Below are 57362 nucleotides of genomic sequence, written 5' to 3' on the forward strand. Positions count from 1 at the left end.
TGCAGCGCCACGTCTAGAGCTCCTCGTCGGGTTTCGACACACCCGCCCCGACTCGAAACGTCCATGTCAGCGCACTCGATGAGCGGTACGAATCACCTATTACGAATTACCCGGCGGTAACCGTCCCCCGGTTCAGCCCGATCCGAGCAGGAGTGAAATCGTGTCACCTGTGACTGACGCACCGAATGCCACCGCGAGTTTGTCCGAAATCACCAACGACGAAATCTTCGCTGGACACCTCGGCGGCAAGCTCTCGGTCGAGCTCTCTGCTCCGCTGGAGACGCAGCGCGACCTTTCCATCGCGTACACCCCCGGCGTCGCTCAGGTCAGCCGTGCGATCGCGCAGGACGAGACGCTGGCCAAGCGCTACACCTGGACCGACCGCCTGGTGGTCGTGGTCAGCGACGGCACCGCCGTCCTCGGCCTCGGCGACATCGGCCCGCGCGCCTCGCTGCCGGTGATGGAGGGCAAGGCCGCGCTGTTCAAGAAGTTCGCCGGACTGGATTCCATCCCGATCGTGCTGGACACCAAGGACGTCGACGAGATCGTCGAGACCCTGATCCGGCTGCGCCCGAGCTTCGGCGCGGTCAACTTGGAGGACATCTCCGCGCCGCGCTGCTTCGAGATCGAGAAGCGCGTCATCGAGGCGCTCGACTGCCCGGTCATGCACGACGACCAGCACGGCACCGCGATCGTGGTGCTCGCCGCGCTGAACGGCGCGGCGCGGGTGCAGGGCCGCGACATCGACGGACTGAAGGTCGTGGTGTCGGGTGCGGGCGCGGCCGGTGTCGCGTGCACCAACATCCTGCTCGCCGCGGGGGTCCGCGATGTCACCGTGCTCGACTCGAAGGGCATCGTGAGCCGCGATCGCGCCGACCTGAACGAGGTGAAGTCCGACCTGGCCGAGCGCACCAACCCGCGCGGCCTCACCGGCGGCGCCGCCGAGGCGCTCGCGGGCGCGGACGTGTTCCTCGGTCTGTCGGCGGGCCTGATCGCCGAGGAGCTCATCGCCTCGATGGCGCCGGAGGCGATCGTGTTCGCCATGTCCAACCCGGACCCGGAGATCCACCCGGACGTGGCGCGCAAGTACGCCTCGATCGTCGCGACCGGCCGCAGCGACTTCCCGAACCAGATCAACAACGTGCTCGCCTTCCCCGGCGTCTTCAAGGGCGCGCTGGACGCGGGCGCCCGTCGCATCACCGAGGGCATGAAGATCGCCGCCGCCAACGCCATCCTGAGCGTGGTCGCCGACGAGCTCGGTCCCGAGAAGATCGTCCCCAGCCCGCTCGACCCGCGGGTCGCCCCGGCGGTCGCCGAGGCTGTCGCCGCCGCCGCGCGTGCGGAGGGCGTTGCGTAACAATCGATTACGCAAAGACAGGGCGCCCCGTTCAACGACGAACGAGGCGCCCTGCGTCATTTCCGTAGCGGAAGCGGCGGTCAGTGCGGCACGGAGACGGCCGAGATGAACTCGGCCAGCTGGGCGTCGGTGACGTTCTTGGCCAGATCGGATTCGCAGATCATGCCGACGAGGCGCTTGCCCTCGATGACCGGCAGTCGCTTGATCTGGTTCTGCTCCATCATTTCCAGCACCTGCTGAAGGTCGGCGTCGGCGTCGACCCAGCGCGGGGTGCCCTTGGCGAGATCGCCCGCGCGGATGCGGCCCGGGTTGTGTCCCTCGGCGATGCAGCGCACGACGATGTCACGGTCGGTTAGCATGCCGATCAGGCGGTCGTTGTGGCAGATCGGCAGCGCACCCACGTCCAGGTTGCGCATCATCTCGGCGGCGCGGTCGATCGTCTCGTCCGCGGGAATGCATGTGGCATCGGCGTGCATGATGTCACGTGCCTTCATCGGTGCGTTCATGCTCGCATCCTCCTTGTCTTGGGGTTCGGTGCCCGCAGGACTCGGGGTTGCGCAGGTCTCGACACGGCGTGCCACAGTTGCGTCGAGCGCGCACGGCTGACGACTCCTACGGCCAATGCAATAGTGACCTGAATCACACCGGTGGTCAATGGGGGTGGACCGGCCGAGCGGAGTGGACGACGGTCAGCGCGCGGCTTGCGGCACGTCGACCGGCGCCGACGGCCTGCGCAGCCGACCGGTGCCCGGCGTCGTCGCCCAGACGACCAACGCGAGCAGTCCGTCCAACAGCATCGCCAGCGCCGCCACCAGCAGCGCGCCCACCAGCACCCGGTCGTAGCGGTGCAGCCCGAGGCCGTCGAAGATGTAGCGGCCGAGCCCGCCGAGGTTCACATACGCCGCGATGGTCGCGGTGGCCACCACCTGGAGGGTGGCGCCGCGCAGGCCGTTCACCAGGATCGGCATGGCGTTGGGCACTTCCACCCGGAACAGGATCTGCCGCTCGGTCATGCCCATGGCCCTCGAGGCGTCGACCACGTCGGCGGGCACGTTGGCCACTCCGGCGTACGCGCCCGCCAGCAGCGGCGGGACGCCGACGGTGAGCAGCGCGAGCAGCGGGGGAATCAGCCCGAGCCCGAGCAGCAGCACCAGGAACGTGAGCAGGCCGAGGGTGGGCAGCGCGCGCATCGCGTTGGCGAAACCGACCAGCACCGCGGCGCCGCGCCGTCGGTGGCCGATGATCGAGCCGAGCGGCACCGCCAGCACGGCCGACCCGGCCACCGCAAGCACGGTATACCAGAGATGTTGCGCCAGGCGGGTTTCGATGCCGGTGGGCCCGCCCCAGTTGGCGCCGTCGGTGAAATAGTGCCAGGCGTCGACGAAGAGGTTCACGCGCTCGCTCCTCGTCGCGTTCGCTCGTCGGCCCTGGTCCACGGCGTCGCCCACCGGCCGAGCAGGTACACCAGCCGGTCGAAGACCAGTGCGAGCGCCAGCGTCACGATGATGCCCGCGACGATCTCGTCCGGGTAGTCGCGCTGATAGCCCTGGGTGAACAGCTTGCCGAGTCCGCCGACGCCGATCAGCGCGCCGACCGAAACCATGGCGATATTCGTGACCACGACCACGCGCAGGTTGGACACGAAAACCGGTATCGCCAAAGGCATGTCGACGGTCAGCGTGCGCCGCAGCGGCCCGAATCCGACGGCGTCGGCGGCGTCGACCACCTCGGCGGGGACCGAGTCCAGCGCCACCGGCACCGCGATCACCAGCAGCGCGGTCGAGTAGATGGTCAGGGCGATGACGACGTTCCACGGATCGATCGCGGAAAGGCCGACCAGCGGAGGGATGATCACGAACAGCGCGAGCGAGGGCACCGTGTAGGCCAGGCTGGCGACGCTCACGGTGATGCGCCGCAGCCATGGGATTCGCCGGATCACCGCGCCCGCCGGAATCGCGATCGCCAGGCCGAGCAGCAAGGGCGTCATCGCCAGATAGAGGTGGGTCCTGGTGATGGTGAGGATCTCGGAGAAGTTGTCGATCAGGTATCTCACGCGTTCTCCCGCCCGGCGCGGCGCGGTGCCGTGGTGGAGCCGGGGCCGCTCACCGATCCGTCCCGTCGCTCTCGGAGCCGCCCTGTTCTCCGGCGAGCCGGTTGCGCTCGGCGTCTTCCGCGCCGCGCTGCTCGGCCAGTTGGGCGATCACCTCGGTGGCCAGCACGCCGCCGCGCACGCGGCCCGAATCATCCACGGCCACACCGATTCCGGATGGCGAGGAGATTGCCGCGTCCAACGCTTGGCGCAGATCGCCCGCGGGCGTGAACAGTGATCCGCCCGCCGCCATGCAGTCTTCCAGCGGCCTGCCCGCGCGACGCGATGCCACGCCGGTCACGTCGACCCACCCCATCGGTTTGGCCGCTTCGTCCACCACCAGGATCCACTCGCCCTGCTTCAGTCGCAGCGCGCCGACCGCGCCCGCGGTCGCGGTCGGAATCTCGTGCAGCGGAACGTCATCGGCGGAGCGAAAGGAGAGGCCTCGATAGCCGCGGTCGCGCCCGACGAACTCGGCGACGAAATCCGTTGCGGGCCCGGACAGGACGCGCTGCGGCGGATCGTACTGCTGGAGCACGCCCGCCCTGCCGAACACCGCGACCCGGTCGCCGAGGGTGACGGCCTCGTCGATGTCGTGGGTGACGAACACGATGGTCTTGTGCAATTCCGCTTGCAGCCGTTGCATTTCGGTCTGCAATTCGGCCCGCACCACCGGGTCGACGGCGCTGAACGGCTCGTCCATCAGCAGGATCGGCGGGTCGGCGGCCAGTGCTCGCGCCACACCCACCCGCTGCTGCTGACCGCCGGACAGCTGCGCGGGGTAGCGATCGGCCAGGCCGCGATCGAGCCCCACCCGGTCCAGGACCTCGAGCGCCGCCTTGCGCGCCGCCCGCCGCGAATTACCGCGCAGCACAGGAACAGTCGCGACATTGTCGAGCACGGTGCGGTGCGGCAGCAGGCCGCCGCTCTGGATCACGTAGCCGATGCCGAGCCGGAGCCGGACCGGATCCACCGTCGAGATGTCTTGTCCGGCAATGGTGATCGTGCCCGCGGTGGGCTGGATCATCCGGTTGATCATCCGCATCGAGGTGGTCTTCCCGCAGCCGGACGGACCGACGAACACGGTGAACGAACCCGATTCGATGCGCAGATCCAGATCGGTGACGGCGTGCGTGCCGTCCGGATAGGTCTTGCTGATTCGGTGGAACTCGATGTCCGACACCGCTGCCCTCCCGCCTTCGATCACCCGTGCCGGATCACCCGACCGGTGTGTTCAGCCCCTGCGCGGCGACCCACGCCTTGGCGGCCGCCGCCGGCTCGGTCTTGCTGCTGCCCGAGACCGCCTCGTTCAGTGCGATCAGCTGCTCGGTGGTGAGCTTCGCCGAGACCGCGTTCAGCGCGGCGGTCGCCTTGTCGGACTTCTTGGCGGCGTTGAACAGCGGAATCACGTTCTGCGCGGGGAAGTTGTGCTTCGGGTCAGCCAGCACGACGAGATCGTTCTCGGCGATGGCGGGGGAGGTGGTGAAGATGTTGGCCGCGGTGACCTGGCCCTCGACCAGCGCGCGCACGGTGGCCGGGCCGCCGCCGTCGGCGAGCGCGACGAAGTTGGCGGCGGCGATGTCCAGGCCGTAGTTCTCCTTCAGGCCGGGCAGCCCGCCCTGGCGTTCCTGGAATTCCGCGGGCGCGCCGAACTTCACCTCGGCCGAATGCGGCGCGAGATCGGCGATGGTGCGCAGGTTCCAGCGTTCGGCGGTGGCGCGGGTGACCACCACCGCGTCGGAGTCCTGGCCGGGCGCCGGCGCCGCGGTGGCCAGCTGGGCGCCGAGCGCGCCCGCCAGCGCGGCCTCGACGTCGGCGGCGCTGGTCGCGGTCGCGTCGTTGTCCAGGTATTGCAGCAGGTTGCCGGTGTACTCCGGGATCACCGAGATCGCGCACTGGCGCAGCGCCGGGATGTAGGCCTCGCGGCTGCCGATATCGAGCCGGGTGTCCACCTGGAAGCCGTTGACCCGCAACACCTCCGCGTATACGTTGGCGACCGTTTGGGACTCCGGGAAGTTCGCCGAGCCGACGATCAGGCCCTCGCCCGCACAGTCTCCGTCCGCGGCGAGCGGATCGGAATTGCCGCAGGCCGACAGGATCATGCCGACGGCGAGGAGTGTCGCGGCGGCGAAAAGCCGGGAGGCGCGCAGCGCGAGCCGCAGCGCCGATCGCCCGGCAGCGGGGGTGATCGTGGTCTTCACGTGGGTCCTTCCGGCGGATGCGGACGGTGCGTGCGGCCGAGGCCGAGGCGGCACCGGTACATTCTGGTTGTCCATATTGCCCGCAACTGGGTATTTCTGTCGGCTGTAGTCGTCTTCGGAGAGTTGGTGTCGCCGGATGGTGTTGGCCGCGTCGAGGCGGGTGCTGGCCCGGATATTGGTCGTCGCGGCCGCTGCGGCGGTCGTGTCCTGCGGTAACGACGATCCAGGCCCCGCCTTCGTGGTGGGCGCGGGCGACGCGATCGAATCGCGGGTGCTCGCCGAGGTCTACGCGGCCGCGCTGGCCAGGACCGGGTTGAAGGTAGCCGTGCAACCGGAGCTCGGGCAGCGGGCCGACTATCTGGCCGCGCTCGACGCGGGCCGGGTCGCGCTGGTCGGCGAGCACACCGGTGCGCTGCTGGCCTTCTACGACAGCGGGTCCGCGGCGCGCACGCCGTCCGCCGTGGTCGAGGATCTGAACCGCTCGCTGCCGGAAGGGCTGATCGTCTCCGACCCGGCCGACGGCACCGATCTGCGGCCGCGGGTGCTGGTCGCCACAGAGGCCGCGCGGCGGGACGATCTGGATTCCGTCGCCGAACTCGCTCCGCGCTGCGCCGAACTCCGCGCCGGGCTGGCTCCCGCGCCGGACGCGCTGCGCGCCCCCGGCGCCAAGCCGGTCACGGGCTGCGACTTCGCGGGAGAGACGCCGTTGCCCGATGCGGCCGCGCTGCGAAATGCCCTGCTGGACAACTCGGTTCAAGCTGGCGTGGTCGGCGGTCCTTCCGCGCTCACCGCAGCGGCCACCGAGGGGCTGACGGTATTGACGGACCGCGAGTACGCGCTGCGCGCCGAGAACGTGATCCCGGTGTTCCGCAAGGGGCTGCTCGACGATCAGCGCATCCGGAAGCTGAATTACGTTGCGGGCGAACTGACCACGGACGAGTTGGTCGACATGATCCGCCGGGTCCGTGACGGCGCCGCTGCGGGTGACGTCGCGCGCGCCTGGCTGGACATGCACGGGCTGTAGGTCCCGGCCGCGGTCGTTCGCCCTGCCGGCCTGGCGCGTCCAAGTACTGCCGCGCAGCCGTGTCGAAACTTCGCAGGCCGCTGCGAGTCCGTCTCGGCCAGGGGTACGCCGACCGGGACGGGTCGTGGTGATCAGGCGCCAATGCGGGTTGTGCCGCGGCGTCGAGTGATAGACGCGTGCGGTGAAGCGAGTGCGCACCGTGGAGCGCGCGGGGTGCCGTGACGGTGTCGCTCATCACAGGTCGGCTGGGTCCGCACCCCTTGTCGCGCAGTTATTTTGGGCCGTATATTCCACATGGAGTATTTGGTACGGAGTATGTCGGAGCCCGCGACTACCGTTTCGCGGTCGAAGGGTCCGGCTCCCGCGGTGCGGCGGGGGGTGATTTCAGCGGGAGGTGATTGCATGGGGCAGGCGCGTCCGGCGCTGACCGCGTTGGCGGTCGCCGTGCTCGCGTTGCTCGAGGAGCGGCCGATGCATCCGTACGAGATGTTTCAACTGCTGCTGCGGCGCGGCGAGGACCTGCTGGTCAAGCTACGGCCCGGCTCGCTCTACCACACCGTCACCCGGCTGGCCGATCAGGAACTGGTGCGCGCCGAGGGCGTCGACCGCGCGGGCAACCGCCCCGAACGCACCACCTACCGGATCACCGCGTCCGGCCGGGAAGCGCTGCGCGCCAGGCTCGCCGAGCTCCTGCGCTATCCGGCGCGGGAATATCCGCTGTTCCCCGTCGCCTTGGCCGAAGCGCACAACCTGCCGAAGGACGACGTGCTCGCGCTGGTGCGCGAACGCGTCGCCCACCTCCAGCGTGATCTCGACGACCTCGACACCATGACCGACTGGGCGCGCACCCACGAGGTGCGGCGTCGCTACTGGATCGTGCTGCCCTACCTGCGCACCACACTCGCGGCCGAGCTCACCTGGTTGACCGGCTTCCTCGACGAATTGGCCTGCGGCGCACTGGAATGGGAGCAGTTCGACCCGCACACCGGCACGCGGCTGGCCGGACCCGAACATCCCTGGGCCGACGACGACCACTCGGAGCCGCCGCCCGTGCCGCGGCGCTCGGCGGGAGCGGCGACGTGACCGCGTCCGATCACTCACACCGATCTTCCCGGATAGGAACGACATCGATGCCCACCCAACGCAATCCGTGGCTGGCGCTATCCGCGCTGGTAGTCGGCTTCTTCATGATCCTGTTGGACATGACCATCGTCGCGGTCGCCAACCCCGCGATCATGCGTGACCTCCAGGCCGACATCTCCCAGGTCATCTGGGTCACCAGTGCCTACCTGCTCACCTATGCCGTTCCGCTGCTCGTCACCGGCAGGCTCGGTGATCGCTACGGCCCCAAGAACATCTACCTCGTCGGCCTCGCGGTCTTCACCGCCGCGTCGCTGTGGTGCGGGCTGTCGCAGAGCATCGCCATGCTGATCGCGGCGCGCGCCGTGCAGGGCCTCGGCGCCGCGCTCATGACGCCGCAGACCATGGCGGTGATCACCCGGACCTTCCCGCCGGACCGGCGTGGCGCTGCCATGGGTCTGTGGGGCGGCGTCGCGGGTCTGGCCACCCTGGTCGGCCCGATCCTGGGCGGCGTGCTGGTCGACGGGCTGAGCTGGGAGTGGATCTTCATCGTCAACGTGCCGGTCGGCATCGCCGCCTTCGCGCTGGCGGTCTGGCTGGTGCCCGCGCTGCCCACCCACCCGCACAAGTTCGACATCCCCGGCGTCGTGCTCAGCGGCATCGGCATGTTCCTGCTGGTGTTCGGCATTCAGGAGGGCAACAGCTACGACTGGTCGGCGCGCATCTGGCTGACGATCGCCGCGGGTCTGGTCGTGCTCGGCGTGTTCGTGGTGAATCAGGCGCGCAACACCGGCGAGCCACTGGTGCCGCTCAGCCTGTTCCGTGACCGCAACTTCGCGCTGTCGAACGTGGCCATCGCCGCGATGGGCGCCACGGTCGTCTCGCTGATGGTGCCCGCATACTTCTACCTGCAAGCGGTGCGCGAGATGTCGCCGACCAGGTCGGCGCTGGTGTTCGCGCCGATGGCGATCGTCACCGGATTCGCCGCCCCGCTCGTCGGCAAGTTCGCCGACCGGCTGCATCCGCGCATCGTCCCGACCACCGGCTTCGCGCTGTTCGCGGTGTCGATCTTCTGGTGGTCGGCGATCATGACACCGGATTCCAACATCGCGTGGTTCCTGGTGTCCGCCGCGCTGGCCGGTTTCGCCAACGCCTGCATCTGGGCGCCGCTGGCCTCCACCGCCACCCACAACCTGGCCGTGCACCAGGCGGGTGCGGGCGCGGGCGTCTACAACACCACCCGCCAGGTCGGCTCGGTGCTCGGTAGCGCCGCCATCAGCGCGCTGATCTCGGCCCGGTTGTCCGCGAACGGGCTCGCCGGCGGCGCACCCACCGCGGAAGGCGTCGGCCATGGCCCGATCCCGCCGCAGATGCTCGGCGAATTCAGCACCGCCCTCAGCGAATCCATCCTGCTGCCCGCCGCCATCCTGCTGGTCGGCGTCGTGGCCTCGGCCCTCTTCATCCGTCACGGCACTCCCGCCCCCGCAGGCCCGGCCGACAAGCTCGCCAAAGCCGACAGCATCTCGGCCTGACAGCCGCCCGGCCGCATCCCCACCCGGGATGCGGCCGTCAGCGCACGAGTCCGGAAAGCCGATCCCAATCGACCTTCAACCGCACCGGCATATCGATGATCTCGGCTCCGCCCGGCTCCAGCACAACGTGTGGACGGTACTGGGTCAGTGCGTGATCCAGCACGAAGACTTCGATCGAGTCGACTCGGTTGTCGGCGATCCAGACGATCCAGTACCAGGGAATTCCGGCTAAGGCGTACTCGGCCTTCTTCTGTGCGATATCGATCTTCTCGCTGCCGGGGGATACGACCTCGATCGCGATGAGAACCATGGATGCCGGTAGTGGCCGCAACTCGGAGGGGGCGCACTCGTAGAGAGCGACGTCGGGGCGCCGGACAGTGGCCTTGGGAAGTTCCCACAGGACGACGTCGAAGTCGACGTCCACATCCAGGCATCCATCCTGGTAGCGATCCACGTGTTGGTCTGCGGCTGTTTCGATGAGTTCGGCCAGCCGCCGCGCCGCCTTCTGGTGCGATCGATTCGGTGACTCGGCTCGGACCGCCTCGCCGTTGACCAACTCGACCTGGCGGCAGAATTCTTCGGGTAGGTCGCGCCAGATGTCCAGCGTGATCGGTTCCGGCTGCAAGTTCTCGGACTTCGCCCAGTCGAAGATCGCGGACATGTGCGCTCCTTGGGATAGGGCCAGCTACCTGGACAGACCCTATCCGGAGGCATTCAGTGAACGCTATTGCATTCGACGAATGGGATGCGGGCTGCGGTTCGGGTCAGCCGATTTGGATGGTGAGGGTGGGGTGGCCGGTGGCGCCGTCGGGGATGACGTCGCGGCGTTCGGCGGTTTGGGTTTCGCCGGTGCCGTCGGTGGCGCGGGCGCGGAGGGTGTGGGTGCCGGGGGTGGCGTCCCAGTCGTAGACCCACTGGCGCCAGGTGTCGATGGACTGTTCGGTGGACAGGCGGGCGGGGCGCCAGTCGCCGTCGTCGACCTGCACCTCGACGGCGGTGATGCCGCGATGCTGGGCCCACGCCACGCCGGCGACGGGAATCCGGCCCGGTGGTCTGCGGACGCGGCCGCGCGGTGTGTCGATGCGGGTGCCGGTCTTGATCGGGCCGAGGGCCGACCAACCGCGGCGGGTCCAGTAGGCGGTGGCGCGGTCGAACCGGGTGACCTCCAGTTCGGTCACCCACTTGGTGGCCGAGACGTAGCCGTACAGGCCGGGCACCACCAGCCGGGCCGGATAACCGTGCGCCACCGGCAGCGGTTCGCCGTTCATGCCCACCGCGAGCAGGGCGTCGCGGCCGTCGGTGAGCACGGCCAGCGGGGTGCCCGACGTCCAGCCGTCCTTGCTGCGGGAGAGCACCATGTCGGCGTCGGGATGCGGTCCGGCCTCGGCGAGCAGTTCGTCGAGACGGTAGCCGCGCCACAGCGCGTTGCCGATGAGGTCGCCGTTCACCGGATTCGACACGCAGGCCAGCGTCACCAGCCGTTCCACCACCGGCCGCCGCGCGAGATCGCCCCAGCCGATCTGGATCTCACGATCGACCATGCCGTGGATGCGAAGCGACCAGTCCTCGATCGAGACCTGCGGCAGGAAGAGCGCGGTATCGATCCGATAGAAGTCGTCGTTGGGGGTGATGTACGGCGTCAGCCCGGGCACCCGCAGATCGGCGTCGGGCAGCAAGGAGATCGCGGGTTCGTTAGGTTGCGGCAACGTCACCGCCGCGCGCTCGCCCGAGACGTCTCCGCGCCGCGCACTCCACAGCTGCCCGCCCACCCCGGCCAGCAGAGCCAAGCCGCCGGTGATCGCCATGCCCCGCAACAGATCTCGCCGCTGCGACCCGGAGGCTATCGGCCCGGAGCCGGACGAACCTCTCCGCGCGTCGACTTTCGCTCGTGGCTCGGAGGAACTCGGCGCTGCTTCTGGCGAATGCCTGCCTTCGGTGACACCGGCGTGAGATTCCGTGGACCGGGACGCGTTGTCGGCAGGGATGGTCGATTCGCCCGGTGCTCCCGCGGTGGATGACGCGTCGCCAGCGGAATCGGTCACGGTCTTGCCGAGTTGTGATGCTGCGGCCGGGAACGTGTCCGCGATCCGCTCGGTCAGCACCCGAAGCGCGTAAACACCTGCGGCGACGCCGATTACGGCGGGTAAGGCAGCGACGAAACCGTAGCGGCTCGCGGCGAGGAAAGCGGCGAGCAAGCCGAAGAAGACGAACAGGGTGGAGCCGGTCGCGCGGTCGACGCGCTCGAGGGCGCCTGCGAGACCTGCGACGACGACGGTGACGACACCCATGCAGACGAACAGCACCGTCTTGTCGGCCGTGCCGAACGTGCTGATCGCCCACTCGCGCAGCCCGTCCGGAGTGTGGTCTACGACAGCCGAACCGAGTACGTACATCGGCGCGCTCTCGGACCGGATGAACGCGGCGAGCAGCTGCGCCACCCCGAGCGCCAGCCCGGCGGAGGCGATTCCGGCCCCCACCCGCCATCGCAGTACGGCCATGTCGCGAGCCTACTGCGCCCACCCCACCCGCGCCCGCCTTGGAGCGCGGCCCGCCAACCGCCATTCCGCTGCCGTCGTTTCCCGCTCGCCTCCGAATCCGCGGCCGTTCGCGACTTACCTCGAATTGCGCGGGCAGTGCGCACCGCACTTCGTAGGGCGCGCGCCATGGCCTACTCCTTGTGCTTGCGGTAGTAGCGAGCGACTCGGACGCGGTTCCCGCAGCGGTCGGGGGAACACCAGCGGCGTTTGGGGTGGGCGGGGAAGAAGAGGAGTACGCAGTCGTCGGCTTCGCAGCGTTTGAGTTTGGGGAGGGCGGAGTCGGTGAGGAGGTCGGCCGCGGCTTCGGCCATGACCGCTGACAGGCGCGCGGCGGATGGGGCGTCCCGGTGCGGGGTGGCGACGATCGCGGCACCGTCCCAGTGCAGACGGCGGACGGCGGGGGCGGCGGACTGGGCGGCGGTGAGCGCGCGCAGTGCGCCGGCGGGCGGTCGTTGGTCATGCAGGAGCGCGTCGAGAACGGCCGCCGTGTGGTCGCGCACCTCGTGCACGGCGGCCAAGTCGGCGGCGGTCGGGTGGTCGAGCGCCAGTTCGGGGTGACGCTCGGATTGCCGGGCGAGCCAGTCGGCCAGCTGTTCCGTGGTAGCGAGCAGATCCGTACCGAGTGGCCGGGTGTTGACCAGGTCCAGCGCCAAGGGCTCGCCGATCAGCGGGGTCGTGTCCACCAGGTAATGGTACATCTCCGTGTTGACACATTAGAAGTCGAACCGCTAGAACTAATGCATCATCACCTAGTAAAGGCATGTGAAATGTTCGAGCTGCCCCGCATCAAGCACCACACCGTCCAGGTCGACGGCGTCGAGGTCTTCTACCGCGAATCGATCCCGGCCCACCCGGACGCGCCGATCCTGTTGCTGCTGCACGGTTTTCCCTCGGGTTCGCACCAGTTCCGCGCGCTGCTGCAGGCGCTCGGCGGCCACTACCGCCTGATCGCCCCCGACTACCCGGGTTTCGGGCACACCAGCGCCCCCGCCGATTTCGAGTACAGCTTCGACCGCATCGCCGACGTGATCGAGGGCTTCGTCGAGGCCATCGACCTGCGCCGGTTCGCGATGTACGTCTTCGATTTCGGCGCACCGATCGGCTTCCGGCTCGCCCTGCGCCACCCCGAATGGATCGCCGGATTGGTGGTGCAGAACGGCAACGCCTACGAGGCCGGACTTTCCGATGGCGCCAAAGGATTCGTCGCGCTACGCCCCGAACAGGAGGGCGCCGAGGACACCATTCGCGGGCTGCTCACCCTCGAGGGCACCCGCGGCCAGTACGAGCACGGCGTGTCCGACCCCACGGTGCTCGCGCCCGAGAGCTGGCTGCTCGATCAACACTTCCTCGACCTGCCGGGCCGCAAGGAGGCGCAGGTCGCGCTGGCCTTCGACTACCGATCGAACGTCGACTCCTACCCGGAATGGCAGCGGTGGCTGCGCGAGCACACTCCGCCCACGCTCGTCGTGTGGGGCGCCGAGGATCCCTTCTTCCCCGAACCGGGCGCGCACGCCTACCTCGCCGACGTCCCCGACGCCGAACTGCACCTCTTCGACACCGGTCACTTCGCCCTGGAAACCCACCTGCCCGAGATCGCGCCGCTCATCGCGAAGTTCCTCGACCGGCTCTGATCCGGCCGCGAACCGAGCCGCGGACGAACCCGCCCGGAAACACGAAAGGCGCCGACCGTGGGACGAACCCGCGGCCAGCGCCTTTCGAGCTGCTACTAGCTGTAGATCTTCTCCACCTCGGAGGCGTACTGCTTCATCACGACGGCGCGCTTGAGCGACATCTTCGGGGTGAGCTCGCCGCCCTCCTGGGTCCAGTCGACCGCGAGGATGCGGATCTTCTTGATCTGCTCGGCGTGCGAGACCTTCTTGTTGGTGTCGGCGATGGCGGCGTCGATCTCGGCGATCAGATCGGCGTGCTCGATGAGCTTCTCGATCGCGGTGTCGGCGGGCAGCCCGTGGCGTTCCTTCCAGCCGGGCAGCGCCTCCGGGTCGAGGGTGATCAGCGCGCCGACGAACGGCTGACCGTCGCCGACCACCATCACCTGGCTGATCAGCGGGTGCGCCCGCAGCGAGTCCTCGAGCAGCGCGGGGGAGACGTTCTTGCCGCCCGCGGTGACGATGATTTCCTTCTTGCGGCCGGTGATGGTGACGAAGCCGTCGGCGTCGATGGCGCCGAGGTCGCCGGTCTTGAACCAGCCGTCCTCGAAGGCGTCCTCGGTGGCTTCCGCGTTGCCCCAGTAGCCGCCGAAAACGACCGAACCGCGCAGCAGCAGCTCGCCGTCCTCGGCGATCTTGGCGGCGTGGCCCTCGATCGGGCGGCCGACCGAACCGACGCGGATCTTCTCCGGGGTGTTCACCGTAATGGCGGCGGTGGTCTCGGTGAGGCCGTAGCCCTCGTAGATGGTCACGCCGACGCCGCGGAAGAAGTGGCCGAGGCGCGCGCCCAGCGGGCCGCCGCCGGAGACGGCCGCCTCGCACTGACCGCCGAGGGCGACCCGCAGCTTGCTGTAGACCAGCTTGTCGAACACCGTGTGCTTGAGCTTCAGCACCAGGCCGGGGCCGCCGTTGTCCAGCGCCTCGCTGTAGGCGATGGCGGTGTCCGCGGCGGCGTCGAAGATCTTGCCCTTGCCGCCGTCGTGCGCCTTCTGCTTGGAGGCGTTGAACACCTTCTCGAACACACGCGGCACCGAGAGGATGAAGTGCGGCCGGTAACTGCCGAACTGGTCGACCAGGGTGGACCAGTCGGAGGTGTGCGCGACGATCACCTTGGCGTCGAAGGCCGTCAGCGCCACCGCGCGCGCGAACACGTGCGCCAGCGGCAGGAACATCAGGGTCTTCTTGCCCTCGGTGATGTACTCCTTCAGCGCGATCCGGTCGGACTTGGACTCCGCGATGAGGTTCGCGTGGGTGAGCATGACGCCCTTGGGGCGGCCCGTGGTGCCCGAGGTGTAGATCAGGGTGGCGGGCGAGGAGGCGCCGACCTGCGCGCGGCGGTCGTGCACGACCTGGTCGTCCAGCTCGGCGCCGCGGGCGATCAGCTCGTCGATGGCGCCCTTCTCGATCTGCAGGGTTTCCTTCAGATCGGGCAGCGAGCCCGCCTCGATCTCATCGATGGTGGCGCGGTGCTTGTCGTTGTCGACGACGAGCAGCTTGGTCGCGGAGTCCTGCAGAATCCACTTGGCCTGTTCGGCGGCGGAGCTGTCGTAGATCGCGACGGTGCAGGCGCCCGCGGCCCAGATGGCGAAGTCGAGCACGGCCCACTCGTAGCGGGTGGGGGCCATGATGGCGACGCGGTCGCCGAGTTCGATGCCGGAGGCGACGATGCCCTTGGCCACCCCCGTGACAGTTTCGGCGAACTCCGCCGCCGTGACGTCCCGCCAGCCGCCGCTGCCGTTCGGCACGTTGAACAGCACCGCGTTCGGCGTCTGCTCGGCGTGGCGGAAGACGTTGTCGGAATTGTTCGCGTCATCCGGGATGGTGTAGGAAGCCGGGACTTCGAACTCTCGCATCACTGCCCTTCCACGTGGGTTTACTCGCCAGTAATCTACGACACCTTGTGCCGGTCCGTGCGATCGACTACCGAAAATCTCGCCGCTCGGTAATCGGCCGCCCGATCCGGACTCGTTCGCCATCTTTCTGCACGGCCGGACGAAGCCCATCCTGGGCCCGCGTGCGGCCGGAGCGACGACACAGGTACGCCTCGAAGGCGGTTGCCGGACGCCATCCGTCCTGAGCCTGCGCGGCCGGGGATAGCAATCATCCTAGGTCGCTCGCGCGCACCGGCTGGACGGCATCGCGCAGGAAATCGGACAGTTCGCGGAGCGCCACCGCGGCGGGCCGGAACAACCCGGCCTGTAGCTGGGCGACGTGCCACAACCCCTGGCTCTCGGTGAATCGCACCTGCACTCCCGCGCCGCGCAGCGCGGTGACCAGCGCGACGCACTGCGCGTGCAGCAGCTCGCTGACATCGACCTGCACATAGGTCGGCGGCAGTCCGCGCAGCACCCCGCGCAGCGGCGCGTAGCGGGGATCGTTCCCGTCGCCCTCGCCCAGGTAGGCGGCGGCGCAGGCGCGCGACCAACGCTTGTTGATTACCGTGTCGCTGTCGCGATCGGGGATCTCGTTGGGATCGCTCCACGGTGCGATCAGGCCGAGCGCCGCGGGGGTCATCCCGTGCTCGGCGATCAGCCGCTGCGCGGTGGCCAGGCTCAGGCCACCGCCGGCCGAATCGCCCGCGACGGCGATCTGATCGGGCCGGAAACCCTTCTCGGACACCAGTTCCAGGAACGCGGCGACGGCGTCGTCCAGACCCGAGGGGAACGGGTGCTCCGGCGCCATCCGGTAGTCGACGACGTACACCGCGCTGCCGGTGTCGCGGGCCAGCCGAGCCGCGAGCGCGCGGTGGGTGGCCGTCGACCCGACCGCGTAACCGCCGCCGTGCAGGTAGAGCACGGCGGTGGTGGGGCTGGTCGAATCGGCGACGTGCAGTTCCGCCGGACGGGCGCCGAGCCGCGTTTTGCGCACCGTGACGCCCGAAGGCATCGGCTGTAGCGGCGCGCCCAGATCCATCAGCTTGCGCTGCACCGTGAACGGCAGCCGAGCGTTGAGCATCGACCGGAAGACCGGCTTCAGCAGCACGCGGCCGACGGGCAGCGGAATATCGAACTCACGCATGGTCGTTCAGGGCAGGAAGGGCCGGTTGACGGCGGCGGCGATGCGCTGGTAGCCGGAGGCCGTGACCCGCACGAACACGTCGAGCAGCTTCGCCTCCCAGCCGATCAGTACCCGGCCGTGGCCCTTGCGTACGCCTTCGGTGATGGTCTGCGCGGCCATCTCCGGGGTGTGGATGGCCAGCTTCTTGTCGAACATGGACGCGGCCGACTTGCCGTCGATGCCCTCGGCGTAGGTGGCGTTGCGGGCCACCGCGGTCTTGATGCCGCCAGGGTGCACGCAGGTCACCTTGACCGGATGCTTGCCGACCAGCATCTCCTGGCGCAGCGACTCGGTGAAGCCGCGCACCGCGAACTTGGCCGAGTTGTACGCGCTCTGGCCCGGCACGGCGATCAGGCCGAACAGGCTGGACACGTTGACCACGTGGCCGTCGCCCGACTCGATGAGCATCGGCAGGAACGCCTTCGTTCCGTTGACGACACCCCAGAAGTCGACGTCCATGATCCGCTCGATGTCCTTGAACTCCGAACGGAGGACCTCGCCGTGGAAGGCGATGCCCGCGTTGTTGTAGACCTGGTGCACGACCCCGAAACGCGCCTTCACGGCGTCGGCGTAGAGCAGCACCGCCTCGCGCTCGGCCACGTTCAGCCGATCGGACTTCACCTCGGCTCCGAGCTTTTCGCAGCGGCCGACGGTCTCGGCGAGGCCGTCGGTGTCGATGTCGGAAAGCGCGAGCTTGGCGCCGCGCCTGGCCAGGTTCTCGGCCAGCGCGCGGCCGATGCCGGAGCCCGCTCCGGTGATGACACAGACCTTGTTCTTGAAGTAAGCGTCGTTGCTCACTGGTTCACGCTACTTTCGGTTCGGCGGGCACGGTCGTCGTCGCGTAGGCGGAGACGTCGAAATTCTTTGTCAGCCTACGGAATTGGAAGGTGAAGTCGGGCCACAGCGTCGTATTGTTGCCGTGCTTGTCCAGGTACCAGCTCGCGCAGCCGCCGGTGTTCCACACCGTCTTGCTCAGCTTGGCCTGCAGGTCCTCGTTGTAGGCGTCCTGCACTTCCCGGCGCACCTCGACGGTGCGCAGACCGAGGCGATCGACGGTGGCGAGCGCGTCGGAGATGTAGTTGATCTGGGATTCGATCATGTACACCATCGACGTGTGGCCGAGACCGACGTTCGGGCCGAGCAGGAAGAACATGTTGGGGAAGTTGGCGACCGCCGAACCCTTGTAGCCCTGCTGGCCGATCTCGTCGAAGACCTCGCTCAGCGTGCGACCGTCACGGCCGGTGATGGTCTCGTAGGTGGGCGAGTCGGTGACGTGGAAGCCGGTGGCCACGATCAGCGCGTCGATCTCGCGCTCTGTGCCGTCCTCGGTGACGATCGAGCCCGCGCGGATCTCGCGGATACCGTCGGTGACCACGTCAACGTTGTCGCGGCTCAGCGCGGGGTAGTACTCGTTGGAGATGAGCATGCGCTTGCAGCCGATGCGGAAGTCCGGGGTGACCTTCTTGCGTAGCTCGGGGTCGCGCACCTCGTACTGCAGCTTGGCCTTGGCCAGCAGCTGGAAGCCCTGCATCAGCGCGGGGAACTTGGCCAGGCCGACCACCTGGGTCTCGCGGACGGCGTAGATGGCCGCGCGGGACAGCCGCTGCACGCCGGGCACGTGCTCGAACGCGAGCCGCTCGGCCTTCAGATACGGCCGGTCCATGCGGGGCAGCAACCACGGCGCTGTCCGCTGGTAGACGTCGAGCTTGGCGACCTGCGGCGCGATGGACGGGATGATCTGGATCGCCGAGGCGCCGGTGCCGATGATGGCGACCCGCTTGCCGTTCAGGTCGGCGTCGTGGTTCCAGCGGGCGGAGTGGAAGATCTCGCCCTCGAAGGTGTTGATGCCCTTGATGTCCGGCAGGTTCGGCTCGCACAATGCGCCGACCGCGGAGACGACCGTGTCGGCGGTGAAATCGCCCTTGCTGGAGGTGATTTCCCACCGCGCGGTATCGCCGTTCCAGCGGGCGCCGGTGACGTCGCAGTCGAAGATGTGCTTGTCCAGCACGTTGTACTTCTTCGCCACGCCCTGGATGTAGGACTGGATCTCGCCCTGCCGGGAGAACGAGCGCGACCAATTCGGGTTGAGCGCAAAGGAATACGAGTACAGGTGCGAGGGGACGTCGCAGGCGGCGCCGGGGTAGGTGTTGTCCCGCCAGGTTCCGCCGACATCGCTGCCCCGCTCCAGGACCAGGTAGTCGTTGCGACCCTGCTGGCTCAGCCGGATGGCGAGACCGAGACCGGCGAAACCGCTGCCGATGATGACCGTCTTGACGTGGCGGACAGTCCGGTCGTCGCCGACAGCTTTGTCTGTAACCTTGCGACTCATGTAAGGCAGACTACGGTCTTATTGAGCACGAGTCAACAGCAATTGAACCGCGTTCAGTAGCATGAGTGCCGTGACCAGCAAAAGCTCCGGTGATAACGGCAAGCGGACCCGGTTGACCCCGGATGAACGCCGTCAGCAGTTGCTCACGCTCGGCGCCAAGATGCTCGGTGAGCGCACGATCGAGGAACTCTCGGTCAGCGAGATCGCGGCCCAGGCGGGGATCTCCCGCGGCCTGCTGTTCCACTATTTCCCGACCAAGCAGGACTTCCAGCGCGAGGTCGTCCGGCACGCCAACGCCGAACTGCTCGAGCGGGTGGCGCCGGACCGGTCGCTTGGCCTGTTCGACATGTTGCGCGATTCGATCGAGCGCTACGTCGACTACGTCAGCGAGAACCGCACGTCCTACCTCGCGCTGCTGCGCGGCCCGACCAGTGTCAGCCCCGACCTGGTCCCGTTGGTCGACCAGACCCGCGACGCCATCATCGGCCTCATCCTCGCCGAGGCGCCGACCACCGTCGACCCCACCGCGCACCCGCGTCTCATGCTCGGCATGCGCGGCTGGATTGCCTTCGTCGAGGAAACCACCCTCACCTGGTTGCGTACCGAGCCGATCACCCGCGAGGAACTGATCGACCTGCTGGTGGAATCCCTGCTCACGCTGGCCCTCGCCCTGAATCCGGAGCTCGGCGCGGCATTGCAGGGGTGAGTAGGGTAGCGGGCCGACCCGGTCGGTGATGTGTGGCGACCGGGTCGATCGAGTCGGTGTGCGATCGGCTATGTAGCGGACCGCTCGTTGTTCCGGCGGTCGGCGAGTTCGGCGTCGGCGCGGAAGGGGTTGTGGTCCATGGCCGCGAGCTCGTCGAGCGCCGCGCGCCGACGGGCCGGATCGGCGTCGTGCGCGGGGTGAGCGGCCGTGGGATCGGCCCACATCTCACGTACGATCGCTTCGATGTCCCACGTCGGCCGCCAGCCGAGTTCCCTTGCGGCGCGGGAACTGTCGCGGCGCAAGGGAAGTTGTTGCCGTGCGGGTTCAGTTCGGCGCGATTCGCAACTGGTTCAGCTCGGGTACTGCCCGCTTGATGGTCATGAAGTCGCCGTCGTTGTGCACCACCGTCGCGCCGTAGCGGAGGGCGACCGCGGCGATTTGGACATCGGTGGTCTGCGCCCCGCGGCCAGCGCCGATCTTCCACAGTGCTGTCCGGATCCGGGCTACTTCGGCTTCCACGCGGTCGTCGGTCTCCAGCCATAAGAACACCGAGCCGTACAACTCCGAGATGAACGCCAAGTCTTTCCTGTTCCGCGCGCTGAACCGCGCCTCGTCCATCGTCACCGCGGACGAGCACAGGGCGCCGATCACCGCCAGCTTGTTCACCTTTTCCTTGACGCCGGGATTGGTTCGGAAGTGCGACATGACCGACTGATCGATGAGGTATCGCGGCCGTATCGAAGGCTCTGTCATCCGGCGGCCGCGACCTCGTCGGCGAGCTCGTCCTCGGTCAGGAATGGGTTGTGATCCATCCTGGCGAGTCGCGCCAATGCCTCGCGCTGGCGATAGCCTTGAACGAGTTCGTTCATCGCGAGATTGATCACTGCCTTCTTCGTCGCCAAGCCGGTGAGGCGCAGGGCTTCGGCCAAGAGCTCATCGGGGATCTCGACAGTCGTAGCCATCTGACCTCCATATTGTGAATTCGGTGTATTCATAATATCAGAGATTCGTAATATGCATCCGACTGGCTGGGCGTGTGGCAAGAACCCGCTACCCGTGATCAGCCGAGGAACGGCGCCAGCTGCGGCACCGCCTCGACGGGGTGTTCGGCCTGGATCTCCTCGTCGATCGAACGGAACACCCAACCCTGTTGCGCGCGAACGAGTTTGCCCGCCAGGAAACCGGTGTGCGCATGGATCTTGCTGAGGTTGTAGCGGGCGATCTCGGTCTTCGACATGCCGTCGACGACGCGGCAGAACGCGTTCTGGATCCGTTCGAACGTCTGGCCGGTGTAGCAGGTCACCAGGAAGAACACCGTGGTGACCTGCGGAGCGATCCTGGTCAGGTCGAGCGTGATGGTCTCGTCGTCGCCTTCTCCCTCGCCGGTCGTGTTGTCACCGAGGAGCCGGACCGACCCGTCCTGCGACGTCAGCTGCTCGTGGTACACCACGTCGACGATCGCGTCCCCCGCGAACAGCAGCGCCGCCGCGTTCAAGTCGATGTCCTTCGTTTCCCCCGGCAGCCATCGCCGTTTGGCCGCCGGATCCCATCCAACCGCCATCGTCACGAGGGCCAGGGCACGCCCACCCGCATTGGGAAGCACTCTCCACCAATCCCTTCCGCGGCGCGCCCCTCGCGCCACGCCACCACCCTAGAAGCTGGCGCGCCTGCGCATCGCCACATCCGCCCTGGCATTGCCATTTCCCTACCGAGCGAAGAGAAATGGTTCTCACGGGAGAGGAATGGATGGCCGACACGCCGCCCCAACCACCGTTCCTTTCCCGACGTCCGACCGTGGAAACGGCAAACGCCGGGGCGAAACCAGCTGGGGAACCAGCGATTTCGCGCCCGGCGTTCGGTGCGGCTAGAGATTAGCTGGTGGGTGCGAACGCCTCCCCGATGATCTCCGCCTGCTCGACGGCGTGCACCTTGGACGAACCCGAGGACGGGGCCGACATGGCGCGGCGGGAGATGCGGCGGAGTTTGCCGAGCCGGTCAGGGAGCAGGTCGGGGAGGTTGAGGCCGAAGAAGGGCCAGGCGCCCTGGTTCGCCGGTTCCTCCTGGACCCATGCGATGTCGGTCGCGTTCGGGTACCCCTCGAGGGCTTCGTTCAGGCGGAACTTGGGCAGCGGGTAGAGCTGCTCGATCCGCACGATGGCGATGTCCTCGCGCTTCTGCTTGGTCTTCTCGGCGACCAGCTCGTAGTAGAGCTTGCCGCTGGTCATCAGCACTCGCTTGACCTTGGCGCGATCGCCGACGCCCTGCTCGTAGGTGGGCTCGTCGAACACCGAGTGGAACTTGGACTCGGTGAAGTCCTTGAGGTCCGACACCACGGCCTTGTTGCGCAGCATCGACTTCGGGGTGAAGACGATCAGCGGACGACGGATGCCGTCGTGCGCGTGGCGGCGCAGCAGGTGGAAGTAGTTCGCCGGGGTGGACGGCACCGCGACGGTCATCGAGCCTTCGGCGCACAGCTGCAGGAAGCGCTCGATGCGGCCGGAGGTGTGGTCCGGGCCCTGACCCTCGTGGCCGTGCGGCAGCAGCAGCACGACGTCGGAGAGCTGGCCCCACTTGGCCTCACCGGAGGAGATGAACTCGTCGATGATGGACTGCGCGCCGTTGACGAAGTCACCGAACTGCGCCTCCCAGAGCACCAGCGCGTCCGGGTTGCCCAGCGAGTAGCCGTATTCGAAACCGACAGCGGCGAATTCGCTCAGCGCCGAGTCGTGCACCGCGAACCACCCCGGCTTCTCGCTGCCGATATTGTGCAGCGGGGTGTACTCCTCGGCGGACTTGCGGTCGATGATCACCGCGTGGCGCTGGGTGAAGGTGCCGCGGCGCGAGTCCTGACCGGTCAGGCGCACCGCGCGGCCCTCGTCGATCAGCGTGCCGAAGGCCATCAGCTCGGCGAAGGCCCAGTCGACCTTGCCCTCGTAGGCCATCTCGCGGCGCTTCTCCAGCACCGGCTTGACGCGCGGGTGCACGTTGAAGCCGTCGGGCACGTTGAGGAACGCGTCGCCGATGCGCTGCAGCACCGCCTTGTCGACCGCGGTCTGCACGGTCGCGGGCACCTTCTGGTCGTCCTCGACCGACTCGCTCGGCTCCGGCGGGAACTTCTCCAGTTCGCGGACCTCGTTGAACACGCGCTCCAGCTGGCCCTGGTAGTCGCGCAGCGCGTCCTCGGCCTCTTTCATGGAGATGTCGCCACGGCCGATCAGGCTCTCGGTGTAGCTCTTGCGCACCGAGCGCTTGGTGTCGATGACGTCGTACATGTACGGCTGGGTCATCGACGGGTCGTCGCCCTCGTTGTGACCGCGACGGCGGTAGCAGATCAGGTCGATGACCACGTCCTTGCGGAACTTCTGGCGGAAGTCGACGGCGAGACGCGCCACCCAGTCGCACGCCTCGGGGTCGTCGCCGTTCACGTGGAAGATCGGCGCGCCGATGAACTTGGCGATGTCGGTGGAGTATTCGGTGGAGCGGCTGTTCTCCGGCGAGGTGGTGAAGCCGATCTGGTTGTTCACCACGATGTGGATGGTGCCGCCGACCCGGTAGCCGCGCAGACCCGAGAGGTTCAGCGTCTCGGCGACCACGCCCTGGCCCGCGAACGCGGCGTCACCGTGCAGCATCAGCGGCATGACGGAGAAGCCCTCGGGGCCGTCGCCCTTGTCGAGCAGGTCCTGCTTGGCGCGGACCAGACCCTCGAGCACCGGGTCGACCGCCTCCAGGTGCGACGGGTTGGCGGTCAGCGAGACATCGATCTCGTTGTCGCCGAACATCTGCAGGTAGGTGCCGCGCGCGCCGAGGTGATACTTCACGTCGCCGGAGCCGTGCGTGGCGGCCGGGTTCATGTTGCCCTCGAACTCGGTGAAGATCTTCGAGTAGGGCTTGCCGACGATGTTGGCGAGCACGTTGAGGCGGCCGCGGTGCGGCATGCCGATCACGACCTCGTCGAGTGAGTGCTCGGCGCTCTGGTCGATGACCGCGTCCATCATCGAGATGACCGCTTCGGCGCCTTCCAGCGAGAAGCGCTTCTGGCCGACGTACTTGGTCTGCAGGAAGGTCTCGAAGGCCTCGGCCGCGTTCAGCCGGTTCAGGATGTACTTCTGTTGCGCGACAGTCGGCTTGACGTGCTTCTGCTCGACGCGTTCCTGGATCCACTGCAGCTGATCGGTTTCCAGGATGTGCATGTACTCCACGCCGATGTGGCGGCAGTAGGCGTCGCGCAGCACCGAGAGCACGTCGCGCAGCTTCATCCGCTCTTCGTTGTGGAAGCCCGCGACCGCGAACTCGCGGTCCAGGTCCCACAGCGTGAGCCCGTGCTGGGTGACGTCGAGGTCAGGGTGGCTGCGGAACTTGTCCTTGATCAGGCGCAGCGGATCGGTGTCGGCCATCAGGTGGCCGCGGTTGCGGTAGGCGGCGATCAGCTCGAGCACGCGCGAGCTCTTGTCGACGCCGCGCTCCTTGATGTCCTTGCGCCAGCGCACCGGCTCGTACGGCACGCCGAGGCCGTGGAAGATCTCGTCGTAGAACTCGTCGGAGATCAGCAGCTGGTGGATGGTGCGCAGGAAGTCGCCGGACTCCGCGCCCTGGATGATGCGGTGGTCGTAGGTGGAGGTCAGCGTCATCAGTTTGCCGACGCCCAGATCGGCGACGCGCTCGTCGCTCATGCCCTGGAACTCGGCCGGATACTCCATGGCGCCCGCGCCGATGATCGCGCCCTGGCCGTTCATCAGGCGGGGGACCGAGTGCACGGTGCCGATGGTGCCCGGGTTGGTCAGCGAGATGGTGACGCCGGAGAAGTCCTCGGCGGTCAGTTTGCCGTCGCGGGCGCGCCGCACGATGTCCTCGTAGGCGGTGTGGAACTGGCCGAAGGTCATGGCCTCGGAGCCCTTGATGGCCGCGACGACCAGCGAGCGGCTGCCGTCCTTGCCCGGCAGGTCGATGGCGAGGCCGAGGTTGGTGTGCGCGGGGGTGACCGCGTTCGGCTTGCCGTCGATCTCGGCGAAGTGCCGGTTCAGGTTCGGGAACTTCTTCACCGCCTGCACGATGGCGTAGCCGAGCAGGTGGGTGAAGGAGATCTTGCCGCCTCGGGTGCGGGCCAGGTGGTTGTTGATGACCAGACGGTTGTCGATCATCAGCTTGGCCGGGATGGCGCGCACCGAGGTCGCGGTGGGGATGGCCAGCGAGGCGGACATGTTCTTGACGACCGCGGCGGCGGCGCCACGCAGCACCTTCGCCTCGTCGGACGCCTCGGCGGGCTTGGGGCCGCCGGAAGTCGGTGCCGCGTTCGAGGTCGGCGCCGGGGTGGTCTGGGGGGCACGCGCGGTGACCTTGGCCGCAGCCGCAGGCTTCGCGGCGGCCGGAGCGGGCGCGGGCTTTGCGGCGGCCGGGGCGGGCTTCGCGGCCGGGGCGGGAGCCGGGGCAGCCGTCGCAGGCGCGGGAGCCGGGGCTGCGTTCGGGGTCGCGGCGGTGGACTGCGAGTTGGTGGCTTCGCCGCTCGCTTCGGGGGTGTAGTCGGCGAGGAACTCGTGCCAACTCTCATCGACAGACGATGGATCCTCTTTGTACTTCAGATACATCTCGTCGACTAGCCACTGGTTCTGTCCGAACTGGGAAGTTGAGCTGCTCACAGCAGGTGTTCGCCTCATTTCGTTCTTCGCGCTGCGACGTTTGTGACGTGCCCGGCATGGGGGATCAGCGGATGCGCGCCGATGGACCCTCTGTCGAGGATATGCCCAGCAGCAAATCGACGAAGCTACCCACCACCGGACAGACCCAAACTCTTCTGTGCAGACTCGTCCTGGTCCGAGAATATTCCTCCGGTTTCGCGGGCCGCCGCCCAGAGTCGGGTATAGGTTCCGCCCGCCGCGAGCAGGTCGGCGTGGGTGCCGAATTCGGTGATCCGGCCGCGCTCGACGACCGCGATTCGATCGGCCCGCGCGGCCGTGCCGAGCCGGTGCGCGACGACGACCGTGGTGCGTCCCCGGGCCAGCGATCTGCTCGCTACCAGCACGGATGCCTCGGTCTCCTGGTCGAGTGTCGCGGTGGCCTCGTCGAGCAGCAACAGGTCGGGACCGACCAGTTCGGCCCTGGCCAGGGCGATCAACTGACGCTGTCCGGCCGACAGCCCGCGCCCGCGTTCGCCGATAGGTTGCCGCAGTCCGAAGGGAAGCGCAGCGATCATGCCGGCCGCGCCAACGGCCGCGGCGGCCGCGCGAATCTCCGCCTCTGTTGCGGAAGGTTGTCCGAATGCAATGTTGCTGGCCACGTCGCCGGTGAAGAGGTGAGCTTCTTGGGGCACGATCCCGAGCCGGGACCGGTAGTCGGTGAGGCGGTACTCGCGAATGTCGACGCCGTCGACGACGATCGCCCCTCTTGACACATCCGCGATGGGCCGGGCATCGCTGACCGAGACGGCGTCGGGTTCCGCGCCCGCGTCGAGAGACGAGCGCGGCAGGTCGTAGAGGCGGGCCAGCAGCTTGACGATCGTCGACTTGCCCGCGCCCGTCGGCCCGACCAGCGCCAGAGTGGACCCGACCGGGATGCGGAGGTCGACATCGTGCAGCGCCGGGGTCTCGGTTCCTGGATAGCGGAAGTGCACGTGATCGAGCGCGACCTCGCCGCGCAGACCGTCGGTGATCGCCACGGCGTGCGGCGGATCCGCCGCGATCGACGACGGGGTGCGCAGCAGCTCGCCGATCCGGCGCAGTCCGACTCTGGCCTGCTGGTAGCCGTCGAAGACCTGGGACAGCTGCGTGATCGGCCCGAACATCAGCTCTAGGTAGAGCACGAAAGCGACCAGCGTGCCCGTGGTCGTCGCACCGACCGCGACCTCGCGGGCGCCGACGAACACCACCGCGGCCAGCGCCAGATCGGCCCAGGCGATGACGAAGGCGAAATACAGCGCGATCGCCCGCTGCGCCCGCATCCTGGCGTTGCGATAGCGCTCGGAGTATTCGGCGAAGCGTCGCGCGGCGCGGGGTTCGTGCCGGTTGGCCTGCACCGCGCGCAAGCCGGTGACGTTCTCCTGGAAGTCGGCGTTCACCGTCGAGACACGTTCCCGCGACACGGTGTACGCGGTGGAGGAGAAGCGCCGGAACAACACCGTCGCCACGATCAGCGGCGGCAGCGCCAGCAGCGCGACCACCGCCAGCGAGACATCGATGACGAGCAGCGCCGCCACGATGCCGAGCAGGGTGAGCGCGCCGATGAGGGTGGTGGCCACGCCCGTCTGCAGGAAGCTCGACAGCGCGTCCACGTCGGTGGTCATCCTGGTCATGATCCGCCCGGACAGTTCCCGCTCGTAGTAGTCGAGGCCGAGCCGCTGCAAATGCGCGTAGCTGCGCACGCGCAGGCCGTAGAGGACGCGCTCGCCGGTGCGCGAGGTGAGCACGATAGTCGTCGCGCCGACCGCGAAACCCGCCGCGACCAGCGCGACGCCGAGGCCCGCCGCGAGCAGGAGCGCGTCGGACCGCCCGGCGGTCACGCCCGTGTCGATGGCGTAGCGAACCAGCGCGGGAAAGGCCACGCCGACGAGCGCGTCCAGCGCGAGCAGGCTCACCACGGTCAGCACCAGCAAGCGCACCGGGCGCAGCAGTCGCGCGAGACGGAAGCCGGGATCGGGCTCGCGCAGCTCGCGGTCGTCCAGGCCGGGTTCTTCGGTGGCGGGTGGCAACCGCTCGATGGTCCGGCGCAGCTCGGGGGTCTCGGCCAGGTCTGCGGCCGCGCCGAAACCGCCGCCCATCCGGCCCGCTACCCGGGGTTTGCGCGCCGATTCGCCGGGTTCCTCCGTCGCGGGTGACGGTAGCTGGGCGGGTGCGGGCAGCCGGATCACCCGGTCGGCGTGGGCGAGAGTCGATTCGCGGTGCGCAAGCACGATCGTGGTGCGGCCGCCATGATCGGGCAGTGTGTCGAAAATGGCGGCCTCGGTGACGGCGTCCACCGCCGAGGTGGCGTCGTCCAGAACGAGGATGCGCGGGCGGGCCAGCAGCGCCCTGGCCAGTGCGATGCGCTGGCGCTGGCCACCGGAGAGGGTGAGCCCGCGCTCGCCGACGACGGTGTCGTACCCGTCGGGCAGTTCGCCGATGAACTCGTCGGCGGCGGCCAGCTTGGCAGCCTGTCTGATCTCGGCGTCGGTGGCGTCCGGTAGGCCGAGCGCGATGTTGGCGGCGATGGTGTCGGAGAACAGGAACGGGTCGTCGAACACCACGCCGACGGCGGCGCGCAGGTCGACGGCGGCCACGCCGGCGATGTCCACCGGTTCCGCGTCGGCCCCGAAGAGCCGGATGCGCCCGGCGTCGGGCGCGTAGAAGCGCGGCAGCAGCAGCGACAGAGTCGTCTTGCCCGAACCGGCCGGGCCGATGATCGCGACCGTCTCGCCGGGACGCACGGTCAGGTCGAGGTCGCGCAGGATCGGCACGCCGGGGTCGAATCCGAAGGTGAGCGAGTCGATCTCGATGCCGAGCGGGCCGTCCGGCAGGCCGGCGGGCGCGGGCGGGTCGGCGATCACCGGCGCGGTGTCGATGACCTGGAAGACGCGTTCGGCGGCGGCGCGGGTCAGCTGCGCCAGAATGACCACCGACGACATGGCTCGGGTGGCCGAGGTCATGGTGGCCACGTAGGCGGCGAAGGCGAGGAACGTGCCGAGCCCGATGGAGCCCTCCAGCGCGAGCCACCCGCCGAAGGCGATCACCCCGACCAGCCCGGCCTGCGGAATCGCGGCCACCACCGGCGCGAAGCGGGCGTCGACCCGCGCGGCGCGCATGCGTTCGGCATAGAGCTTGCGGCCGTGCCCTTCCAGCACGTCGACCATCCGGGCCTCCTGCCCGAAGCCCTTCACCACCCGCACCCCGGTGACCGTCTCCTCGACGTGCTGGGCCAGGTCGGCGGCCCGCTGCTGGGCCGACCAGGTGGCCGCGAACAGCAGCGGCCGCATCCGGTACACCACCGCCGCGATGCCGGGCACCACGAGCAGGGCGACCACCGCCAGCGGCGGCGAGAGCCACAGCATCACGCACGCGGCGAGCAGGAACTGCAACAGCGCCATCCCGGAGAGCGGAACCATCGCCAGTAGTCCCTGGACCAACTGGAGATCCGTGATCGAGCGAGACACCACCTGCCCCGTGCGCAGCGCGTCCTGACCCGCGCCGTCCAGTCGTTGCAGCGAACCGAGCAATCGCACCCGCAGGCCGTGCTGGACGTCGAGCGAGAGCCTGCCCGCGAGCAGCCGCCTGCCGAACGCCGCGCCGAACCGGCCTGCGGCGAGCAGCGCGAGCAGTGCCGCGATCACTCCGATCACCCCGGTGTCGCCGACGCCGGCCGCGTCGACCGCACGCTTCGTCAGCAGCGGCGCGGCCACCTCCACCAGCGCACCCGCCAGAACCGCGGCCAGAACGCCCGCGATGGTGCCGGGATGCGACCGGCTCTCGTCCCACAGCCGCCGTATCCAGCCCCGCCCCGTCGTACTCCGCTCAGTCAATTGCGCCGTTCACCGTCCGCTCGTCGAACTCCCTCTACGAAGGTAACGACGCTCGGCGACACACCGCTTGTTCCCGGAGTCTGTCCTGTGCCCTTGGCGTGTCCTTCGCCGCGGATCACATATCGCGGCTGCGCAGCTGCCACCAGCCCGCGCCCGCGATTCCGATAGTCCACAGCAGTAGAACGACGAAGGCGGCCGGCGTCGGGGCGAGGATGTCGCTGTCCGGGAAAGAGCCGGCCGCCACCGTGGCGACGGTCGCCGACCCCGGCAGCAACGTGACCACGCCGCCGAGCCCGATTCCGTTGGCCACCAACCAGATCAGCGGCTCTATGACGAGCAGCCAGCCGAGGATCAGCGTGACGGCGCCGGTCGATTGGCGCAGCAGCAGCCCGAGCCCGGCGCCGAGCAGCGACCAGCAGACCGCCGCGAGCAGACCGGTGCCGAACACCGTCAGCAGCCGCGTGCCGAACTCGAACTTGCCGCGGCCGAACGCCAGCAGGCTGCTGAACGCGACGAGCTCGACCACCACCGCGACCGCGAGCGTGTACGCACCGGTGACCAGCAGTTTGGCCGCCGCCAGCCGATCGCGGTCGGCGGTGAACAGCGAGGTCACCGGCATCGTCCGATAGCGGAACTCACCGCCTGCGCCCGCCGCGCCGAAGACGGCGGCGGCCAGGATCGTCGCGGTGAGCGCCAAATACAGCCCGATCGTCGCGGCTCCGGTGGCCAGCGCGGAATTCGGGTCGGCGGGCCCGGCCATCAGCGATGTCACCGTGGAGGAGACCAACGCGATCGCGGGCAGCAGCACGCCGAGCGCCAGGCACCAGCGCAGCGAGTAGACCTTGCGCACCTCGGAGTTCACCGGTGGAACGAGGTCAGGGGGCAGAGTGATCATCGCGGAATCCCGTAGGGCGTCGGCTGCGGATGGGGTACGTGCCCTCCCGGCGTCCCGAACATCGGCGCCGCGGTCCTGCTCGATTTGGTCAGCGAGGCGAGTACGCGGTCGGGATGGATCGGATCCGGCGTGATGCTGTCCAGCCGCACCCCGGAGGCCTTGGCCGCGTCGATGATCTCCGCTTCGCCCGCCTCGGCCACCGCGAGCCGCCCGTCGGGGCGGATCACCGCGTCGGTGTAGCCCCGCGCGGCGAGCATCGTGGCCAGCGCCACCGGAGTGGAGGCGGCGACGACCAGCCGGTCGGGGTGATTGCGGCGCAGTTTCGCCGGGGTGCCCTGGTAGACGACCGCGCCCTCGCTCAGCACGATCAGCTGATCGGCCATCGCCACCACCGCCGCGAGGCTCGCGCTCGACAGCAGCACCGTGCCGCCGCGGCGCGTGTGCCTGCGCAGGAAATCGTGCAGCCAGCCGCGTTCGGCGGCGTCGAGCCCCTCGGTCGGCTCGTCCAGGATCAGCACTCGCGGATCGGTGAGCAAGGCGGTGGCCAGAGCCAGCCGGGTCTGCTGGCCGACGGTGAGCGCGCCCGTCTTGACGCGCGCGGCCGAATCCAGCCCAACCGACTCGAGCACCGCGCCGACCCGCGCGTCCGGCACACCGGCCGCGGCCGCGTACACCAACAGGTGATCGCGGGCCGCGCGCGCCGGATGCTGTCCGCGCGGCGTGAGCATCCCGCTCACCGGCGACAACTCGATCTCCGCGCTCCCCGAGGACGGTTCGAGCAGCCCGAGCAGGATCCGCAGGATGGTGGTCTTGCCAGAGCCCGCCGGGCCGACCAGCGCGGCGGTGCCGCCCACCGGAACGCTGAAGCTCACGTTCTCGACGGCCGAACCCAGCTCGTACCGCTTGCTCAGGCCGTGCACGACCAGAGCGGGCTTGGCTGTGGTCATTTCGGTCCGGCGGGGAAGTTGGGCGGGTTCGCGTCGAGCGCGGGCAGCGGATCGGCGTCGACGATCAGCTGCCGGTTGGCGGGCCAGAAGGCGGGCGCGGGCCCGAATGCCTTCTGCGCGTTGAGGATCGTGGTCTTGCCGAGGGCTCGGTTACCGACGCCGCCGATCACCGCGCCGATGCCCATCGGAATCACCTTGCCCGCCATCAGCGCCATGCGCTTGGTGAGGAACCGCACGAGGAACCGCTTCATCAGCGAGTCGTTCATGCTGGACAGGCCGGGAATGCGGTTGGCGAGCAGCGTCCCCCAATTCTTGGCCGACTGCCCGACCGAGCGCTCCACGATCTCCATGCCGGTATCGCCGAGCACCACCGCGAGCACCAGCGCCCTGCGCTGTTCCTTGTCCTCCGGCGAGATGCCGTGCACGGCGGCGATCGCCAGCGTGTACAGCGCCGAGGCCTCCATGAAGAATGCCGTCTCCGCGGTGATGGTGGCCAGCGAGGCGACCGTGCCGACGCCGGGCATGGCCGCGGTCGCGCCCGCCGCGGTGCCGCTGCCGGTCACCGCCAGCAGGTACTGGCGCTCTATCCGGTCGACGGTCTGAGCCGGGGTCTCGTCGGGATGGGCGCGCCGGATTCGGTCGATGTACTTCTCGACCGCGGGCGCTTGCAGCTTCGACCCGTTCTCCAGCAAGGCGATCACGGTCTTCTCGAACGCGCCGTGCCTCATCGGCAACACCCCTTAAGTCCTCTGCCTTCGCTGGCAGAACTCTATGGCACCGAGCCGTCGTCGGACCAACACGACAACGAACCGGATCGTTTCCCGGGTTCCCGGGACCCGCCGCCCGAAACGACCGGCTACGCCGGTCCGTGCAGCGCGGGCACCCGCTCCGACAATGGCGGCGGTGGCGGCGGGGTGCCGTCGCCGAACGGCCTGCCGCCCAGTTCTTCGCGGCCGTGCGGGGTCAGCCAGTTGCCGAGGTCGGGACCCTTCGGCACCACCTTGGTCGGATTGATGTCGGTGTGCACCACGTAGTAATGGGTCTTGATCTGCGCGAAGTCGATGGTGTCGCCGAAGCCGGGCGTCTGGTAGAGGTCGCGGGCGTAGGCCCACAGCACCGGCATCTCGTTCAGCTTCTGCCGGTTGCACTTGAAATGACCGTGGTAGACGGCGTCGAACCGGACCAGCGTGGTGAACAGCCGCACGTCGGCCTCGGTGATCGTGTCGCCGACCAGGAACCGTTGTCCGGCAAGCCGATCCGAGAGCCAGTCCAGGCGGGCGAAGAGCCGGTCGTATGCGGCCTCGTAAGCGTCTTGGGCGCCCGCGAAGCCGCAGCGGTAGACGCCGTTGTTCACATCGCGGAACACGACGTCGTTGATCTCGTCGATCTCGGCGCGCAGCGGCTCCGGGTACAGCGCGGGCGCGCCCGCCCGGTGGAACTCGGTCCATTCGGTGGAGAAGTCCAGCGTCATCCTTGCGTAGTCGTTGGTCACCACCTGGCCGGTCGGAATGTCGACCACGGCGGGGACCGTGATGCCGCGCGGGTAGTCGGGGAAGCGGGCCAGGTAGGCGTCGCGCAGCCGCGGGATGCCGAGCACCGGGTCGACGCCGCCGGGATCGAGGTCGAAAGTCCAGCTCAGTTTGTCGTGGGTGGGGCCGCACAGGCCGAGCGAGAGCACGTCCTCCAGGCCGAGCAGCCTGCGCACGATGAGGGTGCGGTTGGCCCACGGGCACGCGCGGGCCGCGACCAGCCGGTACCGGCCGGGTTGCACCGGATAGCCGTCGCGTCCGTCGGCCGTGATGCGGGTGGTGATGTAACGGGTGTCCCGCTTGAACTCGCCCGGTTCGACGTAGGAACCGCTTTCCGATACCGCCTTGGTCACCAAGCCAGTCTGGCAGATCCAGGTCTTAGGCTGACGCAATGAGTGAACGCAGTGAGCGAATCATGTGCCAGCGTGCCTCGCGCATGCCGGAGCCGAGCGTCAGCGAGGCGCAGGCATGATCGAACGCAGTGAAACGAAGGCGACCCGGCTGGAGCGCGAAACCACCGGCGGCGGCGCGGAGGTGGCGGTCCTGACGCTGGCCAACCCGCCGCTGAACCTCTTCGATCAGGCCATGTTCGACGCGCTGGTCGACGACATCGCCGAGCTGACAGCGAACCCGCCGCGCGCCCTGTTGCTGCGCGCCGAGGGCAAGGTGGTGTCCGGCGGCGTCGACGTGCACGTGTTCGACGGACTGACCACTGAGCAGGGCGCCGAGCTGTGGCGCTCGCTGTTCGCGCAGATCATCCATCCGCTGGAGGCACTGCCATGTCCGGTGGTGTTCGCCGCGCACGGCCTGACACTGACCGCCGCTTTCGAAATCGCGCTGGCCTGCGACATCATCCTGGCCGCGCCGAAGGCGAAGTTCGGTCTGGTGGAGACGGTGGTCGGGCTGACCCCGTCGATGGGCGGCCCACAGCGGCTGGCCGAGCGCGCCGGATCGGGCCGGGCGCGCGAGTTCGTCATGACCGCCGATCTCTACGACGCGGCGACCATGGCCGACTGGGGCGTGGTGAACGGCGTGCACGAGGACGTCGACGCGGCCGCAAGGGAACTCGCGCAGCGGCTGGCCAAGGGGCCGACCAAGGCGCACGCGGCGACCAAGCAGATCATCGCGTCCTGGCGCTCCGGCGGTGTGGCGCACGCCGATTCGGTGACCCCCGAGGTGTCCGGCGAGCTGTTCGCCACCGATGATCTGCGCGGCGCGGTGCGCAGCTTCCTCGAGGTCGGTCCTGGCAAGGCGACGTACTCCGGCCGGTGACGGCGGGGACACGGGAAATCGACTATTCCGGCGAAATTGTGATCCGCGTCATATAGTCGCAGGTGCCTGGCAGCTCGAGGCACCGCGCGGAGGACACATGTCGCAGCTCTTGGTCGAATACCCCTTCACACATTCGCCTGCGTGTAGCAACCCGCTGGCCCGCGGCGCCGACGGCGTGCTGCGCTACGGCAACCTCACGCCGGCGCTCACCGAGCTACTCGATCTACAGGTGCACGCGTTCGCGTCGCGCGAGGCGGTCGTCGAGCTCGGTGGGCCCCGGCTCACCTACCGCGAGCTGTGGCACTCGGCGTCCCGCATCGCGGGCGGCCTGCAGGAACACGGTGTCGGGTACGGCGACCGGGTCGCCATCCACATGCCCGCGGGCGTCCGCTGGGTGCAGGCGTTCCTCGGCGCCCTGCTCAGCGGCGCGGTACCGGTGCTGGTGCACGATGGTCTGCCCGCGCGGGTGGCCGAGCAGGTGATCGCCGACAGCAGTGCGGATTTCGTGCTCGGTCGCGGCGCGAGGGGCGGCGAGGTGGAGCTCCCCGACGGTGCCGCGTTCATCGACGACGGTGCGGCGCTGAACGATCTCGCGCTGCTGTGCTACACCAGCGGCACCCGCAAGGGCGTCGAGCTGACCAACGAGAACCTGCTCTCGGCGGTCCGGTCGGTGGTCGCCGCGCTCGATCTGCCCACCGACGGAGTCCGCAATCTGGTGCTGCCACCGCTGGCGCACGCCAGCGGGTGCGTCGACCAGCTGCTGCCCACCTTCGCGGTCGGCGGCACCGTGGTGCTCGCGCCGGAGGGCCGCGGACTCGCGGAAGCCATTGTGGCCGAACGGGTCGACATGGTGTCGGGCACGCCGCGCGTCTTCGCGGGCCTGCTCCCCGAGCTGGCCGCGCTGCGCGCCGACGGCGTCCCCACCGAGGGCATCAGCCGGGTCAGCAGCGCGGGCCACGCCGAACGGACTCCGGGCGATCTCGCCGCCGCGCTGCGCGAGGCGTTCCCCTCGGCCAGACACTGGTCGGTGTGGGGAGCCACCGAGACAAGCGGCATCGGACTGGCGGTGGACGACACCGAGACACCCGCCGACGCGGGCCGGGTGCTCGGATTCGCTTTCGGCGGTACCGAATTGGCACTGTGGGGGCCGAAGGCCGCGGCGGGCCACGGTGAATTGCTCTGTCGCGGACCGAATGTCACCCGTCGCTACTGGAACGACCCGGAGACCACCGCGGATCGGTTCACGGGCAGCTGGTTCCACACCGGCGATCAGGTATCGATCGATGACCACGGCCTGGTCCGGCGCGAAATCGCCTGAGGCGCCGGTCTATTCCAGCATCCGGTCGCGCAGTCGCGCCCGCAGCTCCGGCGTCAGCCCGACGACGTCGAGGTAGCGGTCGAAGTCGCCGTGCAGCTGCCGTACCGATTCCAGGGCCATCGCCAGGTACTCCTCGCGCACGCCGAGCAGGTCTTCGGAGAAGCGCGCGCCAGGCGGCAGGGTGGGTTCGATCAGCGCGCGCAGCGGTTCGATCGCGGCGTTGCTGACCATGAAGTCGGCGAGCACGTCCTCCTCGACCACGTCCACCGCCCGCAGCAGCGTCGCCACGGCCCAGCCGGTGCGGTCCTTGCCCGCCGCGCAGTGCACCAGCACCGCGCCGGCGCCGTCCACGATGGATTGCGCGATGGCGGTGATCGCCGTGTTCGCCTCCGGCAGCGCGGGGAACTCGCGGTACACCTCGAGCATGTGCTCGAACGCCGACGCGGTGGTTTCGTGCGGGGGCGCCTCGCCCATCCGCGAGTCGAACGGCGTGACGCTGCGCCGCACGCCGTCGGGCAGGTTGTCGTGGCCCATGTGGTCGATCTCGCTGATGCCGCGCAGATCGAAGACCTCGACCACGCCCAGTTCGCGCAGACTGCGGTGGCCGCGCTCGTCGAGGCCGCTGAGCTGGGCCGAGCGCAGCAGTACGCCGGGGCGCACCTTGGCGCCGTCGGCGGTGCGCAGACCACCGGTGTCGCGGAAGTTGAAGGTGCCGGAGAGGAAGAACTGATCGGCAGGAGGCGGGAGAGTCACCGATCCAGGCTATCGGCCGCCCAGCCGACGCTGCCGTTCGAAGTCCGCCGACAGCCCCGTCGAACACCGAACACCGGGGATGAACCCGTTCCACCGACATTCTGTGCGGTTCGTCACAGGAAAGGTGGATGCGGCGGGACGGTCCGTAGAGTGGATCATTGTGTGTCTTGCGGCCCGTGGGGTCGAGAGTCACCCCTGAATGCCGATCGGTCGGACACTGCAGCGTTGCAGAGACATTCCGTTTGGGTAACAAAACAATCTTCCGGTATGGAATACCCGCTGAACCCGTTCTCAAACCCCGAAAACGCTCTACCATTGATGAACGTTGGACCGGGCAGCCTGGGGATTTCTGGTCGCTCGCCAAAGTTCAGCGAGTCGCGCCATCGGAGGTGCGCGAGTTCTTTCGCCGAGGGAGTCGTCGTTGAGCGCACGTGGAGAAATAGTGGAGAGTCGGTTGCGGCCGACGATCTGCGAGGCCGTGGAGAAGGCGGCCGCTTCGCTCGATCTCACCGGAGTGCGGGCACTGCGGGTGCTGTTGCATGCCGGGGTGAGCGCGTACTGGCCGCTGGTCAAGGCAGCGCCCACCAAACATATCCGCGCCTACGAGGCGACTTTGCGCACGCTGCGTGAGCGCTGGGAGCCGCCGTCCGGGGCGACGCCCGACCCGTCTGACAATGCCGTGTTCCGGGAAATGGACACCGAGGTCGCCAACTTCCTCCAGCTCTGCGCCGATCGCTCCGGCGTGCAGTGGCTGGAACCGGTGGACGACATCGCCGCCTACACGGTCTCGGTCCTGCAGGGGACCGTGCTGCGCTGGCTGGCCGACAGTAATGACGAGACCACGCTGATAGTGCTGGACGACCTGGTCAGCGGCCTGGCGACGCGAGCAGCCGAAGTCTGACTCCCACCCTACTGGACGTGTGACCAGTTTGGTGGTTGAGTGGTCCGGGTGAGCGAGACATCGCCGATCGCCGGACTGCACGCCGCCACCGTCGACCTCGACCCGCCGCTGGCCGCGCTCGACCTGACCGCGCTGCGCGCCAACGCCGCCGACTTGGTGCGCCGCGCGAACGGCGTCCCGATCCGGGTCGCCAGCAAATCCGTGCGCTGCCGCGCCGTCCTGGAAGCCGTGCTCGGCGGCGAGCTGACCGCGGCCGACGGCTTCGCGGGCATCATGTCCTACTCCTTGCGCGAGGCGCTCTGGCTGGCCGGTCTCGGCGCCCGCGACATCCTGCTCGGCTACCCGAGCGTCGACCGGGCGGCGCTGGCCGAACTCGCTTCCGACGACACCCTGCTCGGCGCGATCACTCTGATGATCGACGACGTCGCCCAGCTCGACCTGATCCGCGCGGCCGTCGGCACCGACCTGGTCCGGCCCCGCGTCTGCCTGGACGTGGACGCGTCGCTGCGGATCGGCCCGCTGCACCTCGGCGTGCGCCGCTCGCCGATCCGCACTCCCGAGCAAGCCGCCGCCCTGGCCCGCGCCGCGCTCGACCGCGGCTTCGACGTGGTCGGCGTGATGACCTACGAGGCGCAGATCGCCGGGCTGCCCGACAGCAATGTCGCGGTGCGACTGGTCAAGCGGGCCTCGGCCGCCGAGATCGCCAAGCGCAGGGCGCGAGTGCTCGACGCGGTGCGCTCGGTGGTGGGCAAGCTGGAGATCGTCAACAGCGGCGGCAGCGGTTCGATCGAGGTCAGCATCGCCGATCCGGATGTCACCGAGGTGACGGCGGGCTCGGGTCTCTACGTGCCGACCCTGTTCGATCACTACCGCGCCTTCACCCCGCGGCCCGCGCTGTTCTTCGCCACTCCCGTGCTGCGCAAGCCGACGCCGTCCATCGCGACGGTGTTCGCGGGCGGCTACATCGCCTCCGGTCCGACCGGCCCGTCCCGGGTGCCGAAACCCGTGTGGCCCAGCGGCTTACGGCTCATCGGTACCGAAGGCGCCGGCGAGGTGCAGACCCCGCTTTCGGCCGCCGCCGAACTGCGCGTCGGCGACCGGGTGTGGTTCCGCCACGCCAAGGCTGGCGAACTGTGCGAGCGTTTCGACCAGGTCCACCTCGTCGAATCGGACGGCAGCCGCACCACCGTCCCCACTTATCGCGGCGAAGGCAAGAACTTCGGCTGAGCGGGCGCTCAGCTCAGCTCAGGTGCAGGAAACGGGCCAGATCGGGCAGATCCTCGGGCGCCGCGGGCAGGTATTCGGTGAGCAGCGGTGACCTGATGATCACCGCCCGCCACATCGCCCGCGACACCGCGGCGCGCACCAGATCGCGCGACAACAGGAACGACATGCCGTGCGGCGCGTCGGCCGGGCTGGACGTGGTCAGCGACAGCAGCACCACCGCGGCCTCCCTGCCGCGGAAGCGGTCCACGGTGCCCACCAGCACGTCCTCGATCTTGGCGCGCGCCAGCATGGTTCGGATCCGGCCGACCTGAGCGCCATACGGCGCGACGACGAAGATGTCGTGCGGATGCAGCCGCCGCGTGGTCGCGCCCGTGGTCCAGGACAGGCCGAGCAGGGCGCGCACCTGGCGCACCACCTCGCGCGCCTCGGCCGCCGATTCGGTGGCGTTGCCGTAGTGGTCCACCAGCACAGTGCCGATGCCCGGCTCCACGCCGTCCAGTTGCCTTGCCAGCGTGACGGTTTCGTTCGAGCGCAGCCTGCCGTCGTAGAACAGCCGGGAGATCGGATCGCACACCCTGGGATGCATCCGCCAGGTGCGGTCCAGGAAGTATCCGCGCTCGGACCCGACGGTGTTGCGGCCCGCGAGCAGCCAGCCCAGCGTCGATTCGCCCACCGGTCCGGGGTGAGCGCTGCGCGCCGCGGCGGGCTGCGGGTCGCCGAGCAGCAGCAGATTGCGGGCGCTACCCGCCACCGTCGCCGTCTCGGCCAGCGGGAACCGGCCCGCGTCGGCGATCACCAGCAGGTCGAGGCTGTCGGCGGGGACCATCGAGTCGTCCGCGAAATCGGCGGGCAGTCCGCCGATCACGCACCCGTTCACGGCGTTGTCCAGAAACCGCGGATAGCGAGCGCCGTCGATCACCGCCCACTCCGGAGCCACCGCCGCGGCGTCCTTCTTCGCGACCAGCTCCGGCAGCACCCCGACCGCGACGATCGCGTCCAGCAGGCTCTCCACCGTCGAATGCGCCTGTGCGACAACGCCGATGCGCCACTTGTCCCGGGTGATCAGCCGCTCCAGCACGCGCGCGACGGTGGAGTTCTTCCCGGTCCCCGACGGACTCTGCACCACCAGATACGACTCGTCGAGTGCGCGGGTGGCGGCGGTGATGGCGGCGGCGTGGTCGCCGTGCACCTCCGGCAGCGGTGCGGCACCGCGCAACCGCGGCGCGCGCCGGGCCATGATGTCGAACAAGGCGCAGTCCGGGATCTCCGGCAGCGTCACCAGCAGCCGTTGCGCGGCCGATTCCATGGCGGCCTCGGCGTTCTCGTCCCAGGCGGGCAGGCCGGGCGCGATGGCGGTGGGCAGGTCGTCGTAGGGTTCGCAGCCCTCCGGCAGCAGCTCCTCCAGGCGGACGGTGTCGTCGAAATCGGCGTCCACCGCGCAGCCGAGCATCGTGGCCGTCGCGGTGGCGCGCCGGCCGACGGAGGTGACCATGCCCGCGGCCACCGGTCGGTCGTAGTAGGTGTAGACGGTCGCGCCCGGCGTCAAGGCGGCCGCGCCGCCTCCATCGCAGCCGGTGCCGATCCGGCCGGTCAACGTCAGATACCTGCGCATGGACGGGCGATTCGGGCTGTGGTGCCACTTGGTGTCGACGGTGCCCCACTCGGCGATCAGCACGCCCGACGCGTCGGGCCATTCGTGCACGGGATGGCTGAGGCGGTCCGCGTGCGCGTACCACAGCGGCTGACGTTCGCGCCGGTGGTAGCCGAGCGCCGCCGCCATGAGCGCCGCCGGGTGGTCCGGATCGCGCTGTGCCGCGGCGTATTCCGCGAGCGCGGCCTCCACCGAGGATGGGCCGGAGACGGGCGCGAGCTGAGGGCGGTCCACGTCGTACGCGAGCCGCCACGAGTCGTCGCGCCGCAACGCGACCGCCCGCGGATCGGCAGGCTGCTCGGCGGCCAGCGCCAGTAGCCAATCGCGCAACCGCAGCACAGTGGTGCACGCGGGTTCCGGCTCGCCCGGCGTCTCCGGCAGCAGGCGTCGCAGCCGATCCAGCCGGTACGAATCCTCCCCAACCAGCAGCGCGTTGCGCACGATCGGGTACAGGTCGACGAGCACGCCATCGCGCAGCAGCTCTTCGGCGATCTCCTCGCCGACGCCCGACTCCCCGGTCCAGCGCAGCAGCGCCGAGCGCACCTCGGAGGTGTAGTGGTAGACGTGCATGTCCGGGAATGTGCGCCGCCGGTGCGCGAGCAGGTCGAACACCTCGGCCAGCGTGTCCAGCCACGCCGCGTCCTCGTCCTCGGCGTCCGCGGCGAACGGCGCGCGCAGGGACAGGTGCACGGCGCCCGCCGCGCCGATCTCGATCGCCGCGAGTCGTCCCCGCTCGTCGGTGCCGAGGGTCAGCGCGAGATCGCCCGCCGAGACCGGCGGCAGGCCACCCAGCGCGGGCGCGTCGATCAGCGTGTGGGCCGGGCGGCCGGAATCCTCGCGCCGCCGTTGGATTTCGGCCTGCCTGCGCAGCGTGGTCACGGTGCGCGGGGGCAGTCCTTGCACCGCGCTGTCGAGCCCGCTGAGCCGGTCGATAGTGCTCACCCCTGCCTCGCGCAGCCTGGCCCGCGCGGACGAGGACATGCCTGCCACCAGGAGCAGATCGCGGGCGGCGGTCAGCTCGGCGGTGCAGGTCGGGCACCGGCCGCAGGCCAGGTAGCGCGGATCGCCCCACTGGACCGGGAGCAGTTCACCGAGCTTCTCCTCCACGATCCGCTCGACACGCCGTCGCCGGGATCGGTACACGGGAACCAGATCGGTGAGCGGATAGTCGGCGCTCTCCGCACCGAGGTACAGCCGGACCAGGGGCGCGGCCAGCGCGCCGCCCGCGTCCAAAGCCTCGGCGCAGGCGGCCGATTCGAGCGCCGCGCCCACCCGGTCCCACGGCGTCGCGGCGGCGCCGTGCACCGTGTAGCGCACCCGGTGGCCCGCCCGGACCAGATAGTCGCAACGGCAGGCGAATCCGCCGTCGAAGAACGTGGCGTTGTGCAGTACCGGCACGCCTTGACGCAGTGCGGTCTTCGTCTGCTCGTGCGCGTCCCGCAGCGCGGCTACGCGGCCCGCTGGGTCGTCCGGATGCTGTGGCGGCTGGCGGATTTCGACCATGCCGCCGCCGTAGCGGTCGCGGAAATCGGCGAGCCTGCGTTCCCTGGAGTCGTCGACGCGCGGCGGGTCGGCCGCGAACCGCGCGGGGGCGGGCTCGTCGTCCTGCAACGCGCCCAGTTCGGTGTCGAGGGCGCGGAGCAACGCGAATTCACAGCGCGCCGCGCGCACGAGATCAGCGGCGGTGCATACGACACGATCACCGAACACGAACAAACGCGCCCCTCCTGTGTCTTCGCCGGGACACCCGCACCAGGCGCGCTGGCGTGCGCGCCGGTCGGCAACACCTTAGCTAGCCCGCGTGACCTCGGCGTACCCCGCCCGGCTCAGGAGCGTGGCTTACGGCGCTCCGGGCGCTTGCCCGCGTCGCGATCGCGGCGCGGTCCCCGGCTGAACGAGCGGTGCGAGGGCGGGCCCTGGTCCAGCTGCAGCTGGATCAGCACACCGCTGATCCTGGTGCGCCGCAAGGCCTCCAGCGTCTCGGCGGGCAGCTGCGCGGGCAGCTCGACCAGACTGTGGTCCGGCCGAATGCTGATATGCCCGAAGTCGCTGCGTCGCAAACCACCCTCGTTGGCGATGGCGCCGACGATCGCCCCCGGCGCCACGCGGTGCCGCTTGCCGACGCTGATCCGGTAGGTGGCCAGCTCGGTACCGGTGCCCCGGTGGTGCGAGGCCGCGGGACGGTCCTCGTCGAACCGGCGGGCGGGCCGTTCCCTCGGCACCCGTTCGCGGCGCTCCGGCTCGGGCTCCGGCTCCATGAAGAAGTTGTCGCCGTCGTAGGAGCCGACCGCGAGCGCCGCGGCGATGTCGACGAGCGGGATATTGTGCTCGCGCTCGTAGTCCTCGATCAGCTTGCGGAACAGCGGCAGATTCGCCGAGGACAGGTTCTCGGTGATGGCGTCGCCGAACTTCGCCACGCGCTGCGCGTTCACGTCCTCGACGCTCGGCAGCTGCATCTCCTCGAGCGGGTGGCGGGTGGCGCGCTCGATCGCCTTGAGCAGATGACGTTCCCGCGGCGCGACGAACAGCAGCGCCTGTCCGCTGCGTCCGGCGCGGCCGGTGCGGCCGATACGGTGCACGTAGGACTCGGTGTCGTGCGGGATGTCGTAGTTGACCACGTGCGAGATGCGGTCCACGTCCAGGCCACGGGCGGCGACGTCGGTGGCCACCAGGATGTCCAGCGCGCCGGACTTGAGCTGGCCGATGGTGCGCTCGCGCTGGTTCTGCGCGATGTCGCCGTTGATCGCCGCGGCGGAGAACCCGCGTGCGCGCAGCTTCTCGGCGAGCTCCTCGGTGCCCTGCTTGGTGCGCACGAAGATGATCATCGCCTCGAAGGACTCGACCTCGAGGATCCTGGTCAGCGCGTCCAGCTTGCGCTGGTGCGAGACCTGCACCCAGCGCTGGGTGATGTTGGTGTTGGTCTGGGTCTTGGCCTTGACCGTGATTTCGACCGGGTCGTGCAGGTACTGCTTGGAGATCTTGCGGATCGCCGAGGGCATGGTGGCCGAGAACAGCGCGACCTGCTTGTCGGTGGGCGTCTCGGCGAGAATCCGCTCGACGTCCTCCTGGAAGCCCATCTTGAGCATCTCGTCGGCCTCGTCCAGCACCAGGTACTGCAGCTGGGACAGGTCGAGCGTGCCCTTCTCCAGGTGGTCGATGACCCGGCCCGGGGTGCCGACCACGACGTGCGCGCCGCGGCGCAGGCCGGACAGCTGCACGCCGTAGCTCTGGCCGCCGTAGATCGGCAGCACGTGCAGGCCAGGCATGTGCGCGGCGTAGCGGCCGAACGCCTCGGCGACCTGGATGGCCAGCTCGCGGGTCGGCGCGAGCACCAGCGCGCGCGGCTCCTTGCCGACGGCCTGCAGGCCCATCAGGATCGGGATCGCGAATGCGGCGGTTTTGCCGGTGCCGGTCTGCGCCAGACCGACCACGTCGGCGCCCTCCAGCAGCGGCGGGATGGTCGCCGACTGGATCGGCGACGGGGATTCGTAACCGACATCGGCGATGGCCCGCAGGATGCGGTCATCGATACCCAAGTCGGCGAAGGACGGGCCGGCAGCCGGGGAAGCCGATTCGCTCCCAGCCGGGTCCCTGTCGTTGTCGCCAGGAACGCTGTCGACCTCATTGATGTTCATTGACCAGGAGTTTACTGCCTGGCGGTGGCCGTCCCGGTCACCGGGCCAATACGGTGAGACCTATGCAACTGAATGACGCGCCCGAACATCAGGATCAGCCCGTCTCTCCGGTGGAGGTCGCGGTCGTCCAGTTCGCGCCGGGGAAGGATTCGGCGGCCAATCTCGCGGCCCTGCGCGAGCACGTAGGGACGGCCGCGGGCCGCGGCGCCCGGCTGGTCGTCGCCCCCGAATACTCGATGTTTGCCGTGACCCGGCTCGATGAGCGCGTCGTGGCCGTGGCCGAGCCGCTGACCGGCCCTTTCGCCACCGGACTCGGTGCGATCGCCAGGGAGTTCGGGGTGTATCTCGTGGCGGGCATGGTCGAGCAGGTGGCTTCCGGCGCCGACCGCATTCGCAACACCCTGCTGGTGTTCGGGCCCGACGGCGAACTCGTCACGCGGTACCGGAAGGTGCACCTCTACGACGCGTTCGGGTACCTGGAATCCGACGTGGTCGAGCCCGGTGTGATCGAGGCGCCGCCGATCTTCGCCGTCGACGGGGTGCGCTTCGGCGTGCAGACCTGTTTCGATCTGCGCTTTCCCGAGGGGTTCCGGCGCATCGCCGCCGCGGGTGCGCAGGCGCTGGTGCTGCCCGCGCAGTGGATCCCCGGCCCGGCCAAGGTCGACCAGTGGACCACGCTGCTGCGGGCGAGGGCCATCGAGAACACCGCGTACGTGCTCGCCGCCGATCAGTGCGCGCCGCGCGGCGCGGGAGCGTCGATGATCGTTGACCCGACCGGCAGCGTGCTCGCCGAGCTGGGCGACGAACCCGGCGTGCTCACGGCGAGCGTCGACCTCACGCACCTGGCGACCGTGCGCACCGCCAACCCGAGCCTGGCCTTGCGTCGATTCACGATCACCGAGCGCGCGCCGGAGTAGCGTTCGCATCGATGGTCTACGCCGATCGGATCGCCGCCGGTCGCGCGCTTGGCGCCGAGCTGGAGCACCTGCGCGCGTCGAGGCCGCTGGTGCTCGGGCTGCCCCGCGGCGGGGTCCCGGTCGCCGCGACGGTGCGCGAGATCATCGGGGGTGACCTGGACATTTTGCTGGTCCGCAAGCTCGGCGTTCCGTGGCAGCCGGAGCTGGCCATGGGCGCCATCGGCGAGGACGGTGTGCGGGTACTGAACATGGATGTGCTCGCGCACACCGGCGTCACCCAGCACAGGCTCGCGGCGATCGAGGAGGCCGAGCGCGCCGAGCTCGAGCGGCGCAGGAAGGTACTGCGCGGCGGTGCGGAACCCGTGCCGATCGCCGGTCGCACGGTGGTGATCGTCGACGACGGCATGGCTACGGGGGCCACCGTGATGGTCGCCTGCCGGGTCGCGCGCCTGCACCAGCCGAAGCGTGTCGTGGTCGGCGTGCCGGTGTCGTCCGCCGAGGCGATCCGGCGGGTCGAGACCGAGGCCGACGAGGTGGTGTGTCCGCTGGTGCCGCGCAGCCTCGGCGGCGTCGGCGTCGCCTACCGCGACTTCCACCAACTCGCCGACCACGAGGTCACCGACCTGCTGACCTGATCAGCCGACTTCGGTGATGCCCTTGCGGTGCCGCTGCGCGAGCTCGGCGTAGAAACCCGGATTGAGCTGCACCCACATCTGCGCCTGGGTGCCCTCGATCGGGCGCTTCACCTCGGCGGGGGAACCGGCGGCGAGTACGCCGTCGGGGATCTCGGTGCCAGGCGGCACCAGCGAATGCGCGGCGATCATGCTGCCCGCGCCGATCTTGGCGAGGTCGAGCACTGTGGTGCCGTTGCCGACGATCGCCTCCGCGCCGACGGACGCGCCGTGGAACACCACGCTGTGCGCGATGGTCGCGCCGGGGCCGATCTCCATCGGCACGTCCGGCGGCACGTGCAACACGGCGTTGTCCTGGATGTTGGCGCGTTCCCGGATGGTGATCGGCGCGAGATCGGCGCGCAGCACCGCGCCGTACCAGATCGAGGCGCCCGCCTCGACCCGCACGTCACCGATCAAGGTCGCGTTCGGCGCGACGAACGCCGTCGGATCGATCTGCGGTCGCTTGCCTTCGAATTCGTAGAGTGGCACGGCTACAGGTCTACCAGCGCTCGGACCGGGCGGTGGTCTTCTCGGCGGCGGTGAGCATCGGACGAAGATGCGCGGCAAAGGTCTCCGCGGTCACCGGCGCGATGTGCACGTCCGCGCCGGTGCGTACCGCATAGCGGCCGTCCTCGGCGACGTCGATCCAGCACAGCACGCCGAACGGCATCAGCTCCTCGGCCCGCCGCACCGACACCACGATCTGGCCGATGCCGTCGCGCGGGCGGGCCAGCAGGCGGCGGATCCGCGCGGGCGCGGAGGGGCCCGAGACCGGAACGGTCACCAGATCGCGACTGTCCTCCCTGACCCGCGACAGCGGCGAACTGAGCCGGGCAGTGGTACCGGGCGGGTTCTCCGGAAGCACCGAGATCACCCGGGCGGGAAGGCTTTTCGGGCTGCCGACGTACAGGCGGATGTCGCCGCCCCGATCGGGTGTAGGGCCGGGTCGCTGCGCCGCGACGACCGCGACGTTGCCCGAGGCGACACCGAGTACGCGCACGGGCTTCACGCTGTCGTTGGCCGTGGCGTCGGAGATACGGTCGGGCCCGGCGCCGGGGGCGCCATCGAGCCCTGTGCCCGAGCCGCCGTTGGACCGAACGCCGGAGGCGCCGTGGGACCCCGCATCCGCGACGCTGTAGCTCGCGGTACCGGCGTATGCGGTGGTAGTTGACGGCCCTCCGGACGCGCCGATGGCGAATTCCGCAGTGTCCGTGAGCTGTTCGCCGTCCGGCACGGCGGCGCGGTTGGCGGGGCGGTGCTCGCCGAACACCTCGACCCGCACGGTCGGCCGGGCCAGCAGCCGCAGTGCCGCCTCCAGATCGGCGTCCAGCGTCCGCTCGCACCACGCGTGCAGGGTGGGCAGCTGCGCCGCCCGCTCCATCGAGTCGCGCGCCGAGAGGCGGACGGCCAGCGGATACGGAATGCGGTCACCGTCGGTGCGCTCCCAGGCCATGGCGAACTGGTCCGGTGTCAGCGTCCAGTTCACTCCAGCTCGGTCCATTCGCCGACGACCGGTGGCGTGGTCGGATCGAGTTCGCCGATCAGTTCACCCGTCTCGTCCGGGGGTTCGAGGAAGGTCAGGTCGTCATCGACCCAGTGCAGCTCGTCGTCCTCGTCCTCGGCCCGAGCCGACGCGGCCTTGGACGCGACGCTGGAACCGTGCCGGGTGGTGTCGGCCGCGGCGATCGCGCCGCCCATCAGTCCGCCGACGGCGCCCGCGCCCATGCCGGTGACGGCCTCGCTGTTGGCTTCCTTGCGCCGTTCCTCGCGTTTGCGCTCGTCGTCGGCGGAGCCCGCGCCGCTGCCGGGCGTGGTCGCACCGGGCAGCGCGGTGGAGGCCGTGACCACCGGCGCGGAAACACCAGGGCGCGGTGCGCGATCCGGAGCGGACGGCGCGGTGGCGGCGGGGGAATCGGCCGCGACGGGAACGGTCTTCGCCGCGGCGGGCAGAGTGTCGACGCCGGAGGGCGTCGCGACCGGTCCGGCGGCGGAGGTCACCGTCGCCGGGGTCGTGTCGGTGGCCGGTGGCCGCTCCGGCTGGGGTTCCGTCTCCCTTGCCGCTTCGACTGCGGTCACGGGTGTCGCGGTCAGCACCGAAACAGGCTGGACGCCAGGGGTTTGCGCGGTGTCGATCACCGGGAGCGCGGGCACAGTTCCCGGCCCGGTGCCGCCAGGGGCGACACCCGCGGGGAGGACCGGTGCGTCGTCCGGGAAGGCCGGGACGCCGGAACCGCTCCGCAGGAACGCGTCGGCGTAGATGCTGTCCATGGCCTGCACGACGTCCTGCCGGTCGTGCTCGGTGGCCTTCTGGGTGACGACGTTTCCGGTCGCCTGGTTCGGATCGAGCAGCGCGGCCGCCAGATCCGGCGCGGCGCCGGACGGCGAACCGACCGCCGACCGCAGTGTCTCGGCGGCGTCACCGGCCTGCCCGAGCCGCTGCGCCACCGCCGCCATCACATCGGCGAGCTGCTGCCCGCGCTGTTCGAAATCGCGCACCGCGTCGGCGGCGGTCTGCGCGGCGCCCCCGCGCCATCCGTCGGCGATGGTCGAGCGAATCTCGTTGTGCGCCTGCGCGACCGAGTCGGTGAGCCCGGTCGCCGAACTCTGCCACGCCTGCCTGCCCGCGTCGATCGCCGCCGGATCGAGCAGCTGCACCTTGCCGTGGATCTCTTGGTGGGTGAGGTTGTCGAAGACCTCGACGCTCGGCGCGTAGGCCGGATCGACGCGGGTGTGCGACGCGCGTTCGGTCTGGTACGGAATCTCACGCATGCGCCGCTCCCGTCGCGTCCACCCGGCCGACCGCTGCCGCGAGCTCGGTGTCGGCCTCGGTGTAGGCCGTCGCCGCCGCGCGGAAAGTCTGGGCGAGCGCCCGCGCCGAGTCGGCGTAGTCGCGCAGCCGCGCGATCGCGCCTTCGGCCTTGTTCTCGAAACCGCGGCGCAGTGCGTCACCGGAGGCGAAACCGCCGAAACCCGGGAGCGATACGGCCGCGCTCAGCACCTGGATCTGCGCCTCGACCTCGTCGGCGAGCTGCTCGTAGCGCCGGGCGCAGCGCTCGTGCGCGCCCTCGGCGACCAGCACGCCGTCGATCCAGAGCCTGCCTTCGTCGACCGCCTGGTTCAGTGCCGTGACCTGTGGTCGCACCGCGCTGTCCGGTGATGGCTCCGCGCTGTCTTGTGGTTGCACCGCCCCGTCCCCCTTGTCTCCTCATCGTGCCGCGTTGCGCGGCCGTATTCGGTTCACGCGTGTCGTGCCAACCCCACGACGACGCCCTGCATCCAGTCCGCGATGTCTGCGCCGACCCGCGCGTGCACCGGCTCGTGCAGCAGATCGTGCCCGGCGTCGGCGTACTCGCGTAAATCTACCCATTCGTGGCGTTCAGTCCAGACCCGCATCGCGTCGACCGGTGCGCGGCGGTCCTCCGAGCCGTGCACCGCGAGGACGGGAAGGTCGGACGGGAGCGGCGTTCCCGGCGCGCCCGGGGTTCCGCTGCCGAGGGCACGCCGCGGGACTCCGGAGAGGACGAGACCGGTGAGCGTGCCCGGTGCGAGACTGGGCACGAGTGGGAAGTTCGCCTCGACGGCGTTGAGGTCGGTGGCGGTGCTCGCGTCCGGGATCGCGGCGCCGAGCATGCCGAGCGCGGTGACCGCGCCGAGCGAGTGCCCCATCAGCAGCAGGGGCGATTCCGGTAGTTCGGCGCGCACCAGATCGACCAGCCTGGTCGCGTCCGCGACCAGCTCGGCGAGGGTGCCCGGGTGTGCGGGATCGCCCTCGCTGAGGCCGTGACCCGCGGTGTCCAATCCCCACAGCTCGATGCCGACCGAGCGCAGGATGCGGGCGAACCGGTGGTAGTGGCCGGTGTGCTGTCCGATACCGGGCAGTAACACCGCTACGGCCACGTGATCGTCGACCGGCCACCGTCGATAGTGCAGCCTGCCGCGAGAGCCGTCGAAGTAGAGCATGCACTGATAGTGCCAAAACTTTTGGCCCTCATGGGACTTCACCACTCCGGCGAAATGGTCGCTACAATGCGCCCGTTCGGGGTGCCGATCAGGAGGTCCCAGGTGTCCATAGTCGAGCTGCCCGCGGTCGTGCGCCGCGGCCTGCCCGCGGTCGTCGTCGCCCTCGCCTGCGCTGGAATCGCCGCGCCGAGCGCGACCGCCGAACCGGGCCCCGGCTGCGCGCCGGGCGCGGCGACGACCGTGGTGCCCGCCGCCGTTCCGGTGCTGGACTGGTCGGAGAACCTCGGCTACGACCGGCAGGGCAACCTGTGGGTGTCCCGGCTGTATCGCAACGAGGTGCAGCGCTACGACGGCGCCGGACAGCTGACCGCCAGGGTGCCGGTGGAATACCCCGGCGCGGTCCGGCTCGGACCGGACGGGCTCATGTACGCGGTCTACGGCGACGCGCCGACGAGCGTCGTGCGCCCCGGCGGCGTGGTCCGGTTCGACCCGGCCGCCGCCGAGCCACGCCCCGAGATCTTCGCCTCCGGGTTCACCATGCCCAACGGTGCGGCCTTCGACGCCGACGGCGCCCTCTACGTCGCCTCGGCGACCGGGGTGATCCGTATCGGCCGCGACGGCGTCGTCGACACGGGCTGGAGCGAGCGGGCGAAGCTCAACGCCAACGGCATCGCGATACACGACGGCACGGTGTACCTCACCTCCAACGGCGGTCCGCTGGGCCGGGTCCTGCGCTTCCCGATCATCGACCCGGAACGCCGCACGGTCCTCGCCGACCTGTCGTCCGCCCTGCCCGGCGTCCCCGATTTCGCCGACGATTTGCTCGTGGACGAGGCGGGCGCGGTCTACGTGACGACGCTGTCGGGCCAGCTCGTCCGGGTCGATCCGAACGGCCAGTCCTGCCGCGTCCTCGCGGCCGAACCGATGACGTCCATCGTCGCGGTGCCCGCCCACCCCGGCGAACTGCTCGCAGGCACCGAACGCGGCGCGATCCTCCACATCCAGCTCGGTCCCTGACCGTCGACGACGCTTCTCCCACGCGCCAGCGCTCGGCCTTCACAGGCGCTCCATACGCCTCACAGCGGTGACAACCCCTGCGAGGCGTGTGGACGGCCTGCGAGGGCAGGGTTCGGTCTGTGTCTAGGGTTCGCCGAGATCGGGTGTCAGGACGGTGGGGTGAGGGCGGAGGTGATGCGGGATGCGATGTTGCGCAGTTGCTCGGTCAGTTCCGGCGATTCATGGACGCGGAAGGCGACGCCGAGGTCGAGCAGGCGGTGGGCCAACCAGGCGGGGGAGTCGTCGCGGGTGGCGGTGAGGCGGCAGGTGTTGTCGTCCAGTGCGGTCAGATCTCCAGGGTCGTCGCCGAGGCGACCCGTGACGCGGGCGAGCGGTGCGGAGATGGTCACAGAGACGCGGTAAACCGGTGCACCCCAATTTGTTCGACGGCCCGCCACATAGTCGGCGGGGGAGGCGGCGGGTAGGGAGCGCGGGGTGAACCTGGCTCCGGTGGGCTGCGGACGTTCGATTCGATCGACGCGGAAGACCCGCCAGTCCGCGCGATCGAGGTCGTGCCCCAGCAGATACCAGCGGCGGTGGACGGGAACCAGGCCGACGGGTTCCATGTGACGACGGGTCAGCCCGCCGGATTCGCCACGGTAGCCGAAACGCGTTCGCTCCCTGTTGGTTACGGCGGCGGCCAGCGTGCTCAGCACCTCCGGGTCGACGGTCGGCCCGTCGTGTGCGGGCGCCGCCGTCGCCGAACCGAGCACCCGCACGCGGCGGCGCAGCTTGGCGGGCAGGACCTGCTCGAGCTTGGCGAGCGCGCGCACCGACGCCTCCTCGATGCCGGCGACCGCCGACCCGGCCGCGGCGCGCAGACCGACCGCGATGGCCACCGCCTCCTCGTCGTCCACGAGCAGCGGCGGCATGGCCGCGCCTGCCACCAGCCGGTAGCCGCCCGTCGCGCCCATGCTGGCTTCGACCGGATAGCCGAGCTCGCGCAGCCGGTCGATGTCGCGGCGCACCGTGCGGTCGGTGACGCCGAGGCGTTCGGCCAGTTCGCTGCCCGAGAATTCGCGCGGGGTCTGCAACAGCGAGAGCAGACGGAGCAGGCGAGCGGGGGTGTCGTTCACGAAATCCAGAATCCCAGAAAACTAGGACATAGATGGTCCTATATGGGTTCTAGCGTTGCCGTCATGACGAACCGAAACGCCCTCCGCCCCTTCCGCATCGACATCCCGCAGGCTGATCTCGACGACCTGAACGACCGGCTGGCCCGCACCCGCTGGTCGGCGCAGCTGCCCGGTGCGGGCTGGGAACGCGGCGTCCCTGTCGACTACCTGCGCGAGCTCGCCGAGCATTGGCGCACTCGGTTCGACTGGCGTGCGCAGGAGGCGGCGCTCAACGAGTACCCGCAGTTCCTGACCGAAATCGATGGGCTCGACGTGCATTTCGTGCACGTGCGCTCGCCGGAGCCGGATGCGCTGCCGCTGCTGCTGACGCACGGCTGGCCCAATTCGTTCGTCGAGTTCACCAAGACCATCGGTCCGCTGGCCGATCCGAGGGCGCACGGTCTCGACCCCGCTCAGGCCTTTCACGTCGTGGTGCCCTCGGTGCCAGGGTTCGCCTTCTCCTCGGCCCCGACGGAGGGCATGACCACCGGCCGGGTGGCGCGGATGTGGGTGGAGTTGATGGACCGCCTCGGGTACCGGCGTTACGGCGTTCAGGGCGGTGATCTCGGCGCCTACGTCGCGCCGGAGATGGCGATGGCCGCGCCGGACCGGGTGGTCGGCGTGCACCTCGACGGCGGCATCGGCATGCCGACCGCGGCGGACGTGCCGACCATGAACGCCGAGGAACGCGCGGAATGGGATCTCATGCAGCGGTGGATGACCGGCGGCGTCGACCATCACACACTGTTGCGCGCGGCGCCGCAGACCTTCGCGCACGCCTGGACCGATTCGCCGGTCGGACTGCTGGCCTGGCAGACGCAGAAGTTCCACGAATTCACCCCGATGGTCGACCACCTCGAGGACGCGATCGACCGCGGCCACCTGCTGACCAATGTCAGCCTGTACTGGTTCACCGCCACCGCGGGCGCGTCGTCCTGGCCGATGTACCACGGCCTCGGCAAGGATGGCTTCGTCTGGCCGACCGGCCAGAAGCTGGTCCCGACAGGCGTCTACGGCGGCGGCTCCGCCCTCGTGCGCCGCCTCGCCGAACAGGACAACGACATCGCCCACTGGCCGGAGGGCAACACCGGCAACCACTTCGTGGCAATGGAAGTCCCGGAAATGCACGTCGCCGACATCCGCACGTTCTTCGCCGAGCTCGCCTGAGCGCCGAGGCCTCCGCATCGCGCGCTGACAGCCCATGGCGCGCGATGCGTCGACTGGAAGCAGCCGGGGCCGGCGTTCCGCGCCCGCTGGTTCAGCGATCGGGACGCGGGGCGGTCACCGGCTCCCGGAAGATTGCGGCGGGGCGACGCTGGGCGCACAAGGCGGGCGGCCGTTGCGAAACCCGGTGGCGCCTAGTCGAGATGGGGCGAAGCCGGATGGGAACGGTGCAGTTGTCGCGGAAACCGCCGCTGCCTACGCGGTAGGCGCGATGACAGGTGCAGTCTCTGGTGCGGGCGCGCCGGGCGCGCCGCCTGAGCCGGGCTGTGGGGCGGCGGGGGCGGTCTCCGGCGCGGCGGGCGCGGGTGCGGACGGTGCGGGTGCGGGCGCCGGGGTCTCCGGAACGACGAACGTGCCGACCGTCGGCGTCATCACGCAGTGCGCGCCGGGGTACCCGATGACGCCCCACATCGACGCGATGACGGTGCCGGGGCCGGTGCGCACGGTCTTGGACAGGGTCGGCAGGTTGAACTCGGTCATGTCGTCGAGCGCGTCGATGCCGCTGAGCCCGTTGTTGACGTTGAGCCACGCCACCACGAGGCCGGAGCTGAGCGGGGCGCCCGAGTGTGACGGGGTGGCGCTGAAGCGCAGGGTTCCCGGCTCCGGACTGGTGCCCTGGTCGGGGTTGTTGCCCTGGGTGGTACCCGCCGCGATGATCGTGGTGATGGGGCCATTGCTGCCGCAGCCGAAGGTGGGGGCGGCGTAGGCGAAAGGCGCCCAGGCGCCCGCGATGTCGCGCAGCTCGGCGACGTCGACGAGCCCGAGGTACGAGCCGAGCGCGTCGACGCCCGCGCGGGCGGCAGCGTCCGTTCCCGCGCGTTCGGTGAGGTGGGTGACGGCCTGATCGATCGGCGCGTCCGGTGCGGCGGAGGCGGGTCCGGTGAGGGTCAGAACCGCGCTGATGCCGAGTGAAGTCACGGTCGCGGCCACGCGTGCGATGGTTCTGCCGTTCACCAAGTTCTCCTCGAATACGAACCCAGGGTTTCCCCGACCCTGGGCTGCAACGTACCAGTTCGTCGCGCCCGCCGCCGAGTCGGCCGAACGGGTTTCCGCCGGTCGCCGCCGGGTTGCTCGGGCGGGCGGAGCCCGGGGGCATCCCGGTGTCGTGCCTACCGGACCGCGAATGTGATCCACTCGACAGGGTCGGATTACCACGGGGTAGGTTGGGGCCCGGAAGTACGAGACACAACGGGAGTTGCGTATGAAAATATCCCTGTCCCCCGACGAGGCGGCCTTCCGCGACGAATTGCGGCAGTTCTACCGCACCCAGATCCCCGCGGAGATCCGTGAGCGCGTGAAGTACGGCCACGAGCTCTCCCGCGAAGACGTCGTCACGGCGCACAAGATCCTCAACGACAACGGTCTCGCCGTGCCGAACTGGCCGGTGGAGTGGGGTGGCAAAGACTGGACCCCGATGCAGCGCCACATCTGGCAGGACGAGATGCAGCTGGCCTCGGTGCCCGAGCCGCTGACGTTCAACGCCCAGATGGTCGGTCCGGTCATCGCGCACTTCGGCTCGCAGGAGATCAAGGAGCGCTTCCTCCCGGCGACCGCGGCCCTCGACATCTGGTGGTGCCAGGGCTTCTCGGAGCCGGACGCCGGTTCCGACCTGGCTTCGCTGCGCACCACCGCGGTGCGCGACGGCGATTCCTACATCGTCAACGGCCAGAAGATCTGGACCACGCTGGCCCAGTACGCCGACTGGATCTTCTGCCTGGTGCGCACCGATCCGAACGCGCCGAAGAAGCAGGCAGGCATCTCCTTCCTGCTGTTCGACGTGAAGAGCCCCGGCGTCACCATCCGCCCGATCAAGCTGATCGACGGCGGGTACGAGGTGAACGAGGTCTTCTTCGAGAATGTGCGGGTGCCCGCCGATCAGCTGGTCGGCGAGGAGAACATGGGCTGGACCTACGCCAAGTTCCTGCTCGGCAACGAGCGCACCGGCATCACCGGCGTCGGCCGCACCAAGGTGAAGCTGGGCGTCGCGAAGGACTACGCGCGCCAGATCAAGTCGGGTTCCGGCACGCTGCTGGAGGACCCGGTGTTCGCCGCGCGGGTGGCCGAACTGGAGAACGAGCTGCTCGCGCTCGAGCTCACCCAGCTGCGCGTGGTCTCGAATTCCACCGAGGGCAAGCCGAACCCGGCCTCCTCGGTGCTCAAGCTGCGTGGCTCGGAGCTCCAGCAGGCCGCCACCGAGCTGTTGCTGGACATCGCGGGCCCGGACGCTCTTCCGGTCGACGCGGACGACATCGCCTCTCCAGGCTGGGCGCAGCGCAGCGGCCCCAGCTACCTCAACTACCGCAAGACAACCATCTACGGAGGTTCGAGCGAGGTGCAGCGCACCATCATCGCCTCCACGATCCTCGGATTGTGAGGCTTCGCCATGGAATTCGAACTCACCGATGAACAGGTCATGCTGCGCGACACCGTGCGCGACGTGCTGGCCCGCAACTACGACCCGGAGTCCCGGCTGAAGGTGATCGACACCGAGCTGGGCTGGAGCCGCGACGTGTGGCGCCAGCTCGCCGAGCTGGGCGTGCTCGGTCTCGCTTTCGCCGAGGAGGACGGCGGCGTCGGTGCCGGCCCGGTGGAGACCATGGTCGTGCTCGAGGAGATCGGCCGCAGGCTCGCGCCGGAGCCGCTGCTGGACGCGGTGCTGGTGCCTGGCGCGTTGATCGCGCGGGCCGGCAGCGCCGAACAGCGGCAGCGGATCCTGCCCGAGGTGGCGGCGGGCGAGAAGCTGCTCGCCTTCGCGCACGCCGAGCCCGGCGTGCGGTGGCCGTCCACCGACCTCGCGACCAGCGCGGCGGCCGAGGGCGACGGCTACCTGCTGACCGGCGTGAAGAACCCCGTGGCGCACGGCGATTGCGCCGACGACCTGGTGGTCAGCGCGCTGCTGCCGGGCGGCGGTGTCGGCCTGTTCCTGGTCGCCGCCGAGGGCGCCGGGGTGTCACGCAAGGCTTTCCGCACCGTCGACGGGCTGCGCGGCGCGCAGGTCACCTTCGACAAGGCGCCCGCCGAACTGCTCGGTGACACGCTCGACGCGGCCGAAGCGGTGCAGCTCGGGCTCGGTCACGCGCACGCCGGTCTCTGCGCGGAATCCATCGGCGCGATGGAGGAGGCGCTGCGGCTGACCACCGAGTACCTGAAGACCCGCAAGCAGTTCGGCGTCACCCTGTCGAAGTTCCAGACCCTGACCCAGCGGGCGGCGAACATGTACGTCTCGCTGGAGCTGGCGCGCAGCATGAGCCTGTACGTCACCGCGTCGCTGGCCGACGGCGCCAACGACCCGGTGGTCGCCTCGCGAGCTCGTCTCCAGGTCGGACGCGCGGCAAGGCACGTCGGGCAGGAAGCCGTCCAGATGCACGGCGGCATCGGCGTCACCGCGGAGTACCCGGTCGGACATTACGTCGCGCGGCTGACCGCGATCGGCCGGACGATCGGCGGCGACCTCGACCATCTGAAGGTGCTCAGCGCGCAGGTCGGCAGCTACGACCTGCCGGAACTGTAGGACCGCGGAGGGCGGGCGGTGGTGCGGGCGAAAGCGTCCGCGCCGCCGCCTTATTCGTCTTCGCCCTGGTAGCTCGCTCGCGGTGTGGCGGCAGGGGGGCGGGTGGTCGTTTCCTCGTCGACGGTCGGCGGTGGTGTCGTGGCCGACAGCGTCCGCCGGGTCGTCGTCGGTTCCTCGGTCTCCCTTGTCGTTTCGGGCGCCGTGGTACGCGGCTCCGTGGTGCGCTCGGGCCTGCCGGTGCTCGTCTCCGATTCCTCTTCCGGCGGAACGGTCATCGTGCTGTACCCGGCGGGCCTGCGCGGCGGTCCGTTCGGCGCCATCTGCCAGGTCGGCGAAGGCGGAATCACGATGCGCGACACCGTGCCCGTCGAACCGTCGTCGCGGACCACGGCCGCGGCGGCGGGACCGTCCTTGAGCGGTGGTGGCGGGACATAGGTTTCCTCGCCGCCGATCCCGCAGGAGCCGATGAGAACCAAACCGAGCGAGACCGCTCCCGCTGCGATCGCGGGACCCGCGATCTTGGCCCTGCTGCTCTCCATTCGGGGACACTCCTCGTGTGTTTCGAGTGGGCTCACCATAAACCAGGTCGGTCACCCGGGCCAGGCGTACCTCCGCCTACACGGCCGCCGGGCCGGAACTTTTAAACATCTATGATTCAGATATCGAATTGATCTCGTCCGCGTGTCGCGGGCACGTGTCGCGGCGGAGCCCCCTGTGCGGGCCGTAGCGTACGTGATCAAAGTTACGCATGAGACGCCTGTATCAGAATGAGAGACGCGCTGGTAGTACTGCGCGATCGAACATTCTGATCGGCGTCACCGAGGAGAAGATGATGGGAGCATACTCGACCTCTCCGCTGCCGCAGGCAGACGCGACCTCCGACACGGCGGAGGACGCGAATCAGGAAGCGGCGAAGCAGAAAGCGTCGAATCCGCCCGCGCGTTCCGTGCCCACGATCGTGGCGCGAGCGCTGGCCTGGCTGTTCTTCCTCGGCGGTGTCGTCGGGGCCGTGCTTGGCATTGCGGGCTTGCACGTCGAGATCACCGTTGCGGGTCTGATCCTGGCGTGCACCGCGGGACTCGTCCTGCTCAAGATCCGCGCGGACAGCGGGGCGAGGAGCGGCACCGGCTGAGCAACCGTTCTTTCCGTGATGTCGCTGCGAAAGTCATTGGCACTCGGCGTCTTCGACGCATATCGTGACGCCTGACAAACGCAGCGGACGGAGTCCGTCGAAGGTCCGCGGCATCGCGGAGCGAGGCGGGATCGCGCCGGAGGGGCGCCGCGGACGGGATACGTCGACACTTCGCACACTGCGGGAGCGAAGGTAGAGGTACGCCGTATGCGGATCGAGATCACCGGCGACGCTGTCGCGTATCGCGCCGCGACCGAGTCCTTCGTGAGCCGTGATTTCCTGCGGCACACGGTGATCGCCACGGGCGTCGCCAACTACGTGGACGGGCGGCCTGCGGTGGACGGAACGTCACGCTTCTTGTCGGTGCACGCGGCGGACGGCGCCGTCGTCGGCGTCGCCATGCGGGCCGGCGGCCGCGAGGTCTACCTGGGGCAGCTGCCCGCCGAGAGCCTGCGACCGGTCGCCGAGGCGTTCGCGGCCGTGGCGCCCGGCAACTCCGGGGTCGAAGGGCTCGTCGCCGACGCGGAGGCGTTCGCCGAGCATTGGTGCGCGCTGCGCGGCGTCGGGCTGCGCGAAAACTTCCGC

General features: G+C 69.5%; 51 protein-coding genes (1 of these 51 only partly in view). 18 read left to right on the top strand and 33 right to left on the bottom strand.

Annotation, left to right across the window (positions count from 1 at the left end; all coding sequences use genetic code 11):
* The first annotated feature begins 169 nt into the window (after positions 1–169).
* Entirely contained in the window at positions 170–1357 is a 1188-nt protein-coding gene (locus AB0H50_RS17020) for an NADP-dependent malic enzyme (RefSeq protein WP_357453467.1), read from the top strand.
* Between the two features lie 80 nt (positions 1358–1437).
* On the opposite strand, the gene AB0H50_RS17025 is transcribed toward AB0H50_RS17020, so the two are convergent.
* From AB0H50_RS17025 to AB0H50_RS17045, 5 genes are all read right to left on the bottom strand, one after another.
* Complete coding sequence (locus AB0H50_RS17025; RefSeq protein WP_357452848.1) at positions 1438–1863, bottom strand: CBS domain-containing protein; 426 nt, start codon at positions 1861–1863, stop codon at positions 1438–1440.
* A 183-nt stretch (positions 1864–2046) separates the two neighbouring features.
* Positions 2047–2751, bottom strand: a complete 705-nt coding sequence (locus AB0H50_RS17030) for an ABC transporter permease (protein WP_357452851.1) — start codon at positions 2749–2751, stop codon at positions 2047–2049.
* Complete coding sequence (locus AB0H50_RS17035; protein ID WP_357452854.1) at positions 2748–3410, bottom strand: ABC transporter permease; 663 nt, start codon at positions 3408–3410, stop codon at positions 2748–2750. Before AB0H50_RS17035 ends, AB0H50_RS17030 begins: the two co-directional genes overlap by 4 nt.
* Before the next feature lie 49 nt (positions 3411–3459).
* Entirely contained in the window at positions 3460–4629 is a 1170-nt protein-coding gene (locus AB0H50_RS17040; RefSeq protein WP_357452857.1) for an ABC transporter ATP-binding protein, read from the bottom strand.
* Between the two features lie 34 nt (positions 4630–4663).
* A complete protein-coding gene (locus AB0H50_RS17045; RefSeq protein WP_357453470.1) occupies positions 4664–5596 on the bottom strand; it encodes an ABC transporter substrate-binding protein in 933 nt (310 codons plus the stop codon).
* Between the two features lie 187 nt (positions 5597–5783).
* On the opposite strand from AB0H50_RS17045, the gene AB0H50_RS17050 reads away from it, so the two are divergent.
* The 3 genes from AB0H50_RS17050 (at position 5784) to AB0H50_RS17060 (ending at position 9283) form a co-directional block, all read left to right on the top strand.
* Entirely contained in the window at positions 5784–6671 is an 888-nt protein-coding gene (locus tag AB0H50_RS17050) for a glycine betaine ABC transporter substrate-binding protein (RefSeq protein ID WP_357452860.1), read from the top strand.
* 402 nt (positions 6672–7073) lie between these two features.
* A complete protein-coding gene (locus AB0H50_RS17055) occupies positions 7074–7754 on the top strand; it encodes a PadR family transcriptional regulator (RefSeq protein ID WP_357452863.1) in 681 nt (226 codons plus the stop codon).
* Between the two features lie 47 nt (positions 7755–7801).
* On the top strand, positions 7802–9283 hold the full coding sequence (locus AB0H50_RS17060; RefSeq protein WP_357452866.1) for a DHA2 family efflux MFS transporter permease subunit: 1482 nt from the start codon (positions 7802–7804) through the stop codon (positions 9281–9283).
* A gap of 37 nt (positions 9284–9320) precedes the next feature.
* On the opposite strand, the gene AB0H50_RS17065 is transcribed toward AB0H50_RS17060, so the two are convergent.
* From AB0H50_RS17065 to AB0H50_RS17075, 3 genes are all read right to left on the bottom strand, one after another.
* The gene (locus tag AB0H50_RS17065) at positions 9321–9944 is read right to left on the bottom strand and encodes a Uma2 family endonuclease (RefSeq protein WP_357452869.1); all 624 of its coding nucleotides are present in this window, start codon (positions 9942–9944) and stop codon (positions 9321–9323) included.
* 103 nt (positions 9945–10047) lie between these two features.
* Entirely contained in the window at positions 10048–11781 is a 1734-nt protein-coding gene (locus tag AB0H50_RS17070) for a molybdopterin-dependent oxidoreductase (RefSeq protein ID WP_357452872.1), read from the bottom strand.
* Positions 11782–11951: 170 nt separating this feature from the next.
* Complete coding sequence (locus AB0H50_RS17075) at positions 11952–12503, bottom strand: ABATE domain-containing protein (protein ID WP_357452875.1); 552 nt, start codon at positions 12501–12503, stop codon at positions 11952–11954.
* A gap of 84 nt (positions 12504–12587) precedes the next feature.
* Between AB0H50_RS17075 and AB0H50_RS17080 the strand changes: the two genes are divergently transcribed.
* Positions 12588–13451: an alpha/beta hydrolase gene (locus AB0H50_RS17080; protein WP_357452878.1), complete on the top strand. Its 864-nt coding sequence runs from the start codon at positions 12588–12590 to the stop codon at positions 13449–13451.
* A 95-nt stretch (positions 13452–13546) separates the two neighbouring features.
* On the opposite strand, the gene AB0H50_RS17085 is transcribed toward AB0H50_RS17080, so the two are convergent.
* The 4 genes from AB0H50_RS17085 to AB0H50_RS17100 form a co-directional block, all read right to left on the bottom strand.
* Positions 13547–15340 (bottom strand): long-chain fatty acid--CoA ligase, encoded by a 1794-nt coding sequence (locus tag AB0H50_RS17085; protein ID WP_357452881.1) that lies wholly within the window; start codon positions 15338–15340, stop codon positions 13547–13549.
* Positions 15341–15587: 247 nt separating this feature from the next.
* Complete coding sequence (locus AB0H50_RS17090; protein ID WP_357452884.1) at positions 15588–16505, bottom strand: alpha/beta hydrolase; 918 nt, start codon at positions 16503–16505, stop codon at positions 15588–15590.
* Positions 16506–16511: 6 nt separating this feature from the next.
* Positions 16512–17342: an SDR family NAD(P)-dependent oxidoreductase gene (locus AB0H50_RS17095; protein ID WP_357452887.1), complete on the bottom strand. Its 831-nt coding sequence runs from the start codon at positions 17340–17342 to the stop codon at positions 16512–16514.
* Between the two features lie 4 nt (positions 17343–17346).
* Positions 17347–18873 carry an NAD(P)/FAD-dependent oxidoreductase gene (locus AB0H50_RS17100; protein WP_357452890.1) on the bottom strand — a complete coding sequence of 509 codons (1527 nt, stop codon included), beginning with the start codon at positions 18871–18873 and terminating at the stop codon, positions 17347–17349.
* A 61-nt stretch (positions 18874–18934) separates the two neighbouring features.
* Here AB0H50_RS17100 and AB0H50_RS17105 point away from each other — a divergent pair, with 61 nt between their 5' ends.
* Positions 18935–19579, top strand: a complete 645-nt coding sequence (locus AB0H50_RS17105) for a TetR/AcrR family transcriptional regulator (RefSeq protein ID WP_357452893.1) — start codon at positions 18935–18937, stop codon at positions 19577–19579.
* Between the two features lie 68 nt (positions 19580–19647).
* Here the strand turns inward: AB0H50_RS17105 and AB0H50_RS17110 are convergent, their stop codons facing one another.
* The 10 genes from AB0H50_RS17110 to AB0H50_RS17155 all read right to left on the bottom strand — a co-directional run bounded on the left by AB0H50_RS17110 (position 19648) and on the right by AB0H50_RS17155 (position 32784).
* Positions 19648–19881: a hypothetical protein gene (locus tag AB0H50_RS17110; RefSeq protein ID WP_357452895.1), complete on the bottom strand. Its 234-nt coding sequence runs from the start codon at positions 19879–19881 to the stop codon at positions 19648–19650.
* Between the two features lie 22 nt (positions 19882–19903).
* Positions 19904–20332 (bottom strand): PIN domain-containing protein, encoded by a 429-nt coding sequence (locus AB0H50_RS17115; RefSeq protein WP_357452898.1) that lies wholly within the window; start codon positions 20330–20332, stop codon positions 19904–19906.
* Positions 20329–20541, bottom strand: coding sequence for a type II toxin-antitoxin system VapB family antitoxin (locus tag AB0H50_RS17120; protein ID WP_357452901.1), 213 nt, complete (start codon positions 20539–20541; stop codon positions 20329–20331). Before AB0H50_RS17120 ends, AB0H50_RS17115 begins: the two co-directional genes overlap by 4 nt.
* A gap of 98 nt (positions 20542–20639) precedes the next feature.
* The gene (locus AB0H50_RS17125; RefSeq protein WP_357452904.1) at positions 20640–21146 is read right to left on the bottom strand and encodes a TerD family protein; all 507 of its coding nucleotides are present in this window, start codon (positions 21144–21146) and stop codon (positions 20640–20642) included.
* 304 nt (positions 21147–21450) lie between these two features.
* Entirely contained in the window at positions 21451–25230 is a 3780-nt protein-coding gene (locus AB0H50_RS17130; RefSeq protein ID WP_357452907.1) for a multifunctional oxoglutarate decarboxylase/oxoglutarate dehydrogenase thiamine pyrophosphate-binding subunit/dihydrolipoyllysine-residue succinyltransferase subunit, read from the bottom strand.
* A 107-nt stretch (positions 25231–25337) separates the two neighbouring features.
* Positions 25338–29060: an ABC transporter ATP-binding protein gene (locus AB0H50_RS17135; protein ID WP_357452909.1), complete on the bottom strand. Its 3723-nt coding sequence runs from the start codon at positions 29058–29060 to the stop codon at positions 25338–25340.
* A gap of 115 nt (positions 29061–29175) precedes the next feature.
* Positions 29176–29955: an ABC transporter permease gene (locus AB0H50_RS17140; RefSeq protein WP_357452912.1), complete on the bottom strand. Its 780-nt coding sequence runs from the start codon at positions 29953–29955 to the stop codon at positions 29176–29178.
* Positions 29952–30902 carry an ABC transporter ATP-binding protein gene (locus tag AB0H50_RS17145; RefSeq protein WP_357452915.1) on the bottom strand — a complete coding sequence of 317 codons (951 nt, stop codon included), beginning with the start codon at positions 30900–30902 and terminating at the stop codon, positions 29952–29954. Before AB0H50_RS17145 ends, AB0H50_RS17140 begins: the two co-directional genes overlap by 4 nt.
* On the bottom strand, positions 30899–31630 hold the full coding sequence (locus AB0H50_RS17150) for a hypothetical protein (protein WP_357452918.1): 732 nt from the start codon (positions 31628–31630) through the stop codon (positions 30899–30901). Before AB0H50_RS17150 ends, AB0H50_RS17145 begins: the two co-directional genes overlap by 4 nt.
* Positions 31631–31758: 128 nt before the next feature.
* Positions 31759–32784, bottom strand: coding sequence for a glutathione S-transferase C-terminal domain-containing protein (locus AB0H50_RS17155; RefSeq protein ID WP_357452921.1), 1026 nt, complete (start codon positions 32782–32784; stop codon positions 31759–31761).
* Positions 32785–32899: 115 nt separating this feature from the next.
* On the opposite strand from AB0H50_RS17155, the gene AB0H50_RS17160 reads away from it, so the two are divergent.
* Both AB0H50_RS17160 and AB0H50_RS17165 read left to right on the top strand, forming a co-directional pair.
* Positions 32900–33703 carry an enoyl-CoA hydratase/isomerase family protein gene (locus AB0H50_RS17160; RefSeq protein ID WP_357452924.1) on the top strand — a complete coding sequence of 268 codons (804 nt, stop codon included), beginning with the start codon at positions 32900–32902 and terminating at the stop codon, positions 33701–33703.
* Positions 33704–33800: 97 nt separating this feature from the next.
* A complete protein-coding gene (locus AB0H50_RS17165) occupies positions 33801–35021 on the top strand; it encodes a long-chain fatty acid--CoA ligase (RefSeq protein WP_357452927.1) in 1221 nt (406 codons plus the stop codon).
* A gap of 9 nt (positions 35022–35030) precedes the next feature.
* Here the strand turns inward: AB0H50_RS17165 and AB0H50_RS17170 are convergent, their stop codons facing one another.
* Positions 35031–35774, bottom strand: a complete 744-nt coding sequence (locus tag AB0H50_RS17170; RefSeq protein ID WP_357452930.1) for a tyrosine-protein phosphatase — start codon at positions 35772–35774, stop codon at positions 35031–35033.
* Positions 35775–36195: 421 nt separating this feature from the next.
* Here AB0H50_RS17170 and AB0H50_RS17175 point away from each other — a divergent pair, with 421 nt between their 5' ends.
* A complete protein-coding gene (locus tag AB0H50_RS17175; RefSeq protein WP_357452933.1) occupies positions 36196–36675 on the top strand; it encodes a TetR family transcriptional regulator in 480 nt (159 codons plus the stop codon).
* Between the two features lie 48 nt (positions 36676–36723).
* Positions 36724–37902 (top strand): amino acid deaminase/aldolase, encoded by a 1179-nt coding sequence (locus AB0H50_RS17180; protein ID WP_357452936.1) that lies wholly within the window; start codon positions 36724–36726, stop codon positions 37900–37902.
* 13 nt (positions 37903–37915) lie between these two features.
* Here the strand turns inward: AB0H50_RS17180 and AB0H50_RS17185 are convergent, their stop codons facing one another.
* Both AB0H50_RS17185 and AB0H50_RS17190 read right to left on the bottom strand, forming a co-directional pair.
* Positions 37916–41263 carry an AAA domain-containing protein gene (locus AB0H50_RS17185; RefSeq protein WP_357452939.1) on the bottom strand — a complete coding sequence of 1116 codons (3348 nt, stop codon included), beginning with the start codon at positions 41261–41263 and terminating at the stop codon, positions 37916–37918.
* Positions 41264–41379: 116 nt separating this feature from the next.
* Positions 41380–43188, bottom strand: a complete 1809-nt coding sequence (locus AB0H50_RS17190) for a DEAD/DEAH box helicase (protein ID WP_357452942.1) — start codon at positions 43186–43188, stop codon at positions 41380–41382.
* 62 nt (positions 43189–43250) lie between these two features.
* Here AB0H50_RS17190 and AB0H50_RS17195 point away from each other — a divergent pair, with 62 nt between their 5' ends.
* Both AB0H50_RS17195 and AB0H50_RS17200 read left to right on the top strand, forming a co-directional pair.
* Positions 43251–44105, top strand: a complete 855-nt coding sequence (locus AB0H50_RS17195; RefSeq protein WP_357452945.1) for a carbon-nitrogen hydrolase family protein — start codon at positions 43251–43253, stop codon at positions 44103–44105.
* 11 nt (positions 44106–44116) lie between these two features.
* The gene (locus tag AB0H50_RS17200) at positions 44117–44740 is read left to right on the top strand and encodes a phosphoribosyltransferase family protein (RefSeq protein ID WP_357452948.1); all 624 of its coding nucleotides are present in this window, start codon (positions 44117–44119) and stop codon (positions 44738–44740) included.
* Here AB0H50_RS17200 and AB0H50_RS17205 read toward each other — a convergent pair whose 3' ends face one another.
* From AB0H50_RS17205 to AB0H50_RS17225, 5 genes are read right to left on the bottom strand one after another with little or no spacing between them, the layout of a single operon-like run.
* Positions 44741–45268, bottom strand: a complete 528-nt coding sequence (locus AB0H50_RS17205; RefSeq protein ID WP_357452951.1) for a gamma carbonic anhydrase family protein — start codon at positions 45266–45268, stop codon at positions 44741–44743.
* A gap of 10 nt (positions 45269–45278) precedes the next feature.
* Positions 45279–46265 (bottom strand): ESX secretion-associated protein EspG, encoded by a 987-nt coding sequence (locus tag AB0H50_RS17210; RefSeq protein ID WP_357452954.1) that lies wholly within the window; start codon positions 46263–46265, stop codon positions 45279–45281.
* Entirely contained in the window at positions 46262–47548 is a 1287-nt protein-coding gene (locus AB0H50_RS17215; RefSeq protein WP_357452956.1) for a hypothetical protein, read from the bottom strand. The genes AB0H50_RS17210 and AB0H50_RS17215 overlap by 4 nt, the downstream gene beginning before the upstream one ends.
* Positions 47541–47963 (bottom strand): hypothetical protein, encoded by a 423-nt coding sequence (locus tag AB0H50_RS17220; RefSeq protein ID WP_357452959.1) that lies wholly within the window; start codon positions 47961–47963, stop codon positions 47541–47543. Before AB0H50_RS17220 ends, AB0H50_RS17215 begins: the two co-directional genes overlap by 8 nt.
* 53 nt (positions 47964–48016) lie before the next feature.
* Positions 48017–48739, bottom strand: a complete 723-nt coding sequence (locus AB0H50_RS17225) for an alpha/beta hydrolase (RefSeq protein WP_357452961.1) — start codon at positions 48737–48739, stop codon at positions 48017–48019.
* Positions 48740–48841: 102 nt separating this feature from the next.
* Here AB0H50_RS17225 and AB0H50_RS17230 point away from each other — a divergent pair, with 102 nt between their 5' ends.
* Positions 48842–49756 (top strand): hypothetical protein, encoded by a 915-nt coding sequence (locus tag AB0H50_RS17230; RefSeq protein ID WP_357452965.1) that lies wholly within the window; start codon positions 48842–48844, stop codon positions 49754–49756.
* Positions 49757–49902: 146 nt separating this feature from the next.
* Here AB0H50_RS17230 and AB0H50_RS17235 read toward each other — a convergent pair whose 3' ends face one another.
* Entirely contained in the window at positions 49903–50871 is a 969-nt protein-coding gene (locus AB0H50_RS17235; protein WP_357452967.1) for a YafY family protein, read from the bottom strand.
* Between the two features lie 63 nt (positions 50872–50934).
* Between AB0H50_RS17235 and AB0H50_RS17240 the strand changes: the two genes are divergently transcribed.
* On the top strand, positions 50935–52077 hold the full coding sequence (locus AB0H50_RS17240) for an epoxide hydrolase (protein ID WP_357452970.1): 1143 nt from the start codon (positions 50935–50937) through the stop codon (positions 52075–52077).
* A 252-nt stretch (positions 52078–52329) separates the two neighbouring features.
* On the opposite strand, the gene AB0H50_RS17245 is transcribed toward AB0H50_RS17240, so the two are convergent.
* Entirely contained in the window at positions 52330–53088 is a 759-nt protein-coding gene (locus AB0H50_RS17245) for a hypothetical protein (protein ID WP_357452973.1), read from the bottom strand.
* A 247-nt stretch (positions 53089–53335) separates the two neighbouring features.
* Between AB0H50_RS17245 and AB0H50_RS17250 the strand changes: the two genes are divergently transcribed.
* Both AB0H50_RS17250 and AB0H50_RS17255 read left to right on the top strand, forming a co-directional pair.
* Positions 53336–54508, top strand: coding sequence for an acyl-CoA dehydrogenase family protein (locus AB0H50_RS17250; RefSeq protein WP_357452976.1), 1173 nt, complete (start codon positions 53336–53338; stop codon positions 54506–54508).
* Between the two features lie 9 nt (positions 54509–54517).
* Entirely contained in the window at positions 54518–55645 is a 1128-nt protein-coding gene (locus AB0H50_RS17255) for an acyl-CoA dehydrogenase family protein (RefSeq protein WP_357452979.1), read from the top strand.
* 50 nt (positions 55646–55695) lie between these two features.
* Here AB0H50_RS17255 and AB0H50_RS17260 read toward each other — a convergent pair whose 3' ends face one another.
* On the bottom strand, positions 55696–56184 hold the full coding sequence (locus AB0H50_RS17260) for a hypothetical protein (protein WP_357452982.1): 489 nt from the start codon (positions 56182–56184) through the stop codon (positions 55696–55698).
* Positions 56185–56477: 293 nt separating this feature from the next.
* Between AB0H50_RS17260 and AB0H50_RS17265 the strand changes: the two genes are divergently transcribed.
* Both AB0H50_RS17265 and AB0H50_RS17270 read left to right on the top strand, forming a co-directional pair.
* The gene (locus AB0H50_RS17265) at positions 56478–56777 is read left to right on the top strand and encodes a hypothetical protein (RefSeq protein ID WP_357452985.1); all 300 of its coding nucleotides are present in this window, start codon (positions 56478–56480) and stop codon (positions 56775–56777) included.
* Positions 56778–56984: 207 nt separating this feature from the next.
* A protein-coding gene (locus AB0H50_RS17270) for a GNAT family N-acetyltransferase (RefSeq protein ID WP_357452988.1) crosses the window boundary here: on the top strand, positions 56985–57362 show its 5' portion. 480 nt of this gene lie beyond the right edge of the window; only the first 378 of its 858 coding nucleotides appear in the window; it begins with the start codon at positions 56985–56987; its stop codon lies beyond the right edge, outside the window.

The sequence above is a fragment of the Nocardia sp. NPDC050793 genome (genome assembly GCF_040654065.1).
Taxonomy (GTDB): Bacteria; Actinomycetota; Actinomycetes; order Mycobacteriales; family Mycobacteriaceae; genus Nocardia.

Excerpts from the sequence above, each read along its gene's own strand:
- AB0H50_RS17025 (WP_357452848.1), bottom strand. The coding sequence starts at position 1,863 with ATGAACGCACCGATGAAGGCACGTGACATCATGCACGCCGATGCCACA.
- AB0H50_RS17050 (WP_357452860.1), top strand. The coding sequence starts at position 5,784 with ATGGTGTTGGCCGCGTCGAGGCGGGTGCTGGCCCGGATATTGGTCGTC.
- AB0H50_RS17055 (WP_357452863.1), top strand. The coding sequence starts at position 7,074 with ATGGGGCAGGCGCGTCCGGCGCTGACCGCGTTGGCGGTCGCCGTGCTC.
- AB0H50_RS17060 (WP_357452866.1), top strand. The coding sequence starts at position 7,802 with ATGCCCACCCAACGCAATCCGTGGCTGGCGCTATCCGCGCTGGTAGTC.
- AB0H50_RS17065 (WP_357452869.1), bottom strand. The coding sequence starts at position 9,944 with ATGTCCGCGATCTTCGACTGGGCGAAGTCCGAGAACTTGCAGCCGGAA.
- AB0H50_RS17070 (WP_357452872.1), bottom strand. The coding sequence starts at position 11,781 with ATGGCCGTACTGCGATGGCGGGTGGGGGCCGGAATCGCCTCCGCCGGG.
- AB0H50_RS17080 (WP_357452878.1), top strand. The coding sequence starts at position 12,588 with ATGTTCGAGCTGCCCCGCATCAAGCACCACACCGTCCAGGTCGACGGC.
- AB0H50_RS17085 (WP_357452881.1), bottom strand. The coding sequence starts at position 15,340 with ATGCGAGAGTTCGAAGTCCCGGCTTCCTACACCATCCCGGATGACGCG.
- AB0H50_RS17090 (WP_357452884.1), bottom strand. The coding sequence starts at position 16,505 with ATGCGTGAGTTCGATATTCCGCTGCCCGTCGGCCGCGTGCTGCTGAAG.
- AB0H50_RS17100 (WP_357452890.1), bottom strand. The coding sequence starts at position 18,873 with ATGAGTCGCAAGGTTACAGACAAAGCTGTCGGCGACGACCGGACTGTC.
- AB0H50_RS17105 (WP_357452893.1), top strand. The coding sequence starts at position 18,935 with ATGAGTGCCGTGACCAGCAAAAGCTCCGGTGATAACGGCAAGCGGACC.
- AB0H50_RS17115 (WP_357452898.1), bottom strand. The coding sequence starts at position 20,332 with ATGACAGAGCCTTCGATACGGCCGCGATACCTCATCGATCAGTCGGTC.
- AB0H50_RS17120 (WP_357452901.1), bottom strand. The coding sequence starts at position 20,541 with ATGGCTACGACTGTCGAGATCCCCGATGAGCTCTTGGCCGAAGCCCTG.
- AB0H50_RS17130 (WP_357452907.1), bottom strand. The coding sequence starts at position 25,230 with ATGAGGCGAACACCTGCTGTGAGCAGCTCAACTTCCCAGTTCGGACAG.
- AB0H50_RS17140 (WP_357452912.1), bottom strand. The coding sequence starts at position 29,955 with ATGATCACTCTGCCCCCTGACCTCGTTCCACCGGTGAACTCCGAGGTG.
- AB0H50_RS17145 (WP_357452915.1), bottom strand. The coding sequence starts at position 30,902 with ATGACCACAGCCAAGCCCGCTCTGGTCGTGCACGGCCTGAGCAAGCGG.
- AB0H50_RS17150 (WP_357452918.1), bottom strand. The coding sequence starts at position 31,630 with ATGAGGCACGGCGCGTTCGAGAAGACCGTGATCGCCTTGCTGGAGAAC.
- AB0H50_RS17160 (WP_357452924.1), top strand. The coding sequence starts at position 32,900 with ATGATCGAACGCAGTGAAACGAAGGCGACCCGGCTGGAGCGCGAAACC.
- AB0H50_RS17165 (WP_357452927.1), top strand. The coding sequence starts at position 33,801 with ATGTCGCAGCTCTTGGTCGAATACCCCTTCACACATTCGCCTGCGTGT.
- AB0H50_RS17190 (WP_357452942.1), bottom strand. The coding sequence starts at position 43,188 with ATGAACATCAATGAGGTCGACAGCGTTCCTGGCGACAACGACAGGGAC.
- AB0H50_RS17195 (WP_357452945.1), top strand. The coding sequence starts at position 43,251 with ATGCAACTGAATGACGCGCCCGAACATCAGGATCAGCCCGTCTCTCCG.
- AB0H50_RS17200 (WP_357452948.1), top strand. The coding sequence starts at position 44,117 with ATGGTCTACGCCGATCGGATCGCCGCCGGTCGCGCGCTTGGCGCCGAG.
- AB0H50_RS17215 (WP_357452956.1), bottom strand. The coding sequence starts at position 47,548 with ATGCGTGAGATTCCGTACCAGACCGAACGCGCGTCGCACACCCGCGTC.
- AB0H50_RS17225 (WP_357452961.1), bottom strand. The coding sequence starts at position 48,739 with ATGCTCTACTTCGACGGCTCTCGCGGCAGGCTGCACTATCGACGGTGG.
- AB0H50_RS17240 (WP_357452970.1), top strand. The coding sequence starts at position 50,935 with ATGACGAACCGAAACGCCCTCCGCCCCTTCCGCATCGACATCCCGCAG.
- AB0H50_RS17250 (WP_357452976.1), top strand. The coding sequence starts at position 53,336 with ATGAAAATATCCCTGTCCCCCGACGAGGCGGCCTTCCGCGACGAATTG.
- AB0H50_RS17255 (WP_357452979.1), top strand. The coding sequence starts at position 54,518 with ATGGAATTCGAACTCACCGATGAACAGGTCATGCTGCGCGACACCGTG.
- AB0H50_RS17260 (WP_357452982.1), bottom strand. The coding sequence starts at position 56,184 with ATGGAGAGCAGCAGGGCCAAGATCGCGGGTCCCGCGATCGCAGCGGGA.
- AB0H50_RS17265 (WP_357452985.1), top strand. The coding sequence starts at position 56,478 with ATGGGAGCATACTCGACCTCTCCGCTGCCGCAGGCAGACGCGACCTCC.